The 57,154-nt window shown below is 69.4% G+C and carries 49 protein-coding genes and 4 pseudogenes (1 of these 53 cut by a window edge); 32 read left to right on the forward strand and 21 right to left on the reverse strand.

The genetic code is table 11. The annotated features are described in order from the left end of the window. The 11 genes and pseudogenes from A4R44_RS40465 to A4R44_RS40515 form a co-directional block, all read left to right on the forward strand. Positions 1-695, forward strand: a 695-nt coding sequence (locus A4R44_RS40465) for a DUF5753 domain-containing protein (RefSeq protein ID WP_232791997.1), incomplete at its 5' end; no start/stop codon positions are given. 312 nt (positions 696-1,007) lie between these two features. Further along, positions 1,008-2,576 carry an FtsK/SpoIIIE domain-containing protein gene (locus tag A4R44_RS40470; protein WP_232791998.1) on the forward strand — a complete coding sequence of 523 codons (1,569 nt, stop codon included), beginning with the start codon at positions 1,008-1,010 and terminating at the stop codon, positions 2,574-2,576. Then, positions 2,573-2,959 (forward strand): hypothetical protein, encoded by a 387-nt coding sequence (locus tag A4R44_RS40475; protein WP_067593462.1) that lies wholly within the window; start codon positions 2,573-2,575, stop codon positions 2,957-2,959. Before A4R44_RS40470 ends, A4R44_RS40475 begins: the two co-directional genes overlap by 4 nt. After that, positions 2,956-4,608: pseudogene (locus A4R44_RS40480) on the forward strand (replication initiator). The gene A4R44_RS40475 and the pseudogene A4R44_RS40480 overlap by 4 nt, the downstream one beginning before the upstream one ends. Positions 4,609-4,625: 17 nt before the next feature. Continuing rightward, a complete protein-coding gene (locus A4R44_RS40485) occupies positions 4,626-4,841 on the forward strand; it encodes a helix-turn-helix domain-containing protein (protein WP_067593465.1) in 216 nt (71 codons plus the stop codon). A 453-nt stretch (positions 4,842-5,294) separates the two neighbouring features. Next, positions 5,295-6,119, forward strand: a complete 825-nt coding sequence (locus A4R44_RS40490) for a site-specific integrase (protein ID WP_067593468.1) — start codon at positions 5,295-5,297, stop codon at positions 6,117-6,119. Between the two features lie 200 nt (positions 6,120-6,319). Further along, the gene (locus A4R44_RS40495) at positions 6,320-6,607 is read left to right on the forward strand and encodes a hypothetical protein (protein ID WP_067593471.1); all 288 of its coding nucleotides are present in this window, start codon (positions 6,320-6,322) and stop codon (positions 6,605-6,607) included. After that, positions 6,604-7,434 (forward strand): hypothetical protein, encoded by an 831-nt coding sequence (locus A4R44_RS40500; RefSeq protein ID WP_067593474.1) that lies wholly within the window; start codon positions 6,604-6,606, stop codon positions 7,432-7,434. Before A4R44_RS40495 ends, A4R44_RS40500 begins: the two co-directional genes overlap by 4 nt. 58 nt (positions 7,435-7,492) lie before the next feature. Further along, positions 7,493-9,409 (forward strand): fumarate reductase/succinate dehydrogenase flavoprotein subunit, encoded by a 1,917-nt coding sequence (locus tag A4R44_RS40505; RefSeq protein ID WP_067593476.1) that lies wholly within the window; start codon positions 7,493-7,495, stop codon positions 9,407-9,409. Beyond that, entirely contained in the window at positions 9,406-10,158 is a 753-nt protein-coding gene (locus A4R44_RS40510; RefSeq protein WP_067593478.1) for a succinate dehydrogenase/fumarate reductase iron-sulfur subunit, read from the forward strand. Before A4R44_RS40505 ends, A4R44_RS40510 begins: the two co-directional genes overlap by 4 nt. Positions 10,159-10,359: 201 nt before the next feature. Then, positions 10,360-10,986, forward strand: coding sequence for a hypothetical protein (locus tag A4R44_RS40515; RefSeq protein WP_067593481.1), 627 nt, complete (start codon positions 10,360-10,362; stop codon positions 10,984-10,986). Positions 10,987-11,354: 368 nt separating this feature from the next. On the opposite strand, the gene A4R44_RS40520 is transcribed toward A4R44_RS40515, so the two are convergent. The 4 genes and pseudogenes from A4R44_RS40520 to A4R44_RS40535 form a co-directional block, all read right to left on the reverse strand. Further along, positions 11,355-12,239 carry an amino acid ABC transporter permease gene (locus tag A4R44_RS40520; protein ID WP_067593484.1) on the reverse strand — a complete coding sequence of 295 codons (885 nt, stop codon included), beginning with the start codon at positions 12,237-12,239 and terminating at the stop codon, positions 11,355-11,357. Further along, positions 12,236-12,883 (reverse strand): amino acid ABC transporter permease, encoded by a 648-nt coding sequence (locus A4R44_RS40525; RefSeq protein ID WP_037809751.1) that lies wholly within the window; start codon positions 12,881-12,883, stop codon positions 12,236-12,238. The genes A4R44_RS40520 and A4R44_RS40525 overlap by 4 nt, the downstream gene beginning before the upstream one ends. Positions 12,884-12,967: 84 nt before the next feature. Then, a pseudogene (locus A4R44_RS40530) lies at positions 12,968-13,880 on the reverse strand (glutamate ABC transporter substrate-binding protein). Positions 13,881-14,010: 130 nt separating this feature from the next. Then, positions 14,011-14,697 carry an amino acid ABC transporter ATP-binding protein gene (locus tag A4R44_RS40535; protein WP_198545644.1) on the reverse strand — a complete coding sequence of 229 codons (687 nt, stop codon included), beginning with the start codon at positions 14,695-14,697 and terminating at the stop codon, positions 14,011-14,013. Positions 14,698-14,977: 280 nt separating this feature from the next. Between A4R44_RS40535 and A4R44_RS40540 the strand changes: the two genes are divergently transcribed. Beyond that, positions 14,978-15,646, forward strand: coding sequence for a response regulator transcription factor (locus A4R44_RS40540; RefSeq protein WP_067593489.1), 669 nt, complete (start codon positions 14,978-14,980; stop codon positions 15,644-15,646). Between the two features lie 3 nt (positions 15,647-15,649). Next, positions 15,650-17,038: a HAMP domain-containing sensor histidine kinase gene (locus A4R44_RS40545; RefSeq protein ID WP_067593492.1), complete on the forward strand. Its 1,389-nt coding sequence runs from the start codon at positions 15,650-15,652 to the stop codon at positions 17,036-17,038. 264 nt (positions 17,039-17,302) lie between these two features. On the opposite strand, the gene A4R44_RS40550 is transcribed toward A4R44_RS40545, so the two are convergent. Next, a complete protein-coding gene (locus A4R44_RS40550; protein WP_067593495.1) occupies positions 17,303-18,220 on the reverse strand; it encodes a TAXI family TRAP transporter solute-binding subunit in 918 nt (305 codons plus the stop codon). Between the two features lie 19 nt (positions 18,221-18,239). After that, positions 18,240-18,953: a heparin lyase I family protein gene (locus A4R44_RS40555; RefSeq protein ID WP_067593499.1), complete on the reverse strand. Its 714-nt coding sequence runs from the start codon at positions 18,951-18,953 to the stop codon at positions 18,240-18,242. Between the two features lie 233 nt (positions 18,954-19,186). Here A4R44_RS40555 and miaB point away from each other — a divergent pair. Both miaB and A4R44_RS40565 read left to right on the forward strand, forming a co-directional pair. Continuing rightward, positions 19,187-20,678: pseudogene (gene miaB, locus A4R44_RS40560) on the forward strand (tRNA (N6-isopentenyl adenosine(37)-C2)-methylthiotransferase MiaB). Continuing rightward, on the forward strand, positions 20,675-21,151 hold the full coding sequence (locus tag A4R44_RS40565) for a membrane protein (RefSeq protein ID WP_037809765.1): 477 nt from the start codon (positions 20,675-20,677) through the stop codon (positions 21,149-21,151). Before miaB ends, A4R44_RS40565 begins: the two are co-directional and overlap by 4 nt. 91 nt (positions 21,152-21,242) lie before the next feature. Here the strand turns inward: A4R44_RS40565 and A4R44_RS40570 are convergent, their stop codons facing one another. Next, positions 21,243-22,556 carry a DUF349 domain-containing protein gene (locus tag A4R44_RS40570; protein WP_067593502.1) on the reverse strand — a complete coding sequence of 438 codons (1,314 nt, stop codon included), beginning with the start codon at positions 22,554-22,556 and terminating at the stop codon, positions 21,243-21,245. A 225-nt stretch (positions 22,557-22,781) separates the two neighbouring features. Here A4R44_RS40570 and miaA point away from each other — a divergent pair, with 225 nt between their 5' ends. Beyond that, entirely contained in the window at positions 22,782-23,702 is a 921-nt protein-coding gene (gene miaA, locus A4R44_RS40575; protein ID WP_067593505.1) for a tRNA (adenosine(37)-N6)-dimethylallyltransferase MiaA, read from the forward strand. 9 nt (positions 23,703-23,711) lie between these two features. After that, positions 23,712-24,539 (forward strand): diaminopimelate epimerase, encoded by an 828-nt coding sequence (gene dapF / locus A4R44_RS40580; protein ID WP_093575981.1) that lies wholly within the window; start codon positions 23,712-23,714, stop codon positions 24,537-24,539. Here dapF and valS read toward each other — a convergent pair whose 3' ends face one another. Continuing rightward, positions 24,540-27,041, reverse strand: a complete 2,502-nt coding sequence (gene valS, locus A4R44_RS40585; RefSeq protein ID WP_067593508.1) for a valine--tRNA ligase — start codon at positions 27,039-27,041, stop codon at positions 24,540-24,542. 9 nt (positions 27,042-27,050) lie between these two features. Next, positions 27,051-28,304, reverse strand: coding sequence for an MFS transporter (locus A4R44_RS40590; protein ID WP_067593511.1), 1,254 nt, complete (start codon positions 28,302-28,304; stop codon positions 27,051-27,053). Positions 28,305-28,362: 58 nt separating this feature from the next. Between A4R44_RS40590 and A4R44_RS40595 the strand changes: the two genes are divergently transcribed. Genes A4R44_RS40595 through A4R44_RS40605 form a run of 3 tightly spaced genes read left to right on the forward strand, consistent with a single transcriptional unit; the run spans position 28,363 to position 31,413 of the window. Continuing rightward, complete coding sequence (locus A4R44_RS40595; RefSeq protein ID WP_067593514.1) at positions 28,363-28,869, forward strand: transcriptional regulator; 507 nt, start codon at positions 28,363-28,365, stop codon at positions 28,867-28,869. Between the two features lie 43 nt (positions 28,870-28,912). Beyond that, entirely contained in the window at positions 28,913-30,358 is a 1,446-nt protein-coding gene (gene hflX / locus A4R44_RS40600) for a GTPase HflX (RefSeq protein ID WP_067593516.1), read from the forward strand. A gap of 53 nt (positions 30,359-30,411) precedes the next feature. Then, on the forward strand, positions 30,412-31,413 hold the full coding sequence (locus tag A4R44_RS40605; protein WP_067593636.1) for a hypothetical protein: 1,002 nt from the start codon (positions 30,412-30,414) through the stop codon (positions 31,411-31,413). 228 nt (positions 31,414-31,641) lie between these two features. On the opposite strand, the gene lexA is transcribed toward A4R44_RS40605, so the two are convergent. Further along, entirely contained in the window at positions 31,642-32,301 is a 660-nt protein-coding gene (gene lexA / locus A4R44_RS40610; RefSeq protein WP_067593639.1) for a transcriptional repressor LexA, read from the reverse strand. Positions 32,302-33,521: 1,220 nt separating this feature from the next. On the opposite strand from lexA, the gene A4R44_RS46975 reads away from it, so the two are divergent. The 5 genes from A4R44_RS46975 (at position 33,522) to A4R44_RS40635 (ending at position 38,732) form a co-directional block, all read left to right on the forward strand. Continuing rightward, positions 33,522-34,076, forward strand: coding sequence for a LysM peptidoglycan-binding domain-containing protein (locus tag A4R44_RS46975; protein WP_232791999.1), 555 nt, complete (start codon positions 33,522-33,524; stop codon positions 34,074-34,076). 307 nt (positions 34,077-34,383) lie between these two features. Continuing rightward, positions 34,384-34,875, forward strand: a complete 492-nt coding sequence (gene nrdR / locus A4R44_RS40620) for a transcriptional regulator NrdR (RefSeq protein WP_037809784.1) — start codon at positions 34,384-34,386, stop codon at positions 34,873-34,875. Between the two features lie 38 nt (positions 34,876-34,913). Continuing rightward, entirely contained in the window at positions 34,914-37,730 is a 2,817-nt protein-coding gene (locus A4R44_RS40625; RefSeq protein ID WP_067593519.1) for a vitamin B12-dependent ribonucleotide reductase, read from the forward strand. Positions 37,731-37,890: 160 nt separating this feature from the next. Then, positions 37,891-38,307: a prevent-host-death protein gene (locus A4R44_RS40630; protein WP_067593522.1), complete on the forward strand. Its 417-nt coding sequence runs from the start codon at positions 37,891-37,893 to the stop codon at positions 38,305-38,307. Further along, positions 38,304-38,732 carry a cytotoxic translational repressor of toxin-antitoxin stability system gene (locus tag A4R44_RS40635; RefSeq protein ID WP_067593525.1) on the forward strand — a complete coding sequence of 143 codons (429 nt, stop codon included), beginning with the start codon at positions 38,304-38,306 and terminating at the stop codon, positions 38,730-38,732. The genes A4R44_RS40630 and A4R44_RS40635 overlap by 4 nt, the downstream gene beginning before the upstream one ends. A gap of 15 nt (positions 38,733-38,747) precedes the next feature. On the opposite strand, the gene A4R44_RS40640 is transcribed toward A4R44_RS40635, so the two are convergent. From A4R44_RS40640 to A4R44_RS40650, 3 genes are read right to left on the reverse strand one after another with little or no spacing between them, the layout of a single operon-like run. After that, on the reverse strand, positions 38,748-39,140 hold the full coding sequence (locus A4R44_RS40640; RefSeq protein WP_067593528.1) for a tautomerase family protein: 393 nt from the start codon (positions 39,138-39,140) through the stop codon (positions 38,748-38,750). A gap of 10 nt (positions 39,141-39,150) precedes the next feature. Beyond that, a complete protein-coding gene (locus A4R44_RS40645) occupies positions 39,151-39,672 on the reverse strand; it encodes a DUF4865 family protein (protein WP_067593645.1) in 522 nt (173 codons plus the stop codon). 5 nt (positions 39,673-39,677) lie between these two features. Next, entirely contained in the window at positions 39,678-40,244 is a 567-nt protein-coding gene (locus A4R44_RS40650; protein ID WP_067593646.1) for a TetR/AcrR family transcriptional regulator, read from the reverse strand. 296 nt (positions 40,245-40,540) lie between these two features. Here A4R44_RS40650 and A4R44_RS40655 point away from each other — a divergent pair, with 296 nt between their 5' ends. Then, the gene (locus A4R44_RS40655; protein WP_067593530.1) at positions 40,541-41,122 is read left to right on the forward strand and encodes a hypothetical protein; all 582 of its coding nucleotides are present in this window, start codon (positions 40,541-40,543) and stop codon (positions 41,120-41,122) included. Here A4R44_RS40655 and A4R44_RS40660 read toward each other — a convergent pair. Continuing rightward, positions 41,119-43,128 (reverse strand): prolyl oligopeptidase family protein, encoded by a 2,010-nt coding sequence (locus A4R44_RS40660; protein ID WP_067593533.1) that lies wholly within the window; start codon positions 43,126-43,128, stop codon positions 41,119-41,121. The genes A4R44_RS40655 and A4R44_RS40660 overlap by 4 nt on opposite strands. A gap of 107 nt (positions 43,129-43,235) precedes the next feature. Here A4R44_RS40660 and A4R44_RS40665 point away from each other — a divergent pair, with 107 nt between their 5' ends. Continuing rightward, a complete protein-coding gene (locus A4R44_RS40665) occupies positions 43,236-44,132 on the forward strand; it encodes a neutral zinc metallopeptidase (protein ID WP_067593538.1) in 897 nt (298 codons plus the stop codon). Here the strand turns inward: A4R44_RS40665 and A4R44_RS40670 are convergent. Next, positions 44,125-44,703, reverse strand: coding sequence for a TIGR03086 family metal-binding protein (locus tag A4R44_RS40670; protein ID WP_067593541.1), 579 nt, complete (start codon positions 44,701-44,703; stop codon positions 44,125-44,127). The genes A4R44_RS40665 and A4R44_RS40670 overlap by 8 nt on opposite strands. A gap of 81 nt (positions 44,704-44,784) precedes the next feature. Between A4R44_RS40670 and A4R44_RS40675 the strand changes: the two genes are divergently transcribed. Both A4R44_RS40675 and A4R44_RS40680 read left to right on the forward strand, forming a co-directional pair. Further along, positions 44,785-46,203, forward strand: coding sequence for a PLP-dependent aminotransferase family protein (locus tag A4R44_RS40675; protein WP_067593544.1), 1,419 nt, complete (start codon positions 44,785-44,787; stop codon positions 46,201-46,203). 98 nt (positions 46,204-46,301) lie between these two features. Next, positions 46,302-46,733, forward strand: coding sequence for a CBS domain-containing protein (locus A4R44_RS40680; RefSeq protein ID WP_067593547.1), 432 nt, complete (start codon positions 46,302-46,304; stop codon positions 46,731-46,733). 4 nt (positions 46,734-46,737) lie between these two features. On the opposite strand, the gene A4R44_RS40685 is transcribed toward A4R44_RS40680, so the two are convergent. Then, positions 46,738-48,258: a DUF4139 domain-containing protein gene (locus tag A4R44_RS40685; protein WP_067593550.1), complete on the reverse strand. Its 1,521-nt coding sequence runs from the start codon at positions 48,256-48,258 to the stop codon at positions 46,738-46,740. A gap of 140 nt (positions 48,259-48,398) precedes the next feature. On the opposite strand from A4R44_RS40685, the pseudogene A4R44_RS40690 reads away from it, so the two are divergent. Further along, positions 48,399-50,122, forward strand: a pseudogene (locus A4R44_RS40690) (Xaa-Pro dipeptidyl-peptidase). Here the strand turns inward: A4R44_RS40690 and A4R44_RS40695 are convergent. Together A4R44_RS40695 and A4R44_RS40700 are read right to left on the reverse strand one after the other, a co-directional pair. Continuing rightward, positions 50,098-50,766 (reverse strand): response regulator transcription factor, encoded by a 669-nt coding sequence (locus tag A4R44_RS40695; protein ID WP_202507027.1) that lies wholly within the window; start codon positions 50,764-50,766, stop codon positions 50,098-50,100. The pseudogene A4R44_RS40690 and the gene A4R44_RS40695 sit on opposite strands and share 25 nt — an antisense overlap. After that, positions 50,736-51,872 (reverse strand): sensor histidine kinase, encoded by a 1,137-nt coding sequence (locus tag A4R44_RS40700; protein ID WP_067593556.1) that lies wholly within the window; start codon positions 51,870-51,872, stop codon positions 50,736-50,738. Before A4R44_RS40700 ends, A4R44_RS40695 begins: the two co-directional genes overlap by 31 nt. A gap of 91 nt (positions 51,873-51,963) precedes the next feature. Between A4R44_RS40700 and A4R44_RS40705 the strand changes: the two genes are divergently transcribed. Together A4R44_RS40705 and A4R44_RS40710 are read left to right on the forward strand one after the other, a co-directional pair. Beyond that, positions 51,964-52,797, forward strand: a complete 834-nt coding sequence (locus tag A4R44_RS40705) for a M23 family metallopeptidase (protein WP_067593559.1) — start codon at positions 51,964-51,966, stop codon at positions 52,795-52,797. A 201-nt stretch (positions 52,798-52,998) separates the two neighbouring features. Then, positions 52,999-54,111 carry a DUF4192 domain-containing protein gene (locus A4R44_RS40710; protein ID WP_067593562.1) on the forward strand — a complete coding sequence of 371 codons (1,113 nt, stop codon included), beginning with the start codon at positions 52,999-53,001 and terminating at the stop codon, positions 54,109-54,111. 386 nt (positions 54,112-54,497) lie between these two features. Here A4R44_RS40710 and galE read toward each other — a convergent pair whose 3' ends face one another. The 3 genes from galE to A4R44_RS40725 form a co-directional block, all read right to left on the reverse strand. Then, positions 54,498-55,478, reverse strand: coding sequence for a UDP-glucose 4-epimerase GalE (gene galE / locus A4R44_RS40715; protein WP_067593566.1), 981 nt, complete (start codon positions 55,476-55,478; stop codon positions 54,498-54,500). A gap of 90 nt (positions 55,479-55,568) precedes the next feature. Beyond that, on the reverse strand, positions 55,569-56,753 hold the full coding sequence (galK, locus tag A4R44_RS40720; protein ID WP_067593569.1) for a galactokinase: 1,185 nt from the start codon (positions 56,751-56,753) through the stop codon (positions 55,569-55,571). Continuing rightward, positions 56,750-57,154: the 3' portion of a metal-dependent transcriptional regulator gene (locus A4R44_RS40725; RefSeq protein WP_009075181.1), read on the reverse strand. Its footprint extends 318 nt past the window's final position; 405 of the gene's 723 nt are visible here — the last part of the coding sequence; the start codon falls outside the window, past its right edge — the gene reads right to left on this strand; it ends in the stop codon at positions 56,750-56,752. Before A4R44_RS40725 ends, galK begins: the two co-directional genes overlap by 4 nt.

Genomic DNA, 57,154 nt, shown 5'->3' on the forward strand with positions numbered 1-57,154 from the left:
TGGCGCGGGGTGTGTCGGGGCCGAGCTGGTTCTCGGCGGGGTCGCAGGCCGACCCGGCGCACTATACGACGTTGATCGCGCATGAGCGGGTGGCGACGTCGGTGACGGTGTGGGCTCCGCTGTTGGTGCCGGATCTGTTGCAGGTTCCGGATTACGCGCGGCTGGTGTTCGGTCCGGACTTGCGGGACAAGGAGAAGCTGGACCAGGTGGTGGAGAACCGGTTGGACCGCAACCGGATCGTGTTCGGAGCGGGCGCGATCCCGGCGCGGATGTTCATCGGGTCCGAGGCGCTGCGGAACCATTTCGGGGACGCCGAGGTGATGCTGCGGCAGATGCGGTTCCTCAAGGATCTGATCGGGATCTCGCGGGCGGTGACGATCCGGCTGGCTCCGAGTCAGGTCGTGACGCAGGGGGCGTTCAGTCGCTACACGATGAAGGACACCTCGGATGTCGTGTACTGCCCGCACCACGGCGCCGGGGTGTTCCTGGTCGGCAAGGAAGCGGCCCCGTACACGGGAACGATCGAACGGCTGGCGGAGGCAGCGTTGTCCCCGGCGGAGTCGCTGGCGCGGCTGTCGGTGGTGGTGGACCAGCTCCTGAAAGAGGTGAAAGCGCAGCGGCAGGCGACTGACGCCGGGCTGACTCAGCTCCTGACCGGCGAGGAACCAACCACCGACGAATCGAACACCGACTAGCCGGAAAACCTAAGCGGGTACTGAAAAAAGCGCACGGCGACGTGTGCTGTGTTCAACGCGCCCTTGAACGGGCGAAATTGTTCCGTATAAACGCAGAACCGGCCTCTGGCGACCAACCTTCCACCGGTTCTGCGCTGTCCACTGGGAAGTGAACAATGACGAACATAACCGGTTCTGGACGGCGTGCGTCAACGGGGGTCACCCGGACGCGCTGCGTCGCATGCAAAAAGTTCGCCCGTCTCGTGCTGGGCGAGAAGAAATGCGCGGCATGCCAAGGGATGCTGCCGCTCGACCTCACCGCGGCTGAGGGCGGTGAGCNGCGGCGCTGGCCTGGCGGTGCTGGTATGGGTGCTGGCCAAGCTGGGCCGGGCGTTCGCCGTGATCGCGGAAACCCTGGCCGCGCTGGCGATCCTCGGTCTTGCCTTCTGGGGCCTGCTGCGGGCGATGGGCTGGATTGTTCGGCAACTGGCCGCGCACTGGCGCACCTGCCTGGCGCTGCTCGCTTTGGGCGCGTGGTGGCGTTGGCTCGGCTGGCCTTCGCTGGCGATCACGGCGGGCTCTGTCGGGCTGGTGGCGCTCGTGTGGCGGAGCGGCTGGCCGATCGGATTCGAAATCTGGTGCGGGCGGTGGTGCCGAGCCTGGTGGCTGCGCTGGGCCGTCTACGGGCGCAAACTCCCGGGCTGGCTGCATGCCTGCGGGTTGACCGTGCGGGACGAAGCGATTCCCGTGGACGTCACGGTCAATCTGGTGTCTCGCCGTCGCAAGCGTGAAGCGGTGGTCCAGTCTCGGTGTGACGCGGGCGTGGCGTTCCCCCGTGTGTTGCGGGTCCGTTCTGGCCCGTCGTGGGACGAGGTTCGCGTACGCCTGGTGCCTGGCCAGACTCCGGAGGATTTCGGCGACGCTACGCGCGCTTTGGCGACGGCTCGGCGGGTGACGCGGGTGCAGGTGCGGGAGATCTCGCCGGACGTGGTGTCGGTGGACTTCATGCGTCGGGACTTGTTGGCCTCGGCCGTGTCCTGCCTTCCGCTGCCGGAGGTGGCCGAAGCGTCGGCGGTGGATTTGCGGCGGGTGTTCGCCGGTTCGACCGAGTACGGGACGGCCTGGCGGCTGCCGTTGCTTGGCGGGGGCGCGCACATCCTTGTGGCTGGTGCGTCGGGCGCGGGCAAGAACTCGGTCATGTGGTCGCCGCTGGTGTCGGCTNTGTCGGCTGCCCCGGCGATTCGGTCCGGGTTGGTGCGGGTGTCCGGTGTGGACCCGAAAGGTATGGAACTCGCCTACGGGCGCGGGATCTTCTCCCGCTACGCGGTGTCCGGTGCGGAAGCGCTGGAGGTGTTGGAGGCGCTGCGGGACGAATTGGAACGGCGCAAGCGGGCGTTCGCCGGACAGACACGGGAAGTGCCGCTCTCGCAGGACTTTCCGTTGGAGCTGCTGGAGTTTGACGAGCTTGCAGCTTTGACCCGCTATACCGACCGCAAGACGCGCGACGCGATCACCGAACACGTCTCGGTGCTCAACACCCAAGGACGGGCCACGCTGATCTCGGTGCGCGGCTACGTGCAGGATCCGACCAAGGAAACCGTTCCCGTGCGGGAGCTGTTCACCCGGCGGGTGTGTCTGCGGGTCACGTCCAAGTCTCAGGTGTCCATGGTGCTCGGCGACGGCGCGTACGAGCGCGGGGCGTGGGCCAACCGCATCCCCGAGAACACCCCCGGTGTCGGCTACGTGTGGGGCGAGGGTATCCGCGAACCGCTGCGCGTCCGGGCCGGATGGGTGTCTGACGCGACGGTGAAGGCGCTGGAGGACTACGTCACGAACGGCGGGGCTCAGGTGCTTGACCTTGCCCACAACCGTCGTGACGGCGCGGAAAGGGGGACGGCATGAACCGGCTGATGGTCTTCCTCGATGCGATCCGGGATCACCTTGATTCGCACGCGTTGCCTCCGGCTTGCTCGGTCGAGGTCACCACCTGGGCCGCGCCGGTCACCGTGGCTCTGGACGCCGACACCATGCCTGGCGTCGTGGCGGGATTGGCCACCTGGGCGGTGACCCTCGACGGGGCGCGGGTGAGCCTGTGGCGCACGCCGGACGGCGCACGGGTGCAACTGGAGCTGTCTGGGCGGACGCCGTGCGGCATCCCGGTCCGGGTCTACGGCGGAGTCCCGTTCGATCCGAGCACCTTCCCTGATCTGCCTCCGCCGACCGATCAGGAGCTGCCGGTGTGGCTGCTGCGGGAGTGGGCGCGTGCGGGAGAGGCAGCGGCATGACGACCTCTGCGCAGGAACCAGCTGGTCAGGCGCTGCCGGCCGGGGCGCGTCGGGAGCGAATCCGCGGTGCCCTTGCTGCCGACGTGGTGAAGGCGACGGCAGAGCAGCACGGGGTGTGCGTGCGGCCCTTCACTATGGAGGTCGCTGACACCGACACCGGGGAGCTGCGCTATGTCCCGGTGCCGTGCGGCTCGACAGTGGAATCGGTGTGTCTGCCCTGCGCCCGCAAGGCCAAGGCCCTGCGGCAGGCCCAGTGCCGGGAAGGCTGGCACCTGACCGAAGAACCCGTGATCACCCGCGCGGAGCCGACCGAGACTTAACGGGAGTTGCTGACCTACCGGGCGGACCTGGCCGCGCACTACCGGGAAGCGACGGCGGCCGGGAATGAGGTCGAAGCGGAGGAACTGCGGGCCGAAGTGTCCAGTGTAGACGTCGAGTTGCGGGAGTCGGGCATGACTGGCCGTCTGCCCGTGCTCGACCCACCCGCGAAACGGGCGGTGAAGCGGTCCACGCGGCGGCGGCAGGACACGCCGAACCTGCCTCGGAAGAAGGTCGCGAAAACCACTGTGGGAAGGGAGTTCGCGGGGTTCCGGCCGTCGATGTTCGTCACGCTCACTTGCGACACCTACGGCCGGGTGCGTCCGGACGGCTCGCCGGTCGATCCTGCTTCGTACGATTATCGGCGGGCGGCTCGGGACGCGGTGCACTTCGCGGCGCTGGTGGATCGGTGGTGGCAGAACCTGCGCCGGGTGGTCGGGTTCGAGGTCCAGTACTTCGCCACCGTGGAACCCCAGCGCCGGGCCGCGCCCCACCTCCATGCCGCGTTGCGGGGAGCGATCTCACACGACGTGATCCGGCTCGTGACCGAAGCGACCTATCACCAGGTGTGGTGGCCCAGCCACGACGTCATGGTCTACGGCGGAGACCGGAAACCCTTGTGGGAACCGGATGTGCGTTCTTTTGTGGACCCCGAGACCCGGGAACCGCTGACTGGCTGGGATGACGCGGTGTCCGAAGTGGAGGAACCGGCGCATGTCGTGCGGTTCGGGGAACAGGTGCACTCGAAAGGAATTCTCGGCGGCACCGAGGAAGCCGGGCGGCACATCGGCTATCTGACCAAGTACCTCACGAAGTCGACCGATGAAGTGGTCGACGCCGAGACTGCCGCGCAGCGTGATCACCACGACCGGTTGCACGCTGAGCTGGCGGTCACCCCGTGTTCGCCGCGCTGCCCCGTGTGGCTGCTCTACGGCATCAATCCCAAGGACGCAGGCGCGAAGACAACTCCGGGGCACTGCCGGGGGCGTGCACATCGACGGACCACTCTCGGGCTGCCGGGTCGGCGAGTGCTGGTGTCGCGCAAGTGGTCGGGCAAGACCGTGGCGGACCACAAGGCCGACCGGGTCGGGTTCGTGCTGTCCGCTCTCGCGGCTGTGGGGATCGAGAAGCCGCGTCCTGCGCCGGAAAAGTTGGTGTGGCGCAAGGTCGAGCCTGGCGACCCGCACTGTCCACCCCGGGATCAGCTCGTGATGCGCGCCATCGCTGAACGCCGCACCTGGAAGGCCGAGTACGAAGCGGCCCGGCTCGCTGCGTCCGGATCGCCACCTGAGCCGCCGGAAACTTCGGCAACTCCGGTGCTGGCGGCCTGACCTGGGAAGGGGGAGACATGAACAACAACTCGCGTGTGCGGCTGGTCAGTGTGGAGGGCTTGTGGAGCCCCGAAGATCTCTCCGCCTACCTCGACATTCCCGAGGACACGCTCAAGGACTGGCGTTACAAGAACTACGGCCCGCCGTGGCGGCGAATGGGCAAGCACGTCCGCTACCACCCCGACGCTGTCCGGGAGTGGCTCGACGGTCCCGAGACCATGCCTGCCGCATGAGGGGCGAGGGGGAGCAAATCTGATGGCACACATCGAAGATCGCTGGTTCCGGGACAAGGTCGATCCGGAAACCGGGGAAGTCGTGCTCAACGACAAGAAGAAGCCGCTTCAAGAGCGCACCGCGGATTACGGGAAAGGCATGCGGTACAAGGTGCGCTGGGTCAAGCCGGACAAGTCGGAGGCGTCCCGGTCCTTCCCGGACAAGAAGCTCGGTGCGGCGAAGGAGTTCAAGACCAATATCGAGAACGAGCTTTACGCGGGGGTGTACCGAGATTCGAGTGCGGGGAAGGAGGGTTTTCGGGCCTACGCCATGCAGGTGCTGAAGAGCCGTCCGCTTGGCGAATCGTCGTTGAACACCATGACGTCGCAACTGGACAAGTACGTGTTCCCGTTCTTCGGCGAGCGGAGTCTCGACATGTGCGAGAGTTCTGACCTTGCCCGGAAGTGGCTGGCGTGGCTCAACGACGAGAGCGGAACCTCTCGGGGACCTACCAGCGTCAGGTGTTCGACCTCGTGCTGTCCATTTGGGACGCTGCGGTGGTCGACGAGAAGATGCGGCTCAACCCGCTCAAGAAGGCGACCATTCCCCGGCCGAAGCCGACCACCAAGGAGGTTCAGGTCTGGCCTGAGAAGCGGGTGCACGCCATCGAGGAGGCCGTTGTCGAGCGGTTCAAACCGGCGGTGGTGATCGGGGCGGGCTTGGGGCTGCGACCGGGGGAGGTGCTGGCGTTCAGCCCGGACAACATCGACCGGGAGAAGATGGTCTACCGGTGCACTCGGCAGCTCGTGATGGTAAAGGGCGTGCAGAAGTTCAAGCTTCCGAAAGGACGGAAGGTGCGGGAGATCCCGCTCGGCTATGGCCTGCTGGAGAAGATCGACGCCTATCTTGAGGAGTACCCGCCCGTCGCGGTCACGCTGCCGTGGGGCGAGCGGGACGGGCAGGCGTACGAGACGGTCAATCTGCTCATGACCAAGCCGAGCGGCGTGCCGTACAAGAACCAGTCGTTTCACATGGGCGTGTGGCTGCCCGCGTTCGTGGCCGCCGGGCTGGCCTATGTCAATGACCGTGACGGCATGCACGCTCTCCGGCACCTGTTCGCCTCGCTGATGCTGTCACGCGGGGTGAGTATCAAAGAACTCTCCGCATATCTCGGGCACTCCAGCGAAGCGTTCACCCTCCGTGTCTATACCCACCTCATGGAGACCAGTTACGAGCGGGCGCGCGCGGCGATCGACAGCGTGTTCCGTCCGTCGGGAGACCTCGCGTCGGCGGCCTGAGTTGATCGGCTGACGTCCTGGTGACGTCCTGGACCCCACTTTCGGCCCCTATCTAGTCATAAATCCCCAGGTCAACCGGTACAGGATGCTTCCTTCTGGTAAATGTGCTACTTGTCACAGTGCACCGCGCGAGGCAGAGTCGTACTTGGCGACGTTGATCGTCACCCGAACTGCCGGTCCCACCACCAGGGAGGCTTCCGATGTCCACCACAGAGATCGCCGAACTCCGGCGCACCATCGGCCAGTTGCGGCAGTGCGTGGGCGCATTGCGATCGCGCTACGGCGACGCGTCCGCGGTGCGCCGGCTGGCCAACGACGTCGAGCGGCTCGACATCGACACCGCTGATCTGGACGGGCACCCGCCCGCTGTGCCTGCGCAGGCGAAACCCGCCGAACGCGTTCCTGTCCCGGATACTCCCTACGATCCGGCGCTGTGGAGCGGCGCTGACGACGAAGGTGTCGGTGGCTACAAGCGCGACCAGCGGTGAGCGCCCCCGCTGACAACGACGTCAGCCGCGCCCGCACCGGTGTTCGAGCGCCGGGGCGGGCGCGGCTCGCCGCCCGGACACTGCGCACCGACCGGTGGTGGCTCTCGCCCCTGCTCACTGTGCTGGGGCTGGCCACCTTTGTCGTTTACGCGACTGTCCGGGCATTCGTGCGCACCGCCTACTGGGTGCCCGAATACCACTATCTGACGCCGTTTTACTCCCCGTGCGTGTCCACCTCGTGCGTCCCGGGATCCAGCCACTTCGGGCACTGGTTCGGCGAGATGCCGTCCTGGCTGCCGCTCGGCGTGCTCGTGCTGCCGTTCCTGCTCGGGTTCCGGTTGACCTGCTACTACTACCGCAAGGCCTATTACCGCTCGGTGTGGTTTTCCCCGCCGGCCTGCGCGGTCGCCGAACCGCACGCGCGCTACACCGGAGAGACGCGGCTGCCGTTGATCGTGCAGAACGTGCACCGGTACTTCTTCTACGTCGCGTGCATCGTTTCGCTCGTCAACACCTACGACGCCGTCGTCGCCTTCCAGAGCCCCACCGGGTTCGGCTTCGGGCTCGGCAACGTGATTCTCGTGCTGAACGTCGTGCTGCTGTGGGCGTACACGCTCTCCTGCCACTCGTGCCGGCACGTCACCGGCGGGCGGCTCAAGCATTTCTCGAAACATCCCGTCCGGTACTGGATCTGGACGCAGGTCACGAAGCTCAACACCCGGCACATGACTCTCGCGTGGACGACGCTCGGCACGCTCGTGCTGACCGACTTCTACGTGATGCTCGTGTCCAGCGGCGCGATCTCGGACCTGCGATTCGTGGGCTGATCCCCGGAAATCCAGCAGCGCAAGGCAGTTCTCCCCAGCTCGTGAGGTGGCTTATTCCATGACCGAGGTCGAACGGCACAGCTACGACGTGGTGGTGATCGGTGCCGGCGGCGCCGGTCTGCGCGCGGTGATCGAAGCGCGCGAACGCGGTTTCAGCGTCGCGGTGGTGTGCAAATCCCTGTTTGGCAAAGCGCACACGGTGATGGCCGAGGGCGGCTGCGCGGCGTCGATGGGCAACGCGAACTCGAACGACAACTGGCAGGTGCACTTCCGCGACACCATGCGCGGCGGGAAATTCCTCAACAACTGGCGGATGGCCGAGCTGCACGCTCGGGAAGCGCCGGATCGCGTTTGGGAGCTGGAAACCTACGGGGCGCTTTTCGATCGCACTGCGGACGGGCGGATCAGCCAGCGCAACTTCGGCGGGCACACGTATCCGCGGCTCGCGCACGTCGGTGACCGCACCGGGCTCGAACTGATCCGCACTATGCAGCAGAAGATCGTTTCGCTGCAACAGGAAGACTTCAAGAAGTACGGCGACTACGAGGCCCGGATCAAGGTCTTCGCCGAATGCACGGTCACCGAGCTGCTGCTGGACAACGGCGCGGTCGCCGGGGCGTTCGGCTATTGGCGCGAGAGCGGGCGGTTCGTGCTGTTCGAGGCGCCCGCGGTCGTGCTCGCGACGGGCGGCATCGGCAAGTCGTTCAAGGTGACGTCGAATTCGTGGGAATACACCGGCGACGGGCACGCGCTGGCCCTTCGCGCCGGCGCGAAGCTGATCAACATGGAGTTCGTGCAGTTCCACCCGACCGGGATGGTCTGGCCGCCGAGCGTCAAGGGCATCCTCGTCACCGAGGGCGTGCGCGGCGACGGCGGGGTGCTCAAGAACTCCGAGGACAAACGGTTCATGTTCGAGTACGTGCCCGAGGTGTTCAAGGGCCAGTACGCCGACAGCGAGGGCGAGGCCGACCGCTGGTACACCGACCAGGAGAACAACCGCCGCACTCCGGACCTGCTGCCGCGCGACGAGGTGGCGCGGGCGATCAACTCCGAGGTCAAGGAGGGGCGCGGGTCCCCGCACGGCGGCGTGTTCCTCGACATCGCGAGCCGGTTGCCCGCCGAGGAGATCCAGCGGCGGCTGCCGTCGATGTACCACCAGTTCAAGGAACTCGCCGACGTCGACATCACCAAGGAGGCCATGGAGGTCGGCCCCACCTGCCATTACGTGATGGGCGGCGTGGAGGTCGACCCGGACACCGGCGCGGCCAGCGTCCCCGGCCTGTTCGCGGCGGGCGAGTGCTCCGGCGGCATGCACGGGTCGAACCGGCTCGGCGGCAACTCGCTGTCGGACCTGCTCGTGTTCGGCCGCCGGGCCGGTCTTGGCGCGGCGTCCTATGTGGACGGGCTTGCGGACCGGCCCGCGGTTTCGCAGTCCGATGTGGACGCTGCGGCCGCGATGGCGCTCGAACCGTTCAACCCGCCCGCGGACGGCACGCCGGAGAATCCGTACACGCTGCACACTGAGCTGCAGCAGTCGATGAACGATCTCGTCGGCATCATCCGCAAGGCCGGGGAAATCCGGCAGGCACTGGACAAACTCGCGAACATCCGGCAGCGGGTGGGACAGGTGACGGTGGAGGGCCACCGGCAGTTCAACCCCGGCTGGCATCTCGCGCTCGACCTGCGGAACATGCTGCTGGTGAGCGAATGCGTCGCCCGCGCGGCGCTGACCCGCACCGAAAGCCGCGGCGGCCACACCCGCGACGACTATCCGTCGATGGACGCGGAATGGCGGCACCGGCTGCTTGTCTGCTCCGCGCGGCCGGGTGACAACCCGCTCGTGCCGGACGTCGACGTGGCCGTGAAGGAACAGGTGCCGATGCGGCCGGACTTGCTTGAGCTGTTCGAACTCGACGAGCTGGGCAAGTACTTCACCGACGGCGAGCTGGAGACCCACCCCGGGAGGACCGCGTGAGCTACCAGGCGAAGTTCCGCGTGTGGCGAGGCGACGCGACCGGCGGCGACTTGCAGGACTTCACCGTGGAGGTGAACGAGGGCGAGGTCGTGCTCGACATCATCCACCGGCTGCAGGCCACCCAGGCCGCGGATCTCGCGGTGCGCTGGAACTGCAAGGCAGGCAAGTGCGGCTCCTGCTCGGCGGAGATCAACGGCAAACCGCGGCTGTTGTGCATGACGCGCATGTCGACGTTCACCGAGGCCGAGGTCGTGACGGTCACGCCGATGCGCACCTTCCCGGTGATCCGCGACCTCGTCACCGACGTGTCGTTCAACTACACGAAGGCACGCGAGATCCCGTCCTTCACCCCGCCGGAGGGGCTGAAGCCCGGCGAGTACCGGATGCAGCAGGTGGACGTCGAGCGCTCGCAGGAATTCCGCAAGTGCATCGAGTGCTATCTGTGCCAGAACACCTGCCACGTCGTGCGCGACCACGAGGAGAACAAGGAGAGCTTCGCCGGGCCGCGCTACCTCATGCGGATCGCCGAACTGGAGATGCATCCGCTGGACGTCGCCGACCGCCGCGACTCCGCGCAGGACGAGCACGGGCTCGGGTTCTGCAACATCACCAAATGCTGCACCGAGGTGTGCCCGGAAGGCATCCACATCACCGACAACGCACTGATCCCGATGAAGGAACGCGTCGCCGACCGCAAGTACGACCCGATTGTCTGGCTGGGAGACAAGTTGTTCCGGCGCAATCGGTGACCCAGCGGGCTCCGTCCGCACGAGGCCGCGGCGCCCGGGTTCGCGACCGCGGGCGTATTCAGTTGTGGTGGGGCGATAGGCGGTTCCTCCTCAGGCAGCGACAGCGGGCGTAATGGCATGGATCAGATACCGCCCGGCCGGGCGGTCGGGCGAGCGCCGGTACCGATGCCGACATGGGTATCGGCACTGGCACTGGCACCGATGATGAAACGGGACGCGCTGGCGGACCGCATCATCGAGGCGCTGGCCGTCTCGTGCCGCGGTTCCCGTGCGCAGCTGCGCGGTTCGCTGCGCACGGGAACCGCGGACGAGTACAGCGACATCGACGTCGAGTGGCTCGTGCCCGACGGGGGCCTGGCCGGCTGCCTGGCCTCCGTACGGGCGACGCTGGAGCGGGTGCAGCCGGTGGCGGCCGTCCGGACGGCGCCTGACTGCTTCCACTCGACGCGAAAGCGGTTGCTGTTCGTGCGGTTCGCTGAGGTTTCCTTGTTCTGGCGGCTTGATCTCGCCGTGCGCGAGGTTGGGGCCGGTCCGTGCGATCCGGCCGACCACGCGCGGGACGGAGAGTGGTCGAAGCCGGCCAGTGCGCTGGCCAACGCACTGGGAGCGATCAAGGCAGTTGCTCGCGGCCGCTACGACGATGCTCGCGGGCTCTTGTCACGGGGATGTTCTCGCATTGATGAGATCGACGTTAGCACGGGTTCCTGGGTCGAGGGCATCACTCGATTGGCTCGTGCCGCGGCGAGCCGGGAAGCGGAGCTTGCCACGCTGGCCGAAGAGACGATTTCCCTTGCCAGGGAAGAACTCTCCGGAAGGGAGGAGTCATGATCACCGGCGCTCGCGTGATCCCCGGCGGCAGAAGACGCGGTGCCGGGCCGGGAATTCCGGCGGGGCGTACTGGAACCCGGACACGGAGAAGCGGGCGGCGGCTGGTTCGTTTTCCGTTTGCCCCCAACGGAACTCGCAGCGCGCCCGACCGGCGGAGAACCGCGGCAGGAGTTCTGCGGGGGAGCCAAAGCGGACGGTGCGGCGACGACAGCGTCGTGGGGCAAGCGAGTGTCGCTCCGGCTGCCCAGCGGGGCAGTCCCGCCGCTGGACCACCGCGACACCCGACAGCGCAAGGCCGAAAAACAAGAAACCCCCAGCGCCGCAAGGAAAGCAGCACCGGGGGCTTCGAGTGAAAGACGAACGAACCGTCAGAGAGGGCCGCCGTGCAGGCCGCCGGTCGCGGCGGTGGTGACTTCCGCGGCTTGCTTGGCATCCGTGTCGATGTGCTTCTTGCTGCGGCGGTTGCGACGCTCCAGGTACGTCGCGAGCGCGGTCAGCAGCAGGCACATCGCGATGTAGATCGCGGCGGCCACAAGGGTCGACGGGACGATCGGGCGGCCGAAGTCGCCCTGGCTGCCGATGTAGCGGGCGTAGTACAGCAGCTCCGGGTACGTCACGAGGAAGCCGAGCGCGGTGTCCTTGAGCAGCACCACCAGCTGGCTGATGATCGTCGGCAGCATCGCGCGCAGCGCCTGCGGCAGCAGGACCGTGAACATCACCTGGGTCTTGCGCATGCCGAGCGCGTACGCGGCTTCGCTCTGGCCCTTCGGCAGGGACTGGATGCCCGCTCGGAAGACCTCCGCCAGCACCGAGCCGTTGTACAGCGTCAGGCCGAGCACCACCGCGAACAGCGGCGACGTGTCCACGCCGAGGGTCGGGAGGCCGTAGTAGAACAGGAACATCAGGATCAGCAGCGGGATCGCGCGGAAGAACTCCACGACGAATGTGCAGATCCCGCGTACCCACGCGTGGTCGGACAGCCGTCCGGCGGCGAACACCGCGCCGAACACGATGGCCAGCACCGCGCCAAGCGCGAAGGCCTTCACGGTCGCCAGCACGGCGTTCGCGAGGTCGCTCTGGACCTGGGAGTACTGCAGCCATTCCCACTTGCGGGCGGAGAACTGGCCGCTGTCGATGAAGCGGTAGACCACGAACGCGACCAGCGCCGCCACGACGACGATGCCGAGCACCGCGTAAAGCCGGTGCCGCACCCGTGCTTTCGGGCCCGGGGTGTCGAAAAGAACCGTGCTCATCGGGCCACGCTCCAGCGCTTCTCCAGGCTGCGCTGCACCAGCGACAGCACCGACACGAGGATGATGAAGCCGAGTGCCACCCACAGCAGCGCGATCATCTGGTTGTCGCCGCGCTCGGACACGTACTGCCGGATCGCGCCCGCCTCGGCGACCGAGAACCCGCTGGCGATCGTCGTGTTCTTCAGCAGCGCGATGAGCATGCTGACGAGCGGCGGAACGACCGACCGCAGCGCCTGCGGGAGGACGATGCCGCCGAGGATCTGCCCGGACGACAGGCCCAGCGCGCGGCCCGCCTCGGCCTGGCCGATCGGCACCGTGTTGATGCCCGAGCGCACGACCTCGCAGATGAACGCCGACGTGTAGATCGTCAGCGCCACCGCGGCGGTCGGGAAGTAGTCGATCTTGACGATGTCGAGCAGCGGGTAGGCGAACACGAGGAACGCGAACACCAGCGTCAGCGGCGTGTTGCGCAGGACGGTGACGTACGTCGTGCCGATCGCGCGCAGCACCGGGACCGGGCTCACCCGCAGCATCGCGAGGATCGTGCCCAGCACCAGGCTGCACGCTCCCGCGATCAGGAACAGTTCGATCGTGGTGAGAAAGAACGGACCGAAGAGGTCCAGATTGTCGAGCAGGACGTCCATGGAGCCTTCCCCGCGTCCGTGTGCCGATAGTGGGTGTACGGCGGCCGGTGGGCGAAAGCTTCGCCCACCGGCCGCCGGATCAGGTCAGTACCGCTCGATGGCCGGCGGCGTCGCGGGCGCGCCGGACTTGCCGAGGGTCGCGTCGTAGATCTTCTTCCAGGTGCCGTTGTCGATCGAGGCCTGCAGCAGGTCGTCGATCTTGTCGCGCAGCACCTTGTCGTCCTTGTTCAGGCCGATGCCGTAGGGCTCCTTCGAGAACGGCTTGCCGACGACCTTGAAGCTGTCCTTGTCCTGGGCGGCGTAGCCCTTCAGGATCGCGTCGTCGGTGGTGAGCGCGTCGACGTCCTTCGTCTGCAGCTTCTCCACGCACTGCGAGTACTTCTGGAACTCGACGATCTGGTCGGTCAGCTTCTGCTCGCGCACGCGCTGGATCGGGGTCGACCCGGTGACCGAGCAGACCTTCTTGCCCTTCAGCGTCTCCGGCCCGGTGATCGAGTTGTCGTCGGCGCGCACCAGCAGGTCCTGTCCGGCCTGGAAGTACGGGCCGGCGAACGACACGAGCTTCTTGCGCTTGTCGCTGATGGTGTAGGTGCCGACGTAGAGGTCGACCTGGCCGTTGGAGATGGCCTGTTCGCGGGCGGCCGAGTCGACCGTCGTGTACTTGATCTTGTCCTCGCCGAAGCCGAGGCCGGCCGCGACCATCCGGGCGATCTCGATNCTCGATGTCGAAGCCCTGGAACTTGCCGGTCTTCGGGTCCTTCTGGCCCAGTTCGGGCTGGTCGTCCTTGACGCCGATGGTGATCGTGCCCGCGGACTTGATCTTCGTGAACACCGGCGAGCCGTCGAGCTTGACGTCCTTGGCCACCTCGTAGGTGGGCAGCGGCGCGGCGCTGGCGTTGGCGTCCCCGCCGGAGCCGGCCGGGGTGCCTTCCTTGCCGCAGGCCGTGAGCAGCAGCCCGCCGGCGAGCAGAGCGGCCGCGAGGGTGCGGATCCTCATGTCAGTCTCTCCCATGTCTGTCCGGGAAACAGGTGCCCGGGAACTGTCGGTACCGATTCGGCGGGGCCGAGGGACACGGCCGAGTACAGCCACCTCGGACCCGGGGCGCCGGGGGATTCCCCCGAACGGGTCAGTGGGTCAGGATCTTGCCGAGGAAGTCCTTGGCGCGGTCGGATTTCGGCTTGGTGAAGAACTCCTCCGGCGTCGTGTCCTCGACGATCTCGCCGTCGGCCATGAAGAGGACGCGGTCGGCGGCGCGCCGGGCGAAGCCCATCTCGTGCGTGACCACGAGCATGGTCATGCCGTCCTTNGGGTCCAGCGCCGAGGTCGGCTCGTCGAACAGCATCACCTTGGGCTTCATCGCGAGCGCGCGGGCGATCGCGACGCGCTGCTGCTGGCCGCCCGACAGCTGGGCCGGGTACTTGTCGGCCTGGTTCGCGATGCCGACGCGTTCGAGCAGTTCCATCGCGGTCTTGCGAGCCTGCGCCTGGGCGGTCTTGCGCACCTTCACCGGCGCGAGCATGACGTTCTCGACGATCGTCTTGTGCGCGAACAGGTTGAACTGCTGGAAGACCATCCCGACGTCGGCGCGCAGCGCGGCGAGCGCCTTGCCCTCGGCGGGCAGCGGAACGCCGTCCACGGCGATCTCGCCGGAGTTGATCGGCTCGAGCCGGTTGATCGCGCGGCACAGCGTCGACTTGCCCGACCCGGACGGCCCGAGCACGACGACGACCTGGCCGCGCGGCACCTCGAGCGTGATCTCGCGCAGCACGTGCAGCTCGCCGAAGTACTTGTTCACGGCGGCCGCCTTGATCATCGGCGTCGCCACCTCGGTGGTCATCGTGGCCTCCAGAGCTCCGTTGGTCAGCGGCGTCCGCGGAACCGGGGTTCCGCAACGCTTGCGGAAACCTACTACCGGGACATCTCTTGTAAAGACGGCTTGAGCAATACTTAGGGTTTCAACTACGTATCGGATGCGGCCGTCGTGGCGGCGTTCAGCCTAGTCGGGACTGTGGCGGCCGCCACGCACCGTGTCCGCGGGGCGTGGCTCCCTAGAGTCCGGCTACCGTGGTCTGGATCACCGGGGAGGAGCAAGCGTGCGCGTGCTGCTGGTGGAAGACGACGACCGGGTCGCCGGGGCGCTCGTGCCCGCGCTGGTCCGCCGCGGCCTCACCATGCAGCGGCTGCCGTCCGGGGCCGGGGTGCTCGACCGGGTCCACGACGTCGACGTGATCCTCCTCGACCTGGGGCTTCCCGACGTCGACGGCGTGGTGCTGTGCCGGCAGATCCGCGCGGTCAGCGACGTCGCGGTGATCGTCGTGTCCGCGCGCGGCGAGGTGAACGACCGGGTGCACGGCCTGCGCGCAGGCGCTGACGACTACCTGGTCAAGCCGTACGACGTGGAGGAACTGCTCGCGCGTGTCGAGGCCGTGCGGCGGCGGCGCGTGGAGCGGCCCGCGCCGTCCGTGCCGGTGGTGGAGGTCGGCGACGTCCGGATCGACCTCGCCCGGTACGAGGTGCTGGTGGCGGGTGAGCCGATCTCGTTGTCCCGCAAGGAGTTCCAGGTGCTCGCGCTGGTCGCGGCGGCGGGCGGCGCGGTGTGCTCGCGCGAACAGGTGCTCAACGAGGTGTGGGGGCACCGCGGCGCGGCGGAGAGCCGTTCGCTGGACGTGCACGTCGCCACCTTGCGCACCAAGCTCGGCCGCCCGGCGCTGATCGAGACGGTGCGCGGCGTCGGCTACCGGCTGGGCATCCGGCGGGACTGAACTGTGCGCGTCCGGCTGCAGGGCATCGTCGTCACGCTCGTCGCGCTGCTCGTGTTCGGGCTCGGCATCCCGCTCGCCCTCAGCATCGCGAGCAGCCTTCAGCAGAAGCTTTTCCTCGACCGGCTCACCGACACCTCGCGGTTCGCTTCGCTCGCCCAGCGGCCGCTGCTCGACAACCAGCTCGGCCTGCTGGAACCCGAACTGCGCCGGTACACCGAGGTGTACGGCGTGAAAGTGGTCGTGGTGAACCAGGACGGCGAGCCGGTGCTGAGCTCGGTGGGCGGCGCCGTCGACCGGACCGCGATCCGGGTGCCGGTGAACGAGGCGCTCGCCGCCCGTCCGCCCGAAGCCGGGCCGTTGCTGATGCCGTGGGCGAGCAAGCCGCTGGTGCTGGCCGAGCCGATCCTCATCGACGGCGAGGTGCGCGGCGCGGTGGTGACGGAGTCCGCGACCGATCACGTCCGCACCCAGCTGCTGTGGCAATGGTTGCTGCTGGCCGCGTGCGCGCTGGTCGCGTTCGGGCTCGCGCTGCTCGTCGCGCTGCCGGTGGTGCGCTGGACGCTGCGCCCGGTGCGGAGGCTGGACGAGGCGACCGACGCGCTGGTCGCGTCTGTGGTCAGCGGCCGCGAGGCGGAGCCGGTGGGGGAGAGCGGCGGTCCGCCGGAGCTGCGGAAGCTGGGCCGGTCGTTCGACCGGATGGCGGCGAGTGTGTCGGAAGCGCTCGCCGCGCAGCGGGCGTTCGTCGCCGACGCCTCGCATCAGCTGCGCAATCCGTTGACCGCGTTGAAGATCCGGCTGGGCAATCTCGACGGCCAGGTCACCGACGAAGCCGCGGCGGCCGATCTCGAAGCGGCGCAGGTGGACGCCAAGCGGCTGAACCAGATCCTCGACGAACTGCTGTCCATGGCCCGCGCGGAGTCCGCTGGCGGCGAGCTGGTTTCCGAAGGCCTCGCCGAAGTGATCGCCGATCGCGTCGCCGACTGGTCCGTGGTCGGGGCGGCACGGGAGGTCTCGCTGGAGAGCGCGGTGGACGTCAACGGCGCGCGTGTGCTCGTGCCGCCGCGGGGGCTGGAGGTCGTGCTCGACGCGTTGCTGGACAACGCGCTCAAGTTCAGCCCTTCCGGTGCTTCCGTCGAGGTGGCCGCGAACGTCGTCGAAGACCGCGTGACGGTGTCGGTTCGCGACCACGGTCCCGGACTGCGAGAGGACGAGCTGGAGCGGGCCGTCGACCGGTTCTGGCGGAGCACAGCGCATCAGAACGTGCCCGGATCGGGGCTGGGGCTGGCGATCGTGACCGAGATCGTCCGGCATTCCGGCGGCGAGATTCAGCTGTCCCTGCCCGACGGCGGCGGGTTGCGGATCGCGATGGACTTCCCGGTCGCGGAGCGCTGATGGGCTCCGGCGGTCGCCGCGTGTCGCGAAGCGGCGGACGCGGTGTTCGGACAAGTCCTGCCGTGCGGCATCGGCCGCGACTGGACCGCCGACCGGACGACCTGGCCGCCGGTGCCGGTCTCGAAGGCGGCGGCGAGGTCATCTGCGCGGAGACCGCCGCGGCCGTTGGCTCGCCCCGCCCGGCACGCGCGCGGGCAGGTGGCGGGTCGTCGACGCGGACGGCCGCCGTCCAAACCGGCCGGGCCTCGTCACCGTGGTCTCGATCTAGACCTTCTCCGCGCGGTAATACGCCAGCGCGCCGGGATGCAACGGCAGCGGACCGGTCTCGATCCCCGGATGCACGTCGATCGACAGCGCCGCCCGGTTGACCGCCGCGAGCTGCGGGCGGGCGTCGTACAGGCCCTTCGTGAGCGCTTCGGCGACGTCGGCGGACATCGAGGTGGGCACGACCAGGAAGTTCGGCACCACCAGCGTCGTGACCGGTCCGGGCTGGTCGTAGGTGCTGCCGGGGATGGTCGCGGTGCCGTACACCGGGCTGAACCGCTGCATGCCCGGCATCAGATCGGACATGTCGAGCAGCCGCAGCCCGACCTTGCGGTTGTACTCGGTGATGAGCGGCGTCGGCAGCCCGCCGGACCAGAACATCGCGTCGATCTTGCGGTTCTCGAGCGCGGAGAGCGAATCCTCCAGGCTCAGCTGGTTGACCGTGACCGCGCCTTTCAGCCCGGCTACCTGCAGCACCCGGTCGGCGATGTACTCGACGCCCGACTCCGGAGAGCCGACCGCGATGTGGCGGCCGCGCAGCATGGACACCGCGTTGTAGGGCGAGTCCTCGCGGACGACGATGTGCAGGTAGTCGTCGTGGATGCGGGCCAGCGCGGCGAGCTTGCCGGGGTGCGCGGCCGCCGCGTCCGCGGCCAGGTCCGCGGCGACGAACGCGACGTCCGCGCTCCCGGAAAGCACTCGGTTGAGGTTGTCGCGCGACCCCTGGGTGGCGAGCACCCGGGGCGTCTCGATGCCGAGTTCGCCCGCCCACGCCGACGCCAGCGGCCCGGCCAGATCGTGGTAGACGCCGCCCACCGACCCGGCCGCGACGCGCAGGTGCAGGTTCGCGAAGCTCGGCCCGCACCCGCTCAGCAGCACCAAGAGCACTGCCAGCGCCGCGGTCGGCCTCCATCGCATGCAGCGATGGTGCCAGAGGTCAGCCGGTGACGTCGGCCAGGCTGCCGCCCATCCGGATCTCGCCGAGCCACTGCGTCGCCGTCTCGTCGGCCTGGTGGTAGACGCCCCACTTCAGGTAGTTCCGGTCCCCGTCGATCGTGGTGCCGGTGTAGGTGGCGGACCCGTCGGAGAACGTCTGCCGTTCGCCGTCGAACCAGAACTGGATGGTGCCCTTGGTGCGGTCGGTGGAGATCCGGAACGCGATGTCGTGCCACTGGTCGTTGGAGACCGGCGCGTTCCAGAGTTTGACGCTCGTGTGATCGGTGGTCCATTCCTCCAGCTGGAGCTTGCCGCCGGAGATCTTGAGGACGATCGGATGGTTCGCGGTGCCGCTGCTCGGGCTGCATTTCAGCTGGAACACGTAGCGGCTGGTGGAGTCGGTGACGCGGTACTTCGACGACCAGCCGAGGTAGAAGGTCTTGCCCGCGGCGAGGTCGGGGCCGACCGCTTCGCAGCGCTCCTCCTTGGCGAGCTGCTCGGCGACCCACACCTTGCCCTTGGCGGCGTCGGTCGCGGTCTTGAAGTGGCCGTCGGCGCACTGGACCGAGTTGAACGCTCCCACGCCGTCGGCGGGGTCGGCCGACCAGGTGACCGACTGCGGAACCGGTTCCGCGGCGACCGGGGCGGCCGCCAGCGCGGCGACGACGAACGTGCTCGCGACCGCGGCCGCGGAGCGAGCGAAAACCTTGCGCACTTTTCCTCCAGAGCGGCGGCGGTCCGATTCGGAACAATGGCGATGATCTTATCTTCGGGAGTGTGCGGAAAACAATGGCGGAAATTGTTCCGCGGAGACCGTTCCGGTGCATTTCCGTTCCCGGTCAACGGCACATTTCCCGATTAGCGGAATGCTCGGCGAGGCGCGTCGCATAACGTCCGCCGGGCGGGTGCCGGGTCCGGCGCGGGCCCCGGGGTTTAGGCTGGAGCACGATGAACGCGAAAACGTACCAGATCCGCACGTTCGGCTGCCAGATGAACGTGCACGACTCCGAACGGCTCGCCGGGCAGCTCGAGGAAGCGGGCTACGTCCCCGCTCCCGGGCAGGCGAAGCCGGATCTGGTCGTGTTCAACACCTGCGCCGTGCGGGAGAACGCGGACAACAAGCTCTACGGCACCCTCGGGCACCTCCGCCCGGACAAGGTCGCCAATCCGGACATGCAGATCGCCGTCGGCGGCTGTCTCGCGCAGAAGGACCGCGGCGACATCGTCAAGCGCGCGCCGTGGGTCGACGTCGTCTTCGGGACGCACAACATCGGCTCGCTGCCGACGCTGCTGGAGCGCGCGCGGCACAACGCCGAGGCCGAGGTCGAAATCCTCGAATCGCTCGAAACGTTCCCGTCCACGCTGCCCGCGCGCCGCGAATCGTCCTACGCGAGCTGGGTGTCGGTTTCGGTCGGCTGCAACAACACCTGCACGTTCTGCATCGTGCCGTCGCTGCGCGGCAAGGAGCGCGACCGCCGTCCCGGCGAGATCCTCGCCGAGGTCGAGGCGCTGGTCGCCGAGGGCGTGCTCGAGGTGACCCTGCTGGGCCAGAACGTGAACTCCTACGGCGTCGAGTTCGGCGACCGGCTCGCGTTCGGCAAGCTGCTGCGCGCGACCGGCGGGATCGACGGGCTGGAGCGCGTGCGGTTCACCTCGCCGCATCCGGCCGCGTTCACCTCGGACGTGATCGACGCGATGGCCGAGACCCCGAACGTCTGCCACCAGCTGCACATGCCGCTGCAGTCCGGTTCGGACCGGGTGCTGCGCGAGATGCGCCGGTCCTACCGGTCGGCGCGGTTCCTGAACATCCTCGACGAGGTGCGCGCCAAGATGCCGGACGCCGCCATCACCACCGACATCATCGTCGGTTTCCCCGGCGAGACCGAGGAAGACTTCCAGGCGACGCTCGAGGTCGTCCGCGCCGCGCGGTTCTCCAGCGCGTTCACCTTCCAGTACTCGAAGCGCCCCGGCACGCCCGCCGCGGACATGGCCGAGCAGCTGCCCAAGGAGGTCGTGCAGGAGCGCTACGACCGGCTGGTCGAGCTGCAGAACGAGATTTCCTGGGAAGAGAACCGCACGCTGGTCGGCCGCCGGGTCGAGCTGCTGGTCGCCGCGGGCGAGGGACGCAAGGACGCGGAGACGCACCGGNACGCACCGGATGAGCGGGCGCGCCCGCGACGGACGGCTGGTGCACTTCACGCCGGCCGGTCCGGCCGTCGACCGCTCGGTCCGGCCGGGCGACGTCGTGGAGACGGTGATCAGCTACGGCGCGCCGCACCACCTCGTCGCCGACGGCGACCTCCTGACGCATCGCCGCACGCGAGCGGGCGACAACGCCGAAGCCGGTCTTCGGCCCAAGACGAGCGGGGTCACCCTGGGACTGCCGGGCTTCGGAGCCCCGGCGGCGCAGCCGGCCCCGGTGAGTGGGTGTGCAGGATGAGCGAACCGGGAACGCCGGCCGAGGTCGACCGCAGGCTGAGCGACGAGATCGACGACGCGGGCCGCCGCGCCGCGCGCACGGTGGAGCTGGGCAGGCGTGGGTTCACCATCTCGGTGCTGATGTTCGTGCTGCTCGTGGCGCAGATCCTGCCGTGGGCCCAGGGCCGCGCGGGCTGGGAGACGCTGGCCGGCGAGGCGGGCGGGGTCCCGCAGCTGTTCGCCGTGACGTCCACCGGCGTCGGCGTGTTCATCGGCGCGGTCGCGCTCGTGTCGCGCCGCTGGTGGGTCGCGTGGTGCTGCGCCGCGGGCGGCTGGTTCGCCTCGGTCGACGGCCTGCTGGCGATCTGGTCGCAGCAGTCCGCGCACGCCAGCGGAGCGGCCGGAGACGGTCCGGGAATCGGCATGATCGTGGCGTGGATCGCGACGATCGTCCTGGCGACGCTCTGGATGCGGACGGCGTTCTCGCGCACCTGACCGCCTCCGGCAACCGTCCTTCACGGACCGTCGGGAACCGGGCAGCGAAAACGGCCGGCACCGAGCGGTACCGGCCGTTCCGGGAATCAGCTCAGCGATCGGCGACCGCGGCTTCCGCGGCTTCCATCCATTCCCGCCACTGGGCGGCCTGCTCCTCGGCCTTCTTCGCCCGCCGCTCGTCCCCGGCGGCACGGGCCTTGGCGGCCTGCGATTCGAACTGCTCGACGCGCTCCCGGAACTGCGCGGCACGCGCCTGCGCCTCCGGGTCGGTGCGGCGCCAGCGGCTGTCCTCGGCCGACTTCACCGCGTCCTGCACCGCCTTGAGCCGTCCGTCCAGTTCGCGGATGCGTTCGCGCGGGACCTTGCCGATCTCGTCCCACTGCTCCTGGATCCGGCGCAGCGCCGACTTGGCTGCCTCGAGGTTGGCCGCCACGTCGATCTTCTCGGCCTCGACCAGCAGTTCTTCCTTGCGCTGGGCGTTGCCGGCGAACTCCGCGTCGCGTTCGGAGAACACCGCCGAGCGGCGGGCGAAGAACGCGTCCTGCGCGGCGCGGAACCGCTGCCACAGCGCCTCGTCGCTGTCCTTCGGCGCGCGCCCGGCAGCCTTCCACTCGGCCATCAAGTCCTTGTACCGGCCCGCGGTGGCGCCCCAGTCGTCCGAGTCGGACAGCGCCTCGGCCTCGGCGATCAGCTCTTCCTTGCGCTGCTTCGCGCTCGCCCGCTGCTTGTCCAGTTCGGCGAAGTGCGAGCCGCGGCGGCGGTTGAACGCCTCGCGTGCCTTCGAGAAGCGCTTCCACAGCTCGTCGTCGGTCTTGCGGTCGACGCCCTTGACCGTCTTCCACTCGTCGAGGATCGCGCGCAGCCGGTCGCCCGCGGCCTTCCACTGGGTGGATTCGGCGGCGATCTTCTCCGCCTCGTCGGCCAGCGCCTGCTTGCGCGCGACGGCAGCGGCCCGGGCTTCCTCGCGCTCGTGCTTGACGTTGACCAGGGCCTTCTCCGCCAGCCCGATCACGAACTCCAGCCGCGCGGCGAGCGCCTTCAGATCGCCGACCACGGCCGCCTCGCCGAGCCCGTCGCGGATCTGGGCGGCGCTGGAGAGCGCGTGCTTCGGGTCGCCCGCTCCGGAGTTCAGCCGCGTTTCGAGCAGTTCGACCTCGGTGCGCACGTCGTCGAAGCGGCGTGCGTAGTGCAGCAGGCCTTCCTCGGGCGTACCGGCCTGCCAGACCCCGACCTCGCGTTCGCCGTCGGCGGTGAAGACGTAAACGGTGCCTTCGGCGTCGACCCGGCCCCAGGTGGCGGGGGCGGGCTCGGCGGGCGGCACCGGCGGCGCGGCATGGCCGGCGCCCTGCGCGTGCGGCACCGGGTGCGGTGCCGGGGTGCCGGGGGACGTGTTCTCCTGGGCCATCGCAGGCTCCTTATCGCCTGTACGCCCGCGGCTGCGGGCGCCCCGCCGCGTGAGCGGGGCCGGGTTACGCTGTTGTCGTGCTCTGCCGGGGGCATGGGGCCCCAGCGGCATTCAAGCAGCTCAGCGCGCGCCGTGGTACTGGATGAGCCGCCTGAAAGCGTTGATCCTACTTCTCCTTGACGCTCCGTGCCCGCGTCCCGACCCGGCCGGGTAGCGTTTCTCCGCGTGATCAGCCCAGCTCAACGGCCCCGTCCGGTGGCCGTCGTCGGCCCCACCGCCACCGGGAAGACGGCACTGGCCGTCGAGCTCGCGCTCGCGCTGGACGGCGAGGTGGTGAACGCCGACGCGCTCCAGCTCTACCGGGGCATGGACATCGGCACCGCCAAGGCGACCGCGGAGGAACGGCGAGGGGTCCCGCACCACCTGCTGGACGTACTCGACGTGACCGAGACCGCCTCGGTCGCCGCCTATCAGCGGGACGCCCGCAGCACGATCGAGCGGATTCTCGCCGCAGGCCGGGTTCCGGTGCTGACCGGCGGCTCCGGGCTGTACGTACAGGCGGTGCTGGACGATCTCCGCTTCCCCGGCACCGACCCCGCAGTGCGCGCGCGGCTCGGCGAAGAGGCCGCCGAACTCGGCACCGCCGCGCTCTACACCCGGCTGGGGGAGCGCGACCCGGTCGCGGCGGCGGCGATCCTGCCCACGAACACCCGCCGCATCGTGCGTGCGCTGGAGGTCATCGAGATCACCGGCGAACCGTTCTCCGCGAACCTGCCGAAGCCGGGTCCGGCGCGCTGGGACGCCGTGCTGATCGGGGTCGACCGCGAGAGCGCCGAGCTGGACGAGCGCGTCGGCCTGCGGGTGGAGCGGATGTTCGAAGCCGGTCTCGTGGACGAGGTGCGCGAGTTGCTCGGCCGCGGTTTGCGGGACGGGAAAACCGCTTCGCGCGCGCTCGGTTACCAGCAGGTGCTGGCCGAACTGGACGGTGAAGGGGACTTCGCGGCCGCCGCCGCGGCGACCGCGCGGGCCACCCGGCGGTTCGTGCGGCGGCAGCGTTCGTGGTTCCGCCGGGACAAGCGGATCCAGTGGTTCGACGGCGGATCCGCGGACCTGGCCGCGCGGGTCCGCGCCGTGCTCGACCAGTAGCCTGGACGCATGGGCGGCATCGCATTCCTCAAGGGCCACGGCACGCAGAACGACTTTGTGCTGCTGCCTGACGAGGCTGGCCGCCTCGACCTCACGGCAGAGCGCGTCGCGGCGTTGTGCGACCGGCAGCGGGGCCTCGGCGCGGACGGCGTGCTGCGCGTCGTCCGGGCGAAGGCGATCGGCGAGGAGTCGGCAGGCGAGTGGTTCATGGACTACCGCAATGCCGACGGTTCGATCGCCGAGATGTGCGGCAACGGTACCCGGGTTTTCGCGCGCTACCTGGTCGACGCCGGTCTGGCCGAGGACGGCGAGTTCGTCATCGGCACCCGCGCGGGCGACCGGCCGGTCGTCGTGCACCCGGACCGTTCGGTCACTGTGCAGATGGGCCCGGCGGCGATCACCGGCACGTCGGTCACCGTGGTGGCCGGGCAGCCGTTCTCCGGGGTCGCGGTGAACGTCGGCAACCCGCACCTGGTGTCGGTCACCGACACCGACCTCGCCGGCCTCGACCTGCGCGACCAGCCCGATTTCGACCACGACGTGTTCCCGTCCGGCGTCAACCTGGAGTTCGTCAACGTGCTCGGCGAGGGCGCGCTGCGGATGCGCGTCCACGAACGCGGCGTGGGGGAGACCCGGGCGTGCGGCACCGGCACCGTCGCCGCGGTGGCCGCCTCGCTGCATCTCGCGGGCAAGGACACCGGCGAGTCCACAGTGGACATCCCAGGCGGACGGGTGTCGGTCACGGTCGGGCACGGCGAATCCACGCTGACCGGACCGGCCGAGATCGTGGCCCGCGGCGAGCTGGACGAAGCCTGGTGGCTCGCCGCGGGCGCGTGATCAGCTGATCGTCACCGCCACCGAGAGTTCGCCCTCCTGGGTGGTCACGGTGTTGACCACCCCGGCGATGCGCACGTCCTCGGCGATTTCGGCGAAGCTTTCGAGCACGTCCGCCGGAGCGGTGACCGACAGCGTCTCGACGGCGGTCCGCATCGACACCTTCGCGTCGGTCTTGGCCCGGCGCACCGCGGCGATCACGGAACCGGCCAGCGGCAGCAAGGCGACGTCGCCGTCGACCTCAGGCGCGGTCGGCCAGGACGCCTGGTGCACGGAACCTTCCTGCCACCACGACCAGATCTCCTCGGTCGCGAACGGCAGCACCGGCGCGAACATCCGCACCAACGCCGACAGCACCGTTCGCAGTGCGACTTGCGCCGATTCGGCTGCCTCCGCGCCGAGATCGCCGTACGCGCGGCCCTTCACCAGCTCCACGTAGTCGTCGCAGAACGTCCAGAAGAACGTCTCGGTCACTTGCAACGCGCGCGCCTGGTCGAGCGCCTCGAACGCGGCCGTCGCTTCCTCGATCACCTTCGCCAGCGCGGCGAGCACGGACCGGTCCAGCGGCTCCGTGGCGACTGATTCCGGCTCGGGGATCCCGAGACCGAGCACGAACCGGCTCACGTTCAACAGCTTCGTCGCCAGCCGTCGCCCGACCTTCATCTGGCCTTCGTCGACCGCCGTGTCGACGCCCGGCCGCGCGCTCGCCGCCCAGTACCGCACCGCGTCGGAACCGTGCCGCTCCAGCAGATCCGCCGGCGTGACGACGTTGCCGACCGACTTCGACATCTTCTTGCGGTCCGGGTCGAGCACCCAGCCGGAGATCACCGCGTCCCGCCACGGCAGCACGCCTTCCTCCAGTTCGGCGCGGACGGCGGTGGAGAACAGCCAGGTGCGGATGATCTCGTGCGCCTGCGGCCGCAGGGAGAACGGGAACACGCGGCGGAACAGGTCGTCGTCGAGACTCCAGCGCCCGGCGATCTGCGGCGTCAGCGACGACGTCGCCCAGGTGTCCATCACGTCCGCCTCGGCGGCGAAGCCGCCCGGCACGCCGCGCTGGTCCTCGGTGCGGCCCGGCGGGACGTCGGTGCTCGGGTCCACCGGCAGGCTGGCGTCCTCGGGCGTCAGCACCGCGTCGTGGTCCGGCTCGCCGTCGGCGTCCAGCGGGTACCAGACCGGGATCGGCACGCCGAAGAACCGCTGGCGGCTGACCAGCCAGTCGCTGGTCAGGCCCTCGACCCAGCCGCGGTAGCGGACCTGCATGTGCGGCGGGACCCAGTTCAGCTCCTCGCCGCGCTCCAGCAGCTTCGCGCGCAGGGGGTCGTCGCGGCCGCCGTTGCGCAGGTACCACTGGCGGCTGGTGACGATTTCCAGTGGTTTGTCGCCCTTTTCGTAGAACTTCACCGGATGAGTGATCGGCCTCGGCTCGCCGCGCAGCGCGCCCGCCTCCCGCAGGAGGTCCACCAGGATCTGGCGTCCAGTGTGGACAGTCTTGCCCGCGAGGGGCGCGTACTTGTCCGCCGGGACGCCCTGCGGCGGTTCGGCGCGGAACCGGCCGTCGCGGCCCAGCACCGGACGCGTTTCCAGCTGTAGCGCGCGCCACCAGGTGACGTCAGTCGTGTCGCCGAAGGTGCACACCATCGCGATGCCGGTGCCCTTTTCCGGATCCGCGAGGTGGTGCGCGTGCACCGGCACCTGGACGCCGAACACCGGCGTGCGCACGGTTTTCCCGAAAAGGCCTTGGTAGCGCTCGTCATCCGGATGTGCGACGAGCGCGACACACGCGGGCAGCAACTCGGGACGCGTGGTGGAGATCAGCACTTCCGCGTCGTCGCCGGCGGTGAACACGAGGTCGTGATACGCGCCTGGCCGTTCGCGGTCCTCCAGTTCCGCCTGAGCGACGGCGGTGCGGAAAGTGACGTCCCACAGCGTCGGAGCTTCGGATTGGTAGGCCTCGCCGCGCGCGAGGTTGCGCAGGAACGCGCGCTGCGAGATCTCCGTGGTCGCCGGGTCGATCGTCTGGTACGCCAGCGTCCAGTCGACCGAAAGCCCGATGCTCCGCCAGACCTCCTCGAACACCTTCTCGTCGGTTTCGGTCAGCTGACGGCACAGCTCCACGAAATTGCGCCGGGACACCGGAATCGCGTTCTTGCCGGGCTTTTCCGGCGGGGCGAAGGACGGGTCGTAGGGCAGCGACGGCTCGCAGCGCACGCCGAAATGGTTCTGCACGCGGCGTTCGGTGGGCAGGCCGTTGTCGTCCCAGCCGACCGGGTAGAAGACCGAACGTCCGCGCATCCGCTGGTAGCGCGCGAGAACGTCGGTGTGCGTATAGGAGAAGACGTGCCCGATGTGCAGCGAACCGCTCGCGGTCAGCGGCGGCGTGTCGATCGAGTAGACGTCCGGGCGCGCGCGGTCGAACCGGTATACGCCTTCGCGTTCCCACACCGGTACCCATTTGGCGGCAAGGCCGTCGACGTCGGCTTTGTGCGGGATCTTCTCGTTCATGCCCGCACTTTACGGGGCGGGTACAGCGATTTCCCCGCCTGTGGGCAGGTCCCGCATGCGCCGCAGCGGCGAGCAGATCACCCAGAGCGCGCCCGCGACGCCCCCGGCGGCTCCGATTCCCAGGGCGCCGGCGAGCCCGAGCCATTCGCCGAGCCCGCCGCCCAGCAGCCCGCCGAGCGGCAGCGCTCCCCAGACGACGAACCGGACGCTCGCGTTCATCCGGCCCAGCAGCCGGTCCGGCGTGATCGCCTGGCGGTAGGAGACCTGCGCGATGTTGTAGAGGATCACGCCGAACCCGAACGCGGCCATCCCGAGACCGGCGAGCACGATCCGCCAGCCCGGCGCGGTGAACAGGACCAGCACCTCACCCGGCCAGAACAGCACCGGGACCAGCCAGATCGACCGGGCCTGCCCGATCTTCCGGACGATCGGCCCGGCGCAGAGCGCGGCCGCGATGCCGCCGACGCCGCTCACCGCGAGCAGGCCGCCGACCTCGGCCGGTTTCAGCCCGGCCGTGCGGGTCAGGAACAGCACTTGGACGGCCTGGACCACTCCTCCGAAGAAGTTCGACGTGGCTGTGCAGGCGACGATCGCGCGCAGCGGCCGGTCGGCGGCGACGAACCGCAGGCCTTCGAGCATTTGCGGCACCAGGCGGTCGTGCTCGGCGCGTTCGGGGAGGATTTCGACGGTGCGGATGCGCCACAGGCACAGCGCGGACGTGAGGTAGCCGAGCCCGGTGACCAGTACGGTGCTGGCCGCCCCGATGAATTGCACGAGCACGCCGGCGAGGCTCGGTCCGGCGATCTGCGCCGAGGACTGCACGCCCTGCAGCTTCGCGTTGCCTTCCAGCAGCTTTTCGCGGCCGACCAGGGCGGGCAGATACGCCTGGTAGGAGACGTCGAAGAAGACCGTCGCGAAACCGGCGAACAGCACGACCGCGAGGACCTGCGCCATGGTGAGCACGCCGGCCCACCAGGCGAACGGGACGCTGAGCAGCAGCACCCCGCGGACCAGGTCGGCGGCGAGCATGAGCGGCCGTTTGCGCATCCGGTCCACCCACACGCCCGCGGGCAGGCCGAGCACCAGGAAGCCGAGCGTCTCGGCCATGGTCAGCAGGCCCATTTCGAACGGGGTGGCGGCCAGCGTGACCGCGGCGAGCAGCGGAATGGCCGTGACCCCGACGAACATCCCCAGCTGGCTCGCCGTGTCCCCGGCCCACAGCCTGCGGAAATCGGCGTGGAAGAAGAGCGAGTCGCGACGCACCCGATCGAGTGTTGTCGAGTGATTGGAAAGTGTCAATCGCTTTGGTTAGGCTGCGTGGATGCCGTTGCACCGACGTCCCTCCACCGAAGCCGAGGCGGCCGCGCTCGCATCCGGAATACGGCTGCGCATCATCCGGTTGACCTCCTTTGAAGCGATGACGAACAAGGAGCTGGCAGCCCGGCTCGGGCGTGACCCGGCGACCACGCTGCACCACGTGCGGCGGCTGGTCGACACCGGTTTTCTCGTGGCACAGGAACCGCGGCGCGGCGCGCGCGGGGCGAAGGAGATCCCGTACCTGTCCACCGGGCTTTCGTGGCAGCTGGACAACGCTGAGGCCGACGCGGTCGCGGTCAACGAGGCCATGCTCGAGGCCTATCTGGCCGAAATGGCCGAGGCCGATCTGACCGAGACGGAGACGACCCGGCTCGTGGTCCAGGTGGGCGCCGGGGACGTCGCGGAGTTCAGGCGGCGGCTCGACGGGCTGCTCGAAGAATTCAAGGCCAGGCCCCGGGATCCGGCCTCGGAACGCACGGCCGTGTACGTCTCGGTTTATCCCAGCAGGTAATCCGTTCGGTTCCCGCGCCGAAACGTGGGACCATGGAGGCACGATGACAGAACAGACACACGAAGACTTTTACGACGACAACGACCCCTACGACCCCTCGGTCGGGGAGATGGAGCTTGAGGACCGCGCGTCATTGCGCCGGGTCGCGGGCCTGTCCACCGAGCTTGAGGACATCACCGAGGTCGAGTACCGGCAGCTTCGGCTGGAGCGCGTTGTGCTGGTCGGCGTGTGGACTGAAGGCACCGCCCAGCAGTCCGAGGCGTCGCTGGCCGAACTGGCGCGACTGGCCGAGACGGCGGGCTCGGAGGTGCTCGAAGGCCTCGTCCAGCGGCGGCAGAAGCCCGATCCGGCGACGTACGTCGGGTCCGGCAAGGTCCGCGAGCTGCGCGACGTGGTCGTGGCGACCGGCGCCGACACGGTGATCTGCGACGGCGAGCTTTCGCCCGGCCAGCTGCGCCAGCTGGAGGAGAAGGTCAAGGTCAAGGTGATCGACCGGACCGCCCTGATCCTCGACATCTTCGCCCAGCACGCCCGTTCCAGGGAGGGCAAGGCGCAGGTCGAGCTGGCCCAGCTGCAGTACCTCGTCCCGCGGCTGCGCGGGTGGGGTTCGGCGCTGTCCCGGCAGGCAGGCGGCCGCGCGGGCGGCGCGAACGGCGGCGTGGGCCTGCGCGGACCTGGTGAAACGAAGCTGGAGACGGACCGGCGGCGGATCAGCAAGCGCGTGGCGAAGCTGCGCCGGGAGATCGCCGCGATGGACACCATCCGCGAGACCAAACGCGGCAGGCGCGTGGCCAACGAGGTGCCGAGCGTGGCGATCGTCGGCTACACCAACGCCGGCAAATCGAGCCTGCTCAACGCCCTGACCGGGGCCGGGGTGCTGGTGGAGGACGCGCTGTTCGCCACCCTCGACCCGACCACGCGCCGGGCGCAGACGGCCGACGGGCGCACGTTCACGCTGACCGACACGGTCGGGTTCGTGCGGCACCTGCCGCACCAGCTGGTGGACGCGTTCCGCTCGACGCTGGAGGAGGCGGCCGACGCCGACCTGCTCGTGCACGTCGTCGACGGTTCCGACGCGGCCCCGGAGGACCAGGTCAACGCGGTGCGCGAGGTGCTCGCCGAGATCACCCGCAGCCGCAAGGAGCCGCTCCCGCCGGAGCTGCTGGTGATCAACAAGGCCGACGCGGCCGACGACGTCACCCTGGCCCGGCTGCGGCACGCGCTGCCCGGTTCGGTGCAGATCTCCGCGCGCACCGGTTCCGGCGTGGCGGAGCTGGCCGAGGTGCTGGCCGAACGGCTGCCGCGGGCGGAAACGGTGATCGACGTGCTGGTCCCGTACTCGCGGGGCGAGCTCGTGTCCCGGGCGCACGCGGAGGGCGAGGTGCTGGAAGAGGAGCACGTCGCCGAGGGCACGCGCTTGCAGGTGCGAGTCCGGCCGGACCTCGCCGCGGCTCTGCGGGCGTTCGAGACCAACGCCTCGGCGCTCTGAACGTCTTCCGTAGTGCACGGCCCGAGCGGGCCGTGCACTACGGAGGTGAACTGGTGCGGGTCGTCCTGGCACTGACGGCTGTCCTGATCCTCGCGGGAGCTGTCCCGGCCGCGGCGGCTCCTGCCCCGGAAACGGTGTGCCAGGTCAAGGACAAACGCCTCAACGAGCTGTCCGGCCTGGTCTCCGACGGCGAGCATTGGTACGCGATCAACGACGGCGGCACCCAGGTGCAGGTCTTCGTCCTGGACCGGAAATGCCAGGTCAACGATGTTTTGACGGACCCGACGGATCCGTACGACGTCGAGGACCTTGCCCGCGGCGAAGACGGCACGCTGTGGCTTTCCGACACCGGCGACAACCGCGCTAAACGCGAAACGGTCGCCCTGCTGGAACTGAAACCGGCCGGTGGCGCGGCCGTCGTGCATCGCCTGACTTATCCGGACGGTCCGCACGACACCGAAGCCCTGGTGCTGGACCAGTCCGGCACGCCGTTCCTGGTGACCAAAGATCTGCTGGGCACTTCGAGGGTCTACCGGCCTTCGGGTCCCTTGGCAGCTCCCGGCCCGACGAAGGTGGAGCAGGTCGGCACCCTGCGCGTCCACAGCACCGACACCCCGGGCGGCCCGGTGGGCTCGTTCGGTTCAGCGCTGATCACCGGAGGCGCGACCAGCGCGGACGGGAAAGTCATCGCGCTGCGGACTTACACGGACGCGTATTTGTATGCGGCTCCGGACGGAAATGTGGCCACGGCGCTGCAACGAGAGCCTGTCCGGATTCCGCTGCCGAATGAAAAGCAGGGCGAAGCGATTGCTTTCGAGCCGGACGGCACGTTGTTGTCCGCGAGCGAAGGCGTCGGCGAACCGGTGCGGGCGATCAAGAACGCGACGGCTTGGGTCACGGCGCGAGCGCCAGCGCCGAAGCCGGGCGGTGCCGCCGCTCCTCAGCCAGCCGAGCAAAACTCCGGCGGCTTTCCGCTCGTTCCCGCTGCTGCTGTCGTCGCGGTGGTTGTTCTCGGCGTGTGGTTCTTGCTGGCCAGGAAACGCCGCCGTACCTGACGCGGTTCGCACCGGCGACAAGCACCGGCGCCCGCACGCCCGGCACCCGCGCTGCCGCACGCCCGGCGAGTGCGCTGCCGCACGCCCGGCACCCGCGCTGCCGCACGCCCGGCGAGTGCGCTGCCGCACGCCCGGCGAGTGCGTCAGGGTGCGCAGCCCAGTGCTCGTGGGCGGCAATCCCGGGGAGAACCGGCATTGCCGCCCACGAGACGCGGGAGAGCCAGCCGGTCAGAGCCGGCGCAGTACCGCCACGACCTTGCCCAGAATCGACGCGTCGTCGCCCGGAATGGGCTCGTACGCGTCGTTGTGCGGCATCAGCCACACGTGCCCGTCCTTGCGTTTGAACGTCTTCACCGTGGCTTCGCCGTCGATCATCGCGGCGACGATGTCCCCGTTCTCCGCGGCGGGCTGCTGCCGGACGACGACCCAGTCGCCGTCGGTGATGGCGGCGTCGACCATCGAATCGCCGGTGACGCTCAGCAGGAACAGCTCGCCCTCGCCGACGATCTCGCGCGGCAGCGGGAAAACGTCCTCGACGGCCTGTTCCGCGAGCACCGGACCGCCCGCCGCGATCCGGCCGACCAGCGGCACGTACGCCGCCTTCGGCACGGACGGCTGCTGGTCCATCTCGATGCCCATCGGATTGTCGTCGGTGGACGCGAGCACGCCCACCGCGCGCGGCCGGTTGGCGTCGCGGCGCAGGTAGCCCTTGCGCTGCAGCGCGCGCAGCTGGTGCGACACCGACGACGTGGACGTGAGCCCCACCGCCTCGCCGATCTCGCGCACGCTCGGCGGGTAGCCGAAGCGGCTCACCCACGTGCGGATGACGTCGAGCACCTGCTGCTGGCGGACGGTCAGCGTCTCGTCCACGTCGTACACCTCCGGCATGGCGCTCACCTTCCCCGTGCTCTTGTGGCCGGATTCGCGCGCGGATTGTGCGGACGCCCTGCCCCGCGAGGCCGTCTTGGCCCCTTTCGCCGCGGTGCCCTTCACCGTGTCCTTCTCCAACGCTGCGTCGCCTCCAGCCGTCCCGCGGTCGCCGTGTCGGCGTCCCGCGCGTGTCCGCGTGCGCCGGGCCGGGATCCGCGTTTTCCGCGAACGCCCGTCCGGCGGCACCCGCCGGAGCCGGTCCGGCAGATGTCCTGGTCACCGACGTTAGCCACCGCGCGCGACGATTTCAAACATCTGTTCGATCGACACGCCGTGTCCTCTCGATTTTGTCGGTGGGGGGTGGTAGACCTTCGCACGGACGTTCGATAGAACGCCTGTTCGATCTGGACCGCTGCGGCGCAGGTGTACGGCCCGGACCGGACGGATCCGCAGGTCACGAGGAGGTTCCGAAATGTCGATCCTGGCAGATCGCGGGCTCGTCCGCCCGCTTCGGCCCGTCCCCGCCGTTCGCCCCGCCGAGGGCGGCGCCGCGTCGGACGGGACGGCCCCCGCCCGGAGGGAACCCGGGCCCGGCGGTCCGGCGCGCCGGTCGCGGCGGCGCGCAGACGCCACCCGAAAGGATGGTGTTCCGGAGGGCTTCGAACCCGGCTCCGGTGCCGATCCGGGTTCGGCGGCCGGTTCCGCCGAGGTGGTGGAGCTTCGCGGCCGGACTGGCGCCCGGCGCGATTCTGGTGCGGATCGGTCCGGCAAGGGCGGGCGCGGCGAGTCCCGCCGGGGCGACGCGCGGCGGGGGCGCGGTGCGGGCGAGCCCCGGGAAGGCGCACGCGGTGCGGCCGGGCGGCGGCGAGCCTGGCTGGCGGCGGAGGAAGCCGGGCTCGGAGGCGGCGAGCGACCTGATTTCCAGCGGTCGGCGCCGGGCGATGTCGCCGCCGTTCGGTCGNCGGTCGGTCGAGCGGGCTGGATTCCGGGCGTCCGCTGGTGTCGGAGCGGGGGAGTGCCCGGCTGATGGGATGCGTGGCCGTGCTGCGGTGCGGCCTGCCGGGCGGGCCGGGTTCCAGGCGTCCGCTGGTGTCGAAATGGGGGAGTGCTCGGCTGGTGAGATGCGTGGCCGTGCTGCGGTGCGGCCTGCCGGGCGAGCCGGGTTCCAGGCGTCCGCTGGTGTCGAAACTGAAGAGCGCCCGGCCCGTGCAATAGGCGGCCGCGCTGCGGTGCGGTCTGTGGAGCGAGCCGGGTTCCAGACCTCCGCTCCCTCGGCCGTCGAGACCGAAGAGGCCCCTCTTCGCGAGGCCCGCCGGGCGGTCCGGCACATCCCCGCCGCCGTCCCGGGCAACCCCGGGCGTACCGCGCGCGAGCGGCGCGGCGAACCGTTGCGGCCGCCGTCCCGGGAGCGGGTCGTCGCCGGACGGCGCGGCGGCCTGGCCTGCAAGACCGCGGCCCGGCCGTCGGTGCGGTGGCCGTGGCTGTTCGCGATCGCCTTCGCGGCCTGCCTCATCGTCACCGGGCTCGGCGTGTTCGGCGCCGGTGTGTCCAGCGGCCCGGTGCCGTCGCGGACCGCGTCCGTTTCCGTGCAGCCCGGCGATTCGCTCGGGGCGCTCGCCGCCCGGTTCGCGCCGAATGCCGACCAGGGCGCGGTCGTCGAACGGATCAAGGAGCTCAACAACCTCGACGACACCGCGCTGCTGCCGGGCATGCCGCTCACCGTGCCGGTCGCCTGGTCCGGCGGCGGTTCGGGCGGAGAAGCAGGCGGCCGAACGGACACCGCCGGGTCATGACTCTCGGAAACCACCCGGTCGCATCTTGCGCAACCGCTCTTTCACCCTCTCGGGTTTCTTGCGCCCGCCCCGGAGGCGATCTAAGGTCTACCCCTATATCTAGTAGTTACACCGCTGTAGTTGGTCCACAGGTAGGGGTAGACTGGCGGCAGTTGTCCACAGCCGGCCAGCAGTTGCCCACCGGATGTCCACAAGTCGATCACCAGGCGCGGGGTCGCGCGCGGTGACCGCGGTCCAGGCCGTAGCGTGGCGGCAGGGGCCGGTCGGGACAGGAATCGACCGGCGCGGAGGGGAAGGTGATCGGCGGATGAGGTGCCCGTTCTGCCGGCATGCGGACTCTCGGGTCGTCGACTCCCGAGAGGTGGACGAGGGACAGGCGATCCGGCGGCGGCGTTCGTGCGCCGAGTGCGGACGGCGTTTCACCACGTCGGAGACGATGGTGCTGGCCGTGGTCAAACGGTCCGGAGCCACCGAGCAGTTCAGCCGGGACAAGGTGGTCAACGGAGTGCGGCGGGCCTGCCAGGGCCGTCCGGTCGACGACGACGCGCTGCAGAAGCTCGCGCAGCGCGTGGAGGAGTCGATCCGGTCCGCCGGGCTCGCCGAGATCCCCAGCCACGAGGTCGGCCTCGCCATCCTCGGCCCGCTGCGGGAACTGGACGGCGTCGCGTATCTCCGGTTCGCCAGCGTCTACCGCTCCTTCTCCTCGGTCGAGGACTTCGAGAAGGAGATCTCCGACCTGCGGAAAGCGATGGCGGGAACTGCGGAGGACCAGGAAGGCGAGCGCGCCGGCGACGACTGAGCCGTCACCGGGTCGCGGGGAGCGAGGGACAGGACCGCATGACCGAAACCGTGGGAACCGGCGCCGCGGCCGGACAGAACAAGAAGCCGAACAAGGGCCTCACCGTCCAGCGGGTCTTCACCACCGAGGGGACCCACCCCTACGACGAGGTCGCGTGGGAGACCCGCGACGTCGTCATGACGAACTGGCGCGACGGCAGCGTCAACTTCGAACAGCGCGGGGTCGAATTCCCCGAGTTCTGGTCGGTCAACGCGACCAACATCGTCACCAGCAAGTACTTCCGCGGCGCGGTCGGCAGCCCGCAGCGCGAGAGCAGCCTCAAGCAGCTCATCGACCGCGTGGTGCGCACCTACGTGAAGGCCGCCGCCGAGCACGACTACTTCGCCGGTCCCGCCGACCTCGAGATCTTCGAGCACGAGCTCACCTGGATGCTGCTGCACCAGGTCTTCAGCTTCAACTCCCCGGTGTGGTTCAACGTCGGCACGTCCTCGAAGCAGCAGGTGTCCGCCTGCTTCATCCTCGCCGTCGACGACACGATGGAGTCGATCCTCAACTGGTACCGCGAGGAAGGCCTGATCTTCAAGGGCGGTTCCGGCGCGGGCCTCAACCTCTCGCGCATCCGGTCCTCGAAGGAACTGCTCACCTCCGGCGGCACCGCGTCCGGCCCGGTCTCGTTCATGCGCGGAGCCGACGCGTCCGCGGGCACCATCAAGTCCGGCGGGGCCACCCGGCGCGCGGCGAAGATGGTCGTGCTCGACGTCGACCACCCGGACATCGAGGAGTTCATCCAGACCAAGGCGCGCGAAGAGGAAAAGATCAAGGTCCTCCGCGACGCCGGGTTCGACATGGACCTCTCCGGCTCCGACATCTCCTCGGTGCAGTACCAGAACGCGAACAACTCGGTCCGCGTGTCCGACGAGTTCATGCACGCCGTCGAGAACGGCACGGACTTCGGCCTGCGGGCCCGGCTCACCGGCGAGGTCATCGACCGCACCGACGGGAAGAAGCTGTTCCGCAGCATGGCGCAGGCGGCGTGGGAATGCGCCGACCCGGGCGTCCAGTACGACAGCACGATCAACGACTGGCACACCTGCCCCGAATCGGGCCGGATCACCGCGTCGAACCCGTGCAGCGAGTACATGCACCTCGACAACTCGAGCTGTAACCTCGCGTCGCTCAACCTGCTGAAGTTCGTGTCCGAGGAGGGCACGTTCGACGCTCCGCTGTTCGCGAAGGCCGTCGAGTTCGTCATCACCGCGATGGACGTCTCGATCTGCTTCGCCGACTTCCCGACCGAGCCGATCGCCGACACCACGCGCAAGTTCCGTCAGCTCGGCATCGGCTACGCCAACCTCGGCGCGCTGCTGATGGCGCTCGGCCACGCGTACGACTCCGAGGGCGGCCGCGCGCTCGCCGCCGCGATCACGTCCCTGATGACCGGCGTGTCCTACCGTCGTTCGGCCGAGCTGGCCGGCGTCGTCGGGCCGTACGAGGGCTACGCGCGCAACGCCGAGGCGCACCAGCGCGTCATGCGCAAGCACGCCGCGGCCAACGAGCTCGTCCGCACCTACCACAGCAACGACGCCGCAGTCCGCTCGCTCGCGTCGGAGGAGTGGCAGAAGGGCATCGAGCTGGGCACCCGCAACGGCTGGCGCAACGCGCAGGCCTCGGTGCTCGCGCCCACCGGCACCATCGGCTTCATGATGGACTGCGACACCACGGGCATCGAGCCGGACTTCTCGCTGGTGAAGTTCAAGAAGCTCGTCGGCGGCGGGTCGATGCAGATCGTGAACCAGACCGTGCCGCGCGCGCTGCGGGTGCTGGGCTACCAGGCCGAGCAGGTCGAAGCGATCGTCGAGTACGTCGCGCAGCACGGCCACGTGGTCGACGCGCCGGGCCTGCGTCCGGAGCACTACGAGGTGTTCGACTGCGCGGTCGGCGACCGGTCGATCGCGCCGATGGGCCACGTGCGGATGATGGCCGCGGTCCAGCCGTTCATCTCGGGCGCGATCTCGAAGACGGTCAACATGCCGGAGTCGGCGACCGTCGAGGACGTCGAGGAGATTTACTTCCAGGGCTGGAAACTCGGCCTCAAGGCGCTCGCGATCTACCGCGACAACTGCAAGGTCGGCCAGCCGCTGTCCACGGGGAAGAAGAAGGAAGCCGCGGCGGAGACCGAGCCGGAGAAGGTCGTCGAATACCGTCCGGTGCGCCGCCGCCTGCCGAAGAAGCGCCCGAGCCAGACGGTGTCGTTCACCGTCGGCGGCGCCGAGGGCTACCTGCACGCGGGCTCGTACCCGGACGACGGTCTCGGCGAGATCTTCGTGAAGCTCGGCAAGCAGGGCTCCACGCTGTCCGGCGTGATGGACGCCTTCTCGATGTCCATTTCCGTCGGCCTGCAGCACGGCATCCCGCTGGAGTTCTATGTTTCGAAGTTCTCCAACCTGCGCTTCGAACCGGCAGGGATGACCGACGACCCGGACATCCGGATCGCCACGAGCGTCATGGACTACCTGTTCCGCCGCTTGGCGCTTGACTACCTGCCGTACGAAAAGCGCGCGCAGCTGGGCATTTTCACCGCGGACGAACGCTCGGCCGAGGTCGAGGCGAACTACGGCGGCCAGAGCCTCGACATCGACGCGCTGCGCAGCAGCGTGGATTCGTCGCCCGCCCGCGCGGAAGAGTCCGCAACGGACACTTCGGGGCGCGACGCGCACAGCACGGCCGAGCTGATGGAACTGCACCTCGGCAAGGCCGCGGACGCACCGCTCTGCATGACCTGCGGCACGAAGATGCGGCCCGCGGGTTCGTGCTACGCCTGCGAGGGCTGCGGGGCGACGTCCGGCTGCAGCTAGGGAGCGCTTTTCGACAGCTGAACGACGGGTCGGGGCTGAGGCGGCAGTGCTGCCTCAGCCCCGATTTTTTGCCTGTCGCCGGGACCATCCCAGTACGCGACGTACTTGACGTACTTGACGTACTTGGGGCACTCTGGTGGGGACCGTCTGGGAGGCTGACATGTCTGCTGTGCACTACGACAGCTACACCGATGCGCGTGCACATTTGAAGGATTTGCTGGACGCCGCTGAGAAGGGGCTCGTCGCGACAGTTCGGCGCGATTCGGCTACGACCGCTGTGGTGGATGTCGTGCGCCTGCGGCACGTCCTGGCGTCGGTCGTCCCGTCGCACGCTCAGGTCGTCCCCGAGGCCGGCGGCTGGTCGGTGTTCATCCCGGGGCTGCCGGTGGCCGCGGACGGAGCGTCGTTCGACGAGGCGGTCGACGAAATGGTCCACGCCCTGCGGGAGTACGCGGAGGACTGGCAGGAGCGCCTGCTGAACGCTCCGAACCACCGGGACAACTGGGGGTTGGTGCAGCTGATCAGCTTCAGCGATGACGAGCAGTTGCGCGACTGGCTTGTCGGTGCCCCGCGATGACTTCCTGGCCGCAGCCGACCCGCACCGATCACGAGAAGTTCTGCCAGGTCGAAGAATGGCGCAGAGTGCGCGACGCGCGCGGGCGCACGGGAACGCATCATGTCACTTACGAACTCGGCCTTGTCGACGGCAGGGTTCTGCGTACCCGCGTCTCGCATCCGGTGGACCGCAGCGGCTACGGCCTGGGACTGTGGAAGCACATCCTCCGTGACCAGATTGAGGTCGATGAGCCGGTGTTCTGGTCCTGTGTGCAGGACGGCGTGAAACCCGATCGCGGGGCGCCCGAGCCGCCGGCCGAGGCCCTGCCCGCCGACCTCGTGTATCTCCTGCTCTCGCGCGTCGGTCTGGAAGAGGCCGAGGTGGCCAGGATGAGCAAGGACGAGGCCGTGGCCAGGGTTCAGCGCTACTGGGCGGAGGACGCGTGATCAGGCGACGAAGTTTCACGGTTTCGACGGCAGCATGTGCGCGACGCCCTCGCCGAACGACCAGTCCGCCTCGTGGTTTTCGGTCAGGCTGAAGAACACGTTCCGCGGTTCGATCCCGGCCGCTTCGGCGAGGAGTTCGGTCGCTCGCCGGTACAACGCGGTTTTCTGCTCATCGGTGCGACCGGCACGCATCGTGATGGCGATGTACACGATGCCGTCGTCGCGCTGGACGCCGAAATAGCCTGGGTCGTAACGCAATCGGCCGGCGGCGTGGCTGCTCATGATCTGGAACCGGTCGTCGACGGGGACGTCGATGGTTTCGGTCATCGCCTGGTGCACGGCGTCGCCGATGGCGGGGAGGCGGTCGGCGTTGGGTTCGGAGAGCACGTCGATGCGGACGAGCGGCATGGGAGACCTCTCAGCTCAACTGGTCGATGTTGGGGCGGGACAGGTGAAGCACCCGGTACTGGACGTCGCTGTCCTCGTTCGGGGCGGTGGTCCAGAGCGTGAAGCGCACGGTTTCCCAGCGCTGCGGGTCAATGGCCAGCGCGGTGGTGTGCACAGCCGGGTTTTGGGACAGTTGCGCGAGTTCGGCTAGTTCGCGGTCGATGCTTTCCGAAAACTGCCCTGCGCGTTTGGTCGCGAACGCCGGGGCAGCCGCTCGCGATGGGCCGGGCAGGCAGCGCGCGCCGGTCCAATGGCGCACCGGCGGCCGGCCGAAATCCTGGACTATGCCGTCGAATCCGCCGCCGCCCCACAGGAACCGGCTCATTCCGGCGGTGTCGGCCCAGAGGTAGAACGGCGCGTACTGGTTGTCGCGCGCCAGATATGCCTTGAGTCCCAACCCGGGGAACGCGTCGGTCCGGTGGCCTCGGGTCGCGACCCGGTGTGCGATGTCGTACCCGGCGGGCAGGTCGATCTCGTACTGCATGGCATACATCGACATCACCGCCGGCCGAGGAGCGCGAGCGCGCCGCGGATCGCTTGGTCGAACGGCTCGGCCGTCCCGGACGACCGGGCGAGGACGTATCCGCCTTGCAGCACCGCGACCAGTGTGGTTGCCGTTNTTGCCGTTGCCTCCGCGTCGAGATCACTCGGCAGCTCCCCGTTCGCGATGCCCTCGGCAAGCACTCCGGCGAGACGGCCGCGCAGCCAGTCGAACGTTTCCTCCAGTGGCGCGCGCAATTCCGGGTTCGCGACGATCTCGGGATCCAGCGCCAGCCGTCCGACCGGGCAGCCGCGCAGGACGTCGCGCTCGCGCAACAGGTAAGCCGAAACGCGTTCGACCGCCGTCGTGCCCTGGGCGAACGCGGCTCCGGCGGAAGCGCGCAGATCGTCGGCGTTCTGCCGGATCGCGGCGAGCGCAAGGTCGGCCTTGCCGGTGAAGTGGTGGTACATGCTGCCCTGCCCGGCCCCGGCGCGCTGCTGGATCGCCTTCGGGCTGGTGCCGATGTACCCCCGCTCCCACAGCAGGTCCTGAGTGCTCGCGATGAGCTGGTCTCTGGTGGACATGAACCCACCGTACATACTAGTAGGTACAGAGACAAGCGGCGGTGCGGTTCCTCTCTCGCACGGTGAGCCCCTCGGCACGACGCAAATGCCTCCGGCGGTCCTAAGATCCGGCGTGGACCAGGTTTGCGCTGGGAGCTGAGCGGGGACCGTGCGGGCGGACCGGGGCCGTACAGCGGCGTTCCGGCTTACGCCGACTGGATCCGGGTGAACTGCGGAGACACCTGGGCCGCTTCTCCGGCAGAGCTCCACCGAATCTCCACATCCTCCCCGCGACACCGGCACATCCGGGCGGCAGCATGGCCGCCGTGGACTGGAGTGCGGTGTTCGAGGCGGAAGCGCGGCGGCGGAAGGTCCGGCCGCAGCCGGCGTGGGGGAGCGGGGCGCCGCTGGATCCGGTGGTGGCGCGCAGTGTCCGGCGGTTCCAGCACCCGCCGGACGAAGCGGAAGACCGGCGGCTGCTCGCCCGGCTGCTCGAAACCGCGAGCCAGCCAGGGAAAAGCGACGTGATGAGCCAGCTTATCTCCGACGTCCTCGCGCTCGGCTACTACCGCGCGCTGCGGGACGGCGCCCGCGACCCGGTCACCGTGGAGGTCGCCGCCCGGGTGTTCGCCGGGGCGGAGCGGCGGCTCAGCTGTCACGTGGACCGGTTGCGGCGGCAAAGAATCGCAGCGAGCGCGAGATGGCGAGCCAAAGCGATACTCGAAACCGGCGGCGTGCTAGCCGGCCACGGGCGCGCGTTGCGACGGCTCGGCGTGCCGTGGCTGGCGTTCGTCACCGACGCCTGGGCGCGGTTCGAACGAGCGCTTGAGCAGGTCCGCAGAGGACCGTCGATCCGCCCGGGGCCGCGCGTGCGGGCGCGGCCCCGGGGACTGCTCTAGGAAAGCTTCGACCAGAGGAATTCGTACGCGACCGCTGAACGGAACGCGAGTTGTTCGTTGTCTGCCGCCGCGCCGTGGCCGCCTTCGATGTTCTCGAAGTACTCCACGTCGTGGCCCTGTTCACGCATCCGCGCGAACATCTTGCGCGCGTGCCCGGGGTGCACGCGGTCGTCGCGGGTGGAAGTGACGAAGAGGATCGGCGGATACTCGCCGCCCGGGGAAACGTTCTGGTACGGCGAGTATTTCGAGATGTACTCCCACTCCTCCGGGACGTCCGGGTCGCCCCATTCGGCCATCCACGACGCACCGGCCAGCAGCAGGTGGTAGCGCTTCAGGTCGAGCAGCGGCACCTGGCACACGATCGCGCCGAACAGCTCCGGGTAGCGGGTGAGCATCACGCCCATCAGCAGCCCGCCGTTGCTGCCGCCCTGGATGCCGAGCCGTTCCTTCGTCGTGATGCCCCGCGCGACGAGATCGCGCGCGATCGCGGCGAAGTCCTGGAACGCCTTGTACCGGTTCTCTTTCACCGCCTGCATGTGCCAGTCCGGGCCGTATTCGCCGCCGCCGCGGATGTTCGCGACCACGTACGTGCCGCCGCGCGACAGCCAGGACCGGCCGACGACCCCGCCGTACGACGGGGTCAGCGAAACCTCGAAACCGCCGTACCCGTACAGCAGTGTCGGGCCGTTTTCCGCGCCGGGCGGGCGGACCACGAAGTACGGGATCTTCGTTCCGTCGTCCGAGGTCGCGAAGTACTGGCTGACCTCGATCCCGGCCGCGTCGAAGAACGCCGGAGCCTGTTTCAGCACCTCGACGTCGCCGCCGACGACGCCGCGGGTGAGCGTGGACGGCTGGAGGTAGCTGGAGGAATCCACCAGGTACTCGTCGTCGACGTCCGGTTCGGTGTCGACGATCTGCGCGCTGCCGAATTCCGGCGCGCCGCCCAGTTCCGCCTCGGCCCAGCCGTCCGGACCGGGCGTCAGCACGCGCAGCTCCGACTTGACGTCGTGCAGCGTCGCGAGCAGGAGGTGGTTGCGGGTCCACGTGTAGTAGTCCAGCGAGGTGTGCGCGTCCGGGGTGAACAGCGCGGTGAACTCGCGGTCGCCGGACTTGAACGCGTCGTACCGGATCGCGAGCAGCGTGCCCGCCGGGTGTTCGGCGCCGCCGACGGCCCACGCGCTGCGCGGGTGCACGAGCAGCCATTCGCGGTGCGTGGACACCTCGACGTCCTCGGGCAGGTCCAGTTTGGTCAGTCCGGACGGGGTCCGCTCGAAGTTCTCGGTGCGGTAGAAATCGATCGCCCGGCGCACGAAATCGCGTTCGAAGCCCTCGGTCGGGTCGTGATACGCCATCATCGCGACGTCGTCCGGCTTGCCCTCGGCGACGAGAACCGCGTCCTCGAGCGGGGTGCCGCGCCGCCATTCCTTCACCAGCCGCGGATAGCCGGACGTGGTGAGCGAACCCGGACCGAAATCCGTTCCGAGGTACACCCGGTCGGCGTCGATCCACCCGATCCGGTGCTTCGCCTCGGGCAGCGTGTAACCGTCCTCCACGAACTCGTGCGCGTCGAGGTCGAACTCGCGGACGACGGTCGCGTCCGCGCCGCCCCGCGACAGCTGCACCAGCCCGAGCCGGTGCCCGGGACGCAGCACCGCGGCGCCCTTCCAGACCCAGTTCTCGTCCTCGGCCGCGGCGAGCGCGTCGACGTCGAGCAGGATCTCCCAGTCCGGTTCGGCGGTGCGGTACTGCTCCAGCGTGGTGCGCCGCCACAGCCCGCGCGGGTGGTCGGCGTCCTGCCAGAAGTTGTAGTAGTGCGTCCCCCGGCGCACGACGTACGGGATCCGGCCGCCCGCGTCGAGCACCTTGCGGATCGAGTCCCGCAGCTGCCCGAACCTCTCGCTCGCGGTGAGCACGTCGAGCGTCTCCGCGTTGCGCGAACGGACCCATTCGAGCGCCTCGTCGCCCGTCACGTCTTCAAGCCACAGGTACGGATCTTCGACAGTCATAGGGTCCAGTCTCGCTGCCGGTCGCGGATCCGGCCAGGATCCCGGCGTTCCCGTTTCGTGATCCGGGGCCGAGTGCGGTCTCCGTATGCTGGCCGGGAGGGGGAGGAATGACGTCTTACGCCGGAGGCTCCTGGCCTCCTCCAGCACCGCCGCCGAGCCGCAGGCCGGGCAAAGCGCTGGGCGCGGTCGCCGCGGTGGCCATTGTCGCGGGCACGCTCGCGCTCATGGCCGTGGTGCCGCACGAGGTGTCCGGGCACGCGATCGCGGCCCCGGACGCCGACGCGATGCCGGACCGCCAGGACGCCAAACCGGTGCGCAAGCTCAGCGGCAACCCACTGCTGGCCGACGGGGTCGCGCTCGGTCCCGTGTCGTGCGACCTGCCGGACCTGAGCCGGGACGCGCAGCAGCTCAAGACCTTCTACACCGCGCTCGTGGGCTGTCTGAAGCAGGCGTGGCAGCCCGCGCTGGACAAAGCGGACGAGCCGAACCTGCCGGTCAAGGTGTCGGTCACGCTGCCGAAGACGAGCGCGTGCGGCAACGCGCCGTCCCGGGACGAAGCGGTCGCGTACTACTGCGGCGGCGACGCGACGATCTACGCGCCGACCGAGTGGATGCTGTCGGATGCCGGGCTGAGCCGAGCCCGCCATCTGGCGACGCTCGCGCACGAGTACGGCCACCACGTACAGCGCGAGAGCGGCATCCTCGACGCGGCGAGCACGGAGATGGGTTCGCCGGAGCCGAGCAGCGACGCGGACAAGGCGGTCGTGCGCCGGATCGAGCTTCAGGCGAACTGTTTCGGCGCGCTGTTCCTCAATGCCGCGGCGGACCGCGGGTCGATCAGCCGGGCCACCGCGAACGCCGCCGTCGCCGACTACGGCCGTGCTGACGACAGCGGCGACCACGGCACCCGCGCGAACCAGCTGGCCTGGGCGAAGGCCGGTTACACCGGAGCCGGCCCGGCCGCCTGCGACACCTGGTCGGCCCCGGCGGACAAGGTCAGCTGACGCGCCACTGCGGGTCGCGGCCCAGCCGGCCGAGGAACTGGTCCAGTTCGCTTTCGTCGGTGCCGATGGGCACCACCGGCGCGAAGGTCCCTCGTTCGACGCGTTCCTTCGGGTCGGTCGGGATCATGAGCGCGAATTGCAGGGCGGCGTGCACTGCGTCCGGCACCGGGTCGTACGCGACGTCGAGAGTCTTGGCCAGATCCCAGCCGTGCGCGACGGTGTCGACGAGGTGCATCGTGATCGCGACTGTGCCTGGGAAGGTGCCGAAGGCGTTGACGGCGATCTGGCGTTCCGCGACGTCGGCTTCGCCGTACGCAGCGAGGTAGTCGGTCACCGAAGCTGCGTACGCGGCGTACGGGTCTTCGCCGAGCTGACCGCTGTCCCAATCCTTCGCGGAGCCGTTGCGCGCGGCTTCGGCGAAGGCGTGGTTTTCGCTGACTTGGTGGCGGAGCAGGTCGGCGAGCGTCCAGCCGTCGCACGGCGTGGGCCGGCCGAGATCCGCCGCGGTGATCTTCGAGACGATCGGGTCGAGGACGAGCAGGGACTGCCGGTCGAGGTCGAACGTGGTCATGGGCTCACGCTAGCCGCCAGATCGGTCCAGGAAGAGAGCCAAAGCGGAGCCAGCTGCGGTGGACCAATCTAGGCTGGACGCGTGGACCTGCACCTGGACCTGTCCGGCACTCGCGGCCATCGCGACGAGATCTACCGCCAGATCCGCGAAGCGGTGCTCGACGGGCGGCTCCGCGACGGCGACGTGCTGCCGCCGACCCGGGAACTGGCGCAGCAGCTGGCCGTTTCGCGCACCACTGTCACCGCGGCGTACGAACGCCTCGCCGCGGAAGGATTTCTCGACGGTCGAGTCGGAGCCGGTACTTACGTGCGGGCCGGTGCCGCACCGCGGCCTGCCGAACCGGCTGGGACGGCGGAGGGCGTCCAGCCGCGTCCGGAGTGGACAGACGTGCCCGCGCCGCCGAAAGCGTTCACCACCCCGCCGGAGTTCGATTTCCGGGCCGGAGTACCGGACGTGCGGCTGTTCCCGTTCGACACCTGGCGTCGGCTGACGACCCAGGCGTTGCGCAGTTCCCGCGCGGAACTGATGACTTACGGCGAACCCCAGGGCGATCCTCGGTTGCGCACCGAACTCGCGAGGCACCTCGCGGTTTCCCGGAATGTTCGCGTGCGACCGGAACACCTCGTGATCACTTCGGGCGCGCAACAGACGATCGACCTCGTCGCGCGGGTCCTGTTGCGGCCCGGCGACCTGGCTGCCGTCGAGGATCCCGGGTACCCGCCGCCGCGCCTGCTGCTGGGCACGCTCGGGGTGCGCGTCGCGCCGGTTCCGGTGGACGACGAGGGCATCGTGGTCGACGCGATCCCGCCGGGCACTCGCCTGGTGCACGTGACGCCTTCGCACCAGTATCCGCTCGGTGTCGCGATGTCGCCGTCTCGCCGGCGAGAGCTGCTCGATTGGGCTGAAGAAAACGGGGCAGTCGTAGTCGAGGACGATTACGACACCGAGTTCCGCTACTCCGGGCGACCGCTGGAACCGTTGCACAGCTTGGATTCTCCCGGACGGGTGGTCTACGTCGGCTCGTTCTCGAAGGTCCTGTCTCCCGCGCTGCGACTGGGTTTCCTCGCCGCGCCACCCGCTCTGGCCGAAGCGATCGTCAAGGCGAAATACCTCGCCGACTGGCATTCCCCGGGCATCGAACAGGCGGTGGTCGCGGCGTTCATCGCGGAAGGCGGGTTCGCCCGGCACGTCCGCCGGATGCGCGGCGTCTACCGTGCCCGCCACGCCCTCCTCGTCGACCGCCTTCGTGCGGAATTCGGCGATGTGCTGGAGCCGGTTCCGGCGTCGGCGGGGCTGCACCTGAGCGCGTCGGCGGATCGGGATTTGCGCGGCTTCGCGCGGGAGGCGTCCGGGGCGGGCGTCCGGCTGTTTTCGCTCGGCGATTTCTCCGTGGCGGCACGGCGGCACGGGCTGCTGTTCGGTTACGGCGCGATCGCGGCGGAGGAGATCGGACCCGGTCTCGCCCGGTTGCGCCGGGTGTTCGACAGCAGGCCCGGATGAGCCGGTTACCACGAACGGACGCATCCCGCCGGACTTTCGCAGTCGGCACCGGGGCCCTAACCTGATGTGACCCGACTCACCGAGGAGAGGGCATCGCCATGCGGATTGCGGATGTGCTTCAGCGCAAGGGCGCGACGGTCGCCACCGTGTCGCCGGGGACGACGGTCGCCGAGCTGCTGACGGGACTCGCCCGGCACAACGTCGGCGCGATGGTCGTGGTGGACGCCGAAGGCGGGATCGCCGGGATCGTGTCCGAACGCGACGTCGTGCGCAGGCTCAACGACCACGGACCCGCCGTCCTGCATGGACCGGTCGCGGACATCATGACCACCCTGGTCGCCAGCTGCACCCCGGACGATCCGGTGGACGAGCTCAGCGTCGTGATGACGCAGCGGCGGATCCGGCACGTGCCGGTGCTCGACGACGGGCGCCTGGCCGGCATCGTGAGCATCGGCGACGTGGTGAAGATCCGGATGGAGCAGCTGGAACAGAGCCAGGAACAGCTGGAGGCCTACATCTCCCAGGGTTGACGCGTCACTCGCGCCAGCCGCTGAGTTCGACGCCCTTCGCGACGTCCACCCGGTAGCCGAGCGAGACCGTCGCGGACGCTCCGGGCGCGATCGTGAGCTGCCAAGTGAACTGGCCCAGCTCGGTGCGCTCGACCGGCTCCGGTTCGAGCCGCAGGTCCCGCACGGTGATCGCGTCGTCCCGCGAGACCGGGGCTTGGTCCAGCACGGCTACCACGGCTTCGCGCGGGCTGTGGTTGGTCACCGTCGTCAGGTAGTCGGCTTCGCGGCGGCGTTGTGCGGAGAACGTCGCCTTGCCGGCACTGCGCTTGACCAGTTCGCGTTCGACGCGGATCCGGTCGTCGACGCCCAGCGCGAGTTCGCGTTCCTCGCCGGGTGCCCACAGTTCCAGCTGTGTGCTGCCGACGAACTCGGCTTCGTGGAACACCGCGGCGCGACCGGCGCGGAGCGTGTGCTCGCCGGTGTTGACCACCTTCGCGCGCAGGTATGCCTCTTCGGCCTGCGTCGGCGCGGTCACGTAGTCCAGCTCCGCGGTGAAGTCCAGCTGCGCGAGCGTCGTCCGGTGGCCTTGCGCGCCGGACGGGATCGCGACCGGACGGGCAGGGCGGAAGGTGACCGCGGTGGTGCCTTGCTCGACTTCGGCGACGTGCGCGGCGAAGCCGTCGCGACCAGCGGGCGCGGCACCGCCGTACGCCATCGCAGCGGGTGCGTGCGGCACCATCGAGCGCCGCTCCGGCTGCTGCCGATCCAGGTACCAGGGCTGGAGTTCCGGGATCACGACGGTGTTCGCCGGGCGGGCGGTGGACAGCGTCAGCTCGCACTCCGGCCAGTCCTCGCCGGTGTGCTGGCTGACCAGTCCGTACGAGGTGACGGTGACGTCGGTGCCGCGTACTCGGACGTCGTACCCGGGTTCCCAGCGCGCGCCCGGAACCACATAGGACAGTTCGATTTCGGCGGCGGCGGGGGATTCCAGCTCCACCACGATCGTGGAACTGTCCTGTTCGGACTGTGCGCTGCGAGTTTCGATCTGACGGTCGAGCGCGGCGAGGTCTTCGCGCAGCCGCTCCAACCGCGTGGCGAGCGCGCGACGTTCCTTGAGCGCTGCGGCTAACTGCGTGCTGAGTGCTTCGCTCACTTCCTGGACACGCCCCGGTTCCGCGTCACCTCCAGCCAACGCCTTCGCGAAGCTTGCTCCGCTGCGTCGCGAGACTCCGGTCAACAGGTCGACGCGCGCTGCCGCGGCGCTCTCGTCGTCCGCGACCTCGTCGACAGTCGCTTGGTCCGCGCGACGCTGCTCCACGAGCGCGCGCAGCGTTGGGTCGGCTGGCGCGGCGTGTTGCGCGTACGCGACGTCGACGCCCGTGACCAACGCGTCGCCCGCGCCGCTGACGCGCACCGAAGCAGCGTCGAGCGACAGGGGGAGACCCGTGATCTCTACGCGGGACCCGTCGGCCGGAGTGACTTGACAGCGGCGGGTGACGCGCGCGTGTTGCGGATAGACCGTGACCGTGACTATCGGTGCGTCCATGGCTCCGACGTTAGTCGGTTGACGCGAGTTGCGGTTGACGGAACTCTGCAACTTGCTCGCCTGCTTCGTCCAGCTTGGGGGTTCTGGTGGGAGTTGCCACCCGGGTCGCTGCCGTTTTCGTCGCAGTGGCCACGTTGTCCGTGCCCGCGGTCGCTGAAGCTGCTTCGCCGCCAGCGTCGGTGTTCACCGACGGTCAGGCGCAGCCGGTCTTCGATCCGGCTGACGTCATCCGCGAGGACGTCTGGGTCACCGCACCCGTCGACAGCGACCACGACGGCAAGCCTGACCTCGTACACGCGCAAGTGGTGCGTCCGCGCGCCACGGAGCAGGGCATGAAGGTGCCGGTCGTGTACGAGGCGAGCCCGTACTTCGCGGGCGGCAACGACGTACCGANGTACCGAACCACAACGTCGACACCGAGCTGTACGTGCCGGGCCCGCACGTCGCGGCACCGATCGGCTGGAGCTACCAGGACTACTTCACCGCACGCGGATTCGCTGTGGTGTACGGCGAATCCCTCGGCACCGGGTTGTCGACCGGCTGTCCGACGACCGGCGACGTGAACGAGACGATCGGCGCGCGCTCGGTCGTCGACTGGCTGAACGGCCGCGCTGAGGCGCACGACAAGGCCGGAGCGCCCGCCGCGGCGAGCTGGAGCACCGGGAAGACCGGCATGATGGGCGTGTCGTACAACGGCACGCTGCCCAACGCGGTGGCCAGCACCGGGGTCGAAGGGCTCGAAACGATCGTGCCGATCGCCGCCATTTCAAGCTGGTACGGCTACTACCGCAACGCCGGGGCGGTCGTGGCTGCCGGCGGGTATCAAGGCGAGGACGCGGATGTGCTCGCCGGGTACGTCTACTCGCGCGCTGACCAGCAGATCTGCCGTCCGGTACTCGACGGCCTCACTGCCGCGCAGGACCGCGTGACAGGAGATTACAGCCAGTTCTGGGACGTGCGGAACTACCGCAACGACGTCGGCAAGGTGCACGCTTCGGTGCTCGCGGTGCACGGGCTCAACGACTGGAACGTGAAGACCGAGCAGGTCGCCACCTGGTACGAAGCGCTGAAGAAGCACGGCGTCGAGCACAAGATCTGGCTGCACCAGTCCGGTCACGCGGACCCGATTTCGCTGCGCCGCGAAGTCTGGCTCACGACGCTGAACAAGTGGCTGTCGCACTACCTCTACGGCGTCGGCAACGGGATCGAGCGCGAGCCGAAGGCGACCATTCAGCGCGAGGACAAGTCGTGGGTCGACGAGGCGGAATGGCCCGCGCCGGGCACGTCCGACGTCGAGCTGCACCCGTGGCCGGGCGGACGTTCTACCGGGGCGCTCGACCGGCAGCCCGTGCCCGGCCGTCCGGCCGTCGAGACGCTGGCCGACGACGCGAGCAAGAAGATCGAGCAGCTCGCCGACGCGGCGTCGTCCGGGAACCGCTTGCGCTACCGCACTTCGGCGACCACGGAGCCGCTCCGGTTGTCCGGCACCGCGAAGGCCGAGCTCCAGCTGTCCTTCGACCGCCCGGCCGCGAACGTCACCGCGGTGCTGCTGGACCGTGCGCCGGACGGCACTTCCCACGTGATCAGCCGCGGCTGGACGGATCCGCAGAACCGGGTCAGCCCGTCGGTCACGTCGCCGATCACCCCCGGACAGCGGTACCGCATCGAGGTTTCGCTGATGCCGAAGGACTACATCGTGGCCGCCGGACATCGCCTGGAGTTCGTGCTGGCCTCCAGCGACCACGACTTCACGCTGCGGCCGAAACCGGGTGCCGGACTGGCGCTGGAGCTGACCGGGACGACGGTGAAGCTGCCGATCGTCGGCGGGAAGAAGGCGTTCTACTCGGCGATCCCGGCGCGGTAGGCGAAGGCGACGGCCTGCGCGCGGTCGCGCAGGCCTGCCTTGGCGAACAGGTGATTGACGTGCGTCTTCACCGTCGCCTCGCTGACCACGAGGGTGCGCGCGATCTCTGTGTTCGACAGGCCGGCCGCGATCAGCCGCAACACCTCGACCTCGCGCGCGGTGAGGCCTTCCAGCTCCTTCGTGCGTACCGGCGCGCGGCTCGTCGCGGCGGCTACCAGCCGTTGCTGGAGCGCGCCGTCCACAGTGGACTGACCAGCGGCCGCTGAGCGGAGGGCACGGACGATCGCATCGGCGTCAGCGTCCTTGGTGAGAAACCCGCGGGCACCGGCTTTGAGCGCGGAGAGCAGGGAATCGTCGTCGGCGTAGGTGGTGAGGACGACGACTTCGGTCTTCGGATGCTGCGCACGGACCAGCTCAGTCGTCTCGACGCCGTCGCGGTTCGGCATGCGCAGGTCGACGAGCAGCACGTCCGGCTGGTGTTCAGCGACAAGATCGAGAGCCTGTACGCCGTCTGCGGCCGCGCCTACCACCTCGATGCCGGGCAGCAGCCCGAGAAGCGTAACGAGGCCTTCGCGCACTACAGCCTGATCGTCGGCCAGCACTACGCGCAGCGTCACGCCGGTACCGTCAGCTGAATCCGCCATCCGTCCTCCCCGGGGCCGCATTCGAGCTTCCCGTTCAACAGCGCGACCCGTTCGCCCATGCCTCGCAAACCGTATCCCGGCGACGGCGGCTCCGGTGGACGGCGGCCCTGGTGATCGACGATCGTTAAGTCGACTTCGTCGTTCTTGAAAGCCACTGTGACGTCTACGGCGGGACCTGCGGCATGCTTGCGCGAGTTGACGAGGGCTTCCTGTACGGCGCGTACGAGCGTCGTACCAACAGCTGCGTCTAGCTCACGTGGTTCGCCCTCGATCACCATGTCGGCGCGAGAGCCAGTGTCGAGCCTGTACGCGGCTAGAAGGTCTGAGACCGAGCGCTCGACGGGTACGGGGTCTTCGCGCAGCGCGGCGACGGCCTTGCGTGCTTCGGCGAGACCGTCCGTCGCTAGTTTTTGCGCGCGTTCTATCTGCGCGAGAGACTCTTCGCTCGCACCGTCGCGAACCATCATCAGGCGCGCGCCTTGAAGGTTGAGCGCGAGACCGGCGAGGGAGTGCGCGAGGACGTCGTGCAACTCACGAGCGATGCGCGTGCGTTCGGCGAGGGCGGCCGCGCGGGCGTGCTCCTCGCTGGCGGTCTGGGCCCTGGCGAGCGCGAGTTCGGTCTGTTCCAGCCGTTCCGCGCGCCCGCGGCGATTGGCGGCGAGCAGGATCATCACGACCAGGACCGCGAAGAGGGCGAGTGCGTTCAGCCAGTCGAGGTCGTAGACGATCGACCAGGTGACGATTGCCGCCGAGGCCACCACCAGCGCGGCCGCCGCGGCGATCCGGCCGCTCACGCGGAGGGTGTAGAAGGCGGCGCCGAACATCGTCGTCGAGGTCCAGCTGCTCGGCTGCAGGACCCAGAGAGCGCCTGCCGCGGCGACGACGGCGACCATGGTCGCGGGCATCAGCCAGCTCGGCCGCGACTCCCGGGTGAGCCAGAGCGCCGGGACCGACAGCAGGAGGACCAGCCCGATCAGCGGCCACGTCCACGGCCGCGCGTTCGGGATCGCGAACAGGGCGGGCACGCCGAGCAGGCCCCAGCGCACCCAGTCGGCGCCCTCGAACCGCCGCCTCGCCTTCGCGAGCGGGGCCGCCGGTGTGCCCATGGGCCCTCCCGAGTCGTCTTGTACGGAAAATGTACTGGTTCGGGCTTGGCTGGAGGCGCTCGGACATTTCCCCCACCAGGAGGTACGCCCCATGTCCAGATTGAGACGGTTCGCGGCGGTCGCGGCCGCGGTGGCCCTGCCCGCGTGCGGCCTGACGCTCGCCGCCCAGTCGACGGCGGCCGCGGCCCCCAACTTCCAGGTGCCGTTCAAATGCGGCGTCACGGTCACCGCGGCGACCTTCAGCGGCCACAACCCGGCCAACTCGGTCGACTTCCAGAAGTCCGGCATCACCGGCATGCCAGTGCTCGCGGCCGCGTCGGGGAAAGTCACGCGCGTCGCGAACGAGGGCAGCACCAGCTACGGCCGCTGGATCGAACTGGACCACGGCGGCGGCTGGCGGACCCGGTACGCGCACCTGTCCGCGCAGGAAGTGTCGGTGGGCCAGAGCGTCGCGCTGGGCAAGGAGATCGGCAAGGNGACCGGCCCGCACCTGCATTTCGAAGAGAACCTGAACGGCGTGACGCAGAAGGCCGTGCTGAACGGCGTCGCGGTGCCGTACTACGGCAAGAAGGACTTCACGAGCAAGAACGGCTGCGGCGGCAACCCGTACTCGGCGACGCAGGTGTGCGGGTCGGGTTTCTCGGTGATCGACCAGCAGGCGCTGGGGACGGCGGGCACCGCGTACCTGCTGTACAACTCGTCCTCCAAACAGAACTGCGTGACGACCCTGAAGGCGGTTTCCCTCGGGACGGCCAGCCCGGTTTCGGCGTTCCTGGAGGTGAAGGGCTCGGCCAGGGCGACGGATTCCGGGAGCTTCACCTACTACGCGGGCCCGGTGAAGAAGAGCGCCGGCTCCACGTGCGTCAAGTGGGGCGGCTCGGTCGGCTCGTCCGCATACGAAAGCCCGTTCGAACACTGCGGTTGAGCGTTGTCCGCCGATGCTGCCGGAGCCTGGCCGGCTCCGGCAGCATTTGCCTGTTGTGGACAGTTGCTGCCGATGCACACCGCACTGACATTTTCCGGTGCTTCTCTTGCCTGGTGACGTGATTGTCCACAACCGCCTGCGGGCGTCCACAGATTTGCCGTGCCGGCCCCGGTTCGCCGGTTCGCGGCGCACAGTGGAGGCGTGACCACCTCGACGCCGCCCGGCATCTCCCGGGCCACCCTCAGCAACCCGGCCGACCTCATCGCCTCGCTTCCGTACCTGCTCGGTTTCCGTCCCGCTGATTCTCTCGTGCTGCTGGGCCACCGCGTCCCCGGCACGACGATCGGCCTGATGGTGCGCGCCGATCTTCCGCCGCGTGAATTCCAAGCACAGCAAGCGGATGCACTGATCCCGCGCTTCGACGATCCCGAGCACAACGGCGTCACCGTCGTCATCGTCGGCGGTTCAGCGGATGAAAACGGCCCACCCCACCAGCCATTCGCGGCCGAGCTGGAACGCGGCTTGGCACGGCACAACCTCCGCCTGTTCCACGCACTGTGGACCTCCGAGATCGAACCCGGTGCGCCATGGTCGTGCTACCGGGACCCGGACTGCGGCGGTGTTCTGCCCGATCCGCAGGAAACAGTCGCCGCCGCCGCGACCACCGAGGCTGGTTTCGTGGTCTTCCGCAGCCGCGAAGAACTGGCTGCGGTGCTGGAACCCCGCTCCCCGGAAGCGATCGCCCGCCGCGCTGACCTGCTGGCGTCCTCCCCGGAACCGTTGTGCGGTCCAGGCATGTCCGCAAGCGATGTCCTGGACGCCGCGGTCACTGAACTCCGCGACGCGTTCCTCCGCCACCGCCGAGGCGAGGGTCCTCCCGACGACGACCAGGCCGCCCGGCTCGCTCACGCGCTGATGCTCACCCCCATCCGCGACGCCTGCCTGGCCCTCGCGGTCCCGCCGCACACGTCGCTGACCCGCGAGGCCGAGGAAGTGTGGCTGACGCTGGTCCGCGAACTGCCTCCGCCGCACCGGGCCGAGGCCGCGCTGCATCTCGGCTATACCGCCCTGATGCGCGGGGAAGGCGCGCTCGCCGGAATGGCGCTGGCGAACGCAGTGGAAGCAGATCCGGAGCATGTGGTGGCGCAGCTGTTGCAGACCGCCTGGAACATCGGCACGGATCCGGCGAGACTGACCGGCCTCGCCGACTTCAGCACAGCGGCGGATCTGGGGCTCTCTCCGCCGCCGGATCCGGGGAGCGCTGAGGAGCCTGGCGCGGGGCGAAGACCGGGACCGCCGAGCGGGACGAGATGACGGCCGCCGGAGCTGGTAGCGCGGACGGCGAGCGGACGTGAGCCGTGGTTTCCTCGGAATGAGGTTTCCTGGCGAAGCCCTGGCTGTGCGCCGGAATGGCCTTGCTTGAGCCGTATTCGGTCTGGTGCCCGTCGCGTGCGGTGCGGGGCGGCGGTCGTCCGCGAGCGGAACTTCGCCATTCGCGGTGCCCGAGCCGGACTTCGTCCGCGGCACCCGCCCTGCCGTCGCGCTGGCGAGTCCTCAATGGACCTTCGGGGTGCCCGAACGATGCTCGCCGCACACGATGCGGGGGCGGGGACCCGTCCGAATCCCTGCCCCGCGCGAAATCACGTCCGGACCAGACCCGCGGCCTCCGGCCACGTCCGGAGCCTGGTCCGGAATCGCCGTCAGGAACGACGCGACTGGGTGAACTGCCAGGCGTCCGACACGATCCCGTCGAGATCCGTCAGCTTGGGCGTCCACCCGAGTTCGCCGTTGGCCTTGTCGCTCGACGCGACCAGCACCGACGGGTCGCCGGCGCGGCGCGGGGCCACCTCGGCGGGGATCGCGTGCCCGGTGACCCGGCGGCAGGCTTCCACGACCTCCAGCACCGAGAACCCGGTGCCGCTGCCGAGGTTGTAGATGCGGTGCTCGCCGGCGGCGGCGTGGCGCAGGGCGAGGAGGTGGGCGTCGGCGAGGTCGACCACGTGGATGTAGTCGCGGACGGCCGTTTTGTCGGGCGTCGGGTAGTCGTCGCCGTAGATGGAGATGTGGTCGCGGTCGCCGGTCGCGACCTCGAGGACGAGAGGGATGAGATGGGTTTCGGTGGTGTGCCGTTCGCCGAACGCGCCGTACGCGCCGGCCACGTTGAAGTAGCGCAGGCTGACCGCGGCGAGGCCGTGGGCGCGGGCGAAGCTGGTGATCGCGTGGTCGATGGCGAGCTTCGACGCGCCGTACGTATTGGTCGGCCGCGTCGGGGCCGTTTCCGGGATCGGCGAGACGTCGGGCTCGCCGTAGGTCGCCGCGGTGGACGAGAACACCAGGCGCGGCGTGCCGTGCTTCTTCATCGCCTCCAGCAGCCGCAGCGACGTCACCACGTTGCCTTCCCAGTACTTCGCCGGGTCGGCCATCGACTCGCCCACCAGCGACTTCGCGGCGAAGTGCAGCACGCCGTCGAAACCTTCGCCGAGCAGGTCCGCGGCGATCTCGGCGGCGTCGCCCTCGACGAAGCGCGCCTGCGGGTGAACCGCGTCCGCGTGCCCGGTCGACAGGTCGTCCACCACGGTGACCTGGTGACCCGCTTCGATGAGGCGGGCGGCGCACACGCTGCCCACGTACCCCGCGCCGCCCGTCACGATGAGCTTCAGGGGGCTTTGCTGGTCCGTCACGTCAAGGCCTTTCTGCTGAGGGGCGGCGACTCTGCGGCACAGTCTCCCCTCAGTGCGACGCGACGGACCCTCCGGGGGTTGCTCCGGAAATCAGGCTTCGTCGCGGCCCGCGCCGCGCGACGGCACCGCCGTGAACATCCGCGGACGGCGGAACCCGGCCTGCTCGCAGGCGGTTTCGACCGCGGTGCGGACTTCGTCCAGATCCTCGTCGCGGACCAGCGCGATCGCCGAGCCGCCGAACCCGCCGCCGGTCATCCGCGCGCCCAGCGCGCCGGCCGAACGGGCCGAATCGACCGCGAGGTCCAGTTCCGGCGTCGAGATGCGGTAGTCGTCCCGCATGCTCACGTGCGAGGCGTCGAGGTGCGGCCCGATCTCGGCGAGCTTCTTCTCGCGCAGCAACGCGACCACGTCGAGCACCCGCTGGTTCTCGGTGACCACGTGGCGCACCAGCGGAACCAGATCCTCGGGGAGCTGCGCGAGGGCTTCGCCGAGCCCGTCGAGCGTGACGTCGCGCAGCGCTTTCACGCCGAGCAGTTCCGCCGCGCGCTCGGTGCCGCGCCGCCGTGCGCCGTAGCCGCCGTCGGTGTGCGAATGCTTGGTGCGGGTGTCCATGATCAGCACCCGGAGCCCGGCCTCGCCGAGCGGGAAGGGCACCTGCTCCATCTCGCCCGAGCGGACGTCGAGGAACAGCACCCGCGAGTCCTCGCAGCACAGCGACGCCGTCTGGTCGAGCAGCCCGGTGGGCGCGCCGACGAAGTCGTTCTCCGCCCGCTGCACCCAGCGCGCGATCTCCGGGCGTGCGGGAGTGCCCGCTCCGCCGTCCTCGAGTTCCACCCCGGCCACGCCCAGCAAAGCCAGCGAAACCGCGCATTCCAGCGCGTGAGAGGAGGAAAGCCCCGCCCCGGACGGCACGTCGCCCGCGATGACCAGGTCGGCGCCGCCCGCGTAGCCCTGGTCGCGCAGCACCCACGCCACCCCGGCGGGATACGCGGCCCAGCCGCCGAGCGATCCCGGTTCGAGCGCGGCGATGTCGTGCGGCCCGGAGCGCTGCAGCTGCCCGTCGTCGCCGAGGGTGGCGACCAGGAGCTTGCCGTCCTCGCGCGGAGAAGCCGCCGCGGCCAGCCGGTGCGGGAGCGCGAAGGGCAGCACGAAACCGTCGTTGTAGTCGGTGTGCTCGCCGATCAGGTTCACCCGGCCCGGCGCCGACCACACGCCTGCCGGGGCCCGCCCGTGGACGTCCTGGAACGCGCGTGCCGCGTCGGCCGCCGGGGTCACTTGGCGAGCGCCAGCACGGCGTGCAGCGCCGCGGTGGACACCTGCGCCGTGGTTTCGGTGCCCTTGACCTCGACGGTGGCGCTTCCGCCGGAAGCCTTGCCCACCGTGACGAGGCCGCCGGGCACGATCCCGACCGTCCGCAGCTCGGTGAGCAGCGACTCGTCGAGCTGCACGTGCTCGGCGATGCGGCGGATCTCCACCTCGCCGCCGCCGGTGCGGGCGAACTCGTCGAGGCGCACCAGCCCGTCCTCGGCGCGCGGCGCGGGATCGCCGTCGCCGAGCTTGTCGAGGCCCGGGATCGGGTTGCCGTACGGCGACGTGGTCGGGTGGTCGAGCAGCTTCACCAGCTTGCGCTCGACGGCCTCGCTCATCACGTGCTCCCAGCGGCACGCTTCGTTGTG

It is taken from the genome of Amycolatopsis sp. M39, from assembly GCF_001651785.1.
Classification (GTDB): domain Bacteria; phylum Actinomycetota; class Actinomycetes; order Mycobacteriales; family Pseudonocardiaceae; genus Amycolatopsis; species Amycolatopsis rubida.

What these genes read in the sequence shown, in the direction of transcription:
- A4R44_RS40525 (WP_037809751.1), bottom strand. Translation starts at nt 12,883, where the DNA reads ATGGACGTCCTGCTCGACAATCTGGACCTCTTCGGTCCGTTCTTTCTC.
- A4R44_RS40700 (WP_067593556.1), bottom strand. Translation starts at nt 51,872, where the DNA reads ATGGGCACACCGGCGGCCCCGCTCGCGAAGGCGAGGCGGCGGTTCGAG.
- A4R44_RS40565 (WP_037809765.1), top strand. Translation starts at nt 20,675, where the DNA reads ATGAGCGAACCGGGAACGCCGGCCGAGGTCGACCGCAGGCTGAGCGAC.
- A4R44_RS40550 (WP_067593495.1), bottom strand. Translation starts at nt 18,220, where the DNA reads ATGCGATGGAGGCCGACCGCGGCGCTGGCAGTGCTCTTGGTGCTGCTG.
- A4R44_RS40515 (WP_067593481.1), top strand. Translation starts at nt 10,360, where the DNA reads ATGATGAAACGGGACGCGCTGGCGGACCGCATCATCGAGGCGCTGGCC.
- A4R44_RS40685 (WP_067593550.1), bottom strand. Translation starts at nt 48,258, where the DNA reads ATGGACGCACCGATAGTCACGGTCACGGTCTATCCGCAACACGCGCGC.
- nrdR (WP_037809784.1), top strand. Translation starts at nt 34,384, where the DNA reads ATGAGGTGCCCGTTCTGCCGGCATGCGGACTCTCGGGTCGTCGACTCC.
- A4R44_RS40640 (WP_067593528.1), bottom strand. Translation starts at nt 39,140, where the DNA reads ATGCCGCTCGTCCGCATCGACGTGCTCTCCGAACCCAACGCCGACCGC.
- A4R44_RS40630 (WP_067593522.1), top strand. Translation starts at nt 37,891, where the DNA reads ATGTCTGCTGTGCACTACGACAGCTACACCGATGCGCGTGCACATTTG.
- dapF (WP_093575981.1), top strand. Translation starts at nt 23,712, where the DNA reads ATGGGCGGCATCGCATTCCTCAAGGGCCACGGCACGCAGAACGACTTT.
- A4R44_RS40625 (WP_067593519.1), top strand. Translation starts at nt 34,914, where the DNA reads ATGACCGAAACCGTGGGAACCGGCGCCGCGGCCGGACAGAACAAGAAG.
- A4R44_RS40520 (WP_067593484.1), bottom strand. Translation starts at nt 12,239, where the DNA reads ATGAGCACGGTTCTTTTCGACACCCCGGGCCCGAAAGCACGGGTGCGG.
- A4R44_RS40665 (WP_067593538.1), top strand. Translation starts at nt 43,236, where the DNA reads ATGACGTCTTACGCCGGAGGCTCCTGGCCTCCTCCAGCACCGCCGCCG.
- A4R44_RS40680 (WP_067593547.1), top strand. Translation starts at nt 46,302, where the DNA reads ATGCGGATTGCGGATGTGCTTCAGCGCAAGGGCGCGACGGTCGCCACC.
- A4R44_RS40670 (WP_067593541.1), bottom strand. Translation starts at nt 44,703, where the DNA reads ATGACCACGTTCGACCTCGACCGGCAGTCCCTGCTCGTCCTCGACCCG.
- A4R44_RS40475 (WP_067593462.1), top strand. Translation starts at nt 2,573, where the DNA reads ATGAACCGGCTGATGGTCTTCCTCGATGCGATCCGGGATCACCTTGAT.
- A4R44_RS40595 (WP_067593514.1), top strand. Translation starts at nt 28,363, where the DNA reads ATGCCGTTGCACCGACGTCCCTCCACCGAAGCCGAGGCGGCCGCGCTC.
- valS (WP_067593508.1), bottom strand. Translation starts at nt 27,041, where the DNA reads ATGAACGAGAAGATCCCGCACAAAGCCGACGTCGACGGCCTTGCCGCC.
- A4R44_RS40695 (WP_202507027.1), bottom strand. Translation starts at nt 50,766, where the DNA reads ATGGCGGATTCAGCTGACGGTACCGGCGTGACGCTGCGCGTAGTGCTG.
- A4R44_RS40645 (WP_067593645.1), bottom strand. Translation starts at nt 39,672, where the DNA reads ATGTATGCCATGCAGTACGAGATCGACCTGCCCGCCGGGTACGACATC.
- A4R44_RS40485 (WP_067593465.1), top strand. Translation starts at nt 4,626, where the DNA reads ATGAACAACAACTCGCGTGTGCGGCTGGTCAGTGTGGAGGGCTTGTGG.
- A4R44_RS40635 (WP_067593525.1), top strand. Translation starts at nt 38,304, where the DNA reads ATGACTTCCTGGCCGCAGCCGACCCGCACCGATCACGAGAAGTTCTGC.
- A4R44_RS40570 (WP_067593502.1), bottom strand. Translation starts at nt 22,556, where the DNA reads ATGGCCCAGGAGAACACGTCCCCCGGCACCCCGGCACCGCACCCGGTG.
- lexA (WP_067593639.1), bottom strand. Translation starts at nt 32,301, where the DNA reads ATGCCGGAGGTGTACGACGTGGACGAGACGCTGACCGTCCGCCAGCAG.
- A4R44_RS40495 (WP_067593471.1), top strand. Translation starts at nt 6,320, where the DNA reads ATGTCCACCACAGAGATCGCCGAACTCCGGCGCACCATCGGCCAGTTG.
- A4R44_RS40505 (WP_067593476.1), top strand. Translation starts at nt 7,493, where the DNA reads ATGACCGAGGTCGAACGGCACAGCTACGACGTGGTGGTGATCGGTGCC.
- A4R44_RS40655 (WP_067593530.1), top strand. Translation starts at nt 40,541, where the DNA reads ATGGCCGCCGTGGACTGGAGTGCGGTGTTCGAGGCGGAAGCGCGGCGG.
- A4R44_RS40660 (WP_067593533.1), bottom strand. Translation starts at nt 43,128, where the DNA reads ATGACTGTCGAAGATCCGTACCTGTGGCTTGAAGACGTGACGGGCGAC.
- hflX (WP_067593516.1), top strand. Translation starts at nt 28,913, where the DNA reads ATGACAGAACAGACACACGAAGACTTTTACGACGACAACGACCCCTAC.